The sequence below is a fragment of the Micromonospora sp. NPDC005171 genome, assembly GCF_040608575.1.
In the GTDB taxonomy this organism is placed as follows: Bacteria; Actinomycetota; Actinomycetes; order Mycobacteriales; family Micromonosporaceae; genus Micromonospora.
In genome coordinates this window covers 57,672-110,784 of sequence record NZ_JBEXIM010000018.1, presented here as the reverse complement: position 1 = coordinate 110,784, position 53,113 = coordinate 57,672, and the positions used below count along the sequence as shown (strand labels likewise).

At 71.6% G+C, this 53,113-nt stretch carries 45 protein-coding genes (1 of these 45 running past the window's edge); 24 read left to right on the top strand and 21 right to left on the bottom strand.

Features of this window, described 5'->3' with window-relative positions; translation table 11 throughout:
• Both ABZU74_RS21395 and ABZU74_RS21390 read right to left on the bottom strand, forming a co-directional pair.
• On the bottom strand, positions 1–530 hold a 530-nt coding region (locus ABZU74_RS21395; RefSeq protein WP_355426485.1), incomplete at its 3' end, for a C39 family peptidase.
• A gap of 640 nt (positions 531–1,170) precedes the next feature.
• Positions 1,171–1,359 (bottom strand): hypothetical protein, encoded by a 189-nt coding sequence (locus ABZU74_RS21390; protein ID WP_355426509.1) that lies wholly within the window; start codon positions 1,357–1,359, stop codon positions 1,171–1,173.
• 19 nt (positions 1,360–1,378) lie between these two features.
• Between ABZU74_RS21390 and ABZU74_RS21385 the strand changes: the two genes are divergently transcribed.
• From ABZU74_RS21385 to pulA, 5 genes are all read left to right on the top strand, one after another.
• Positions 1,379–2,311 carry a hypothetical protein gene (locus ABZU74_RS21385; RefSeq protein ID WP_355426482.1) on the top strand — a complete coding sequence of 311 codons (933 nt, stop codon included), beginning with the start codon at positions 1,379–1,381 and terminating at the stop codon, positions 2,309–2,311.
• A 37-nt stretch (positions 2,312–2,348) separates the two neighbouring features.
• Positions 2,349–2,738: a hypothetical protein gene (locus ABZU74_RS21380; RefSeq protein ID WP_355426480.1), complete on the top strand. Its 390-nt coding sequence runs from the start codon at positions 2,349–2,351 to the stop codon at positions 2,736–2,738.
• A 98-nt stretch (positions 2,739–2,836) separates the two neighbouring features.
• Positions 2,837–3,517, top strand: coding sequence for a hypothetical protein (locus ABZU74_RS21375; RefSeq protein ID WP_355426477.1), 681 nt, complete (start codon positions 2,837–2,839; stop codon positions 3,515–3,517).
• 110 nt (positions 3,518–3,627) lie between these two features.
• Complete coding sequence (locus ABZU74_RS21370; RefSeq protein WP_355426474.1) at positions 3,628–4,311, top strand: cellulose binding domain-containing protein; 684 nt, start codon at positions 3,628–3,630, stop codon at positions 4,309–4,311.
• 110 nt (positions 4,312–4,421) lie between these two features.
• A complete protein-coding gene (gene pulA, locus ABZU74_RS21365) occupies positions 4,422–9,917 on the top strand; it encodes a pullulanase-type alpha-1,6-glucosidase (RefSeq protein ID WP_355426471.1) in 5,496 nt (1,831 codons plus the stop codon).
• 109 nt (positions 9,918–10,026) lie between these two features.
• Here pulA and ABZU74_RS21360 read toward each other — a convergent pair whose 3' ends face one another.
• From ABZU74_RS21360 to ABZU74_RS21345, 4 genes are all read right to left on the bottom strand, one after another.
• The gene (locus tag ABZU74_RS21360) at positions 10,027–11,691 is read right to left on the bottom strand and encodes a hypothetical protein (protein WP_355426468.1); all 1,665 of its coding nucleotides are present in this window, start codon (positions 11,689–11,691) and stop codon (positions 10,027–10,029) included.
• 290 nt (positions 11,692–11,981) lie between these two features.
• On the bottom strand, positions 11,982–13,955 hold the full coding sequence (locus ABZU74_RS21355) for a right-handed parallel beta-helix repeat-containing protein (protein ID WP_355426465.1): 1,974 nt from the start codon (positions 13,953–13,955) through the stop codon (positions 11,982–11,984).
• A gap of 351 nt (positions 13,956–14,306) precedes the next feature.
• Complete coding sequence (locus ABZU74_RS21350) at positions 14,307–14,810, bottom strand: hypothetical protein (protein WP_355426462.1); 504 nt, start codon at positions 14,808–14,810, stop codon at positions 14,307–14,309.
• A gap of 191 nt (positions 14,811–15,001) precedes the next feature.
• Positions 15,002–16,483 (bottom strand): aminopeptidase P family protein, encoded by a 1,482-nt coding sequence (locus ABZU74_RS21345; protein WP_355426459.1) that lies wholly within the window; start codon positions 16,481–16,483, stop codon positions 15,002–15,004.
• A gap of 132 nt (positions 16,484–16,615) precedes the next feature.
• On the opposite strand from ABZU74_RS21345, the gene asnB reads away from it, so the two are divergent.
• Positions 16,616–18,577 carry an asparagine synthase (glutamine-hydrolyzing) gene (gene asnB, locus ABZU74_RS21340; protein ID WP_091405235.1) on the top strand — a complete coding sequence of 654 codons (1,962 nt, stop codon included), beginning with the start codon at positions 16,616–16,618 and terminating at the stop codon, positions 18,575–18,577.
• Between the two features lie 87 nt (positions 18,578–18,664).
• Here the strand turns inward: asnB and ABZU74_RS21335 are convergent, their stop codons facing one another.
• Positions 18,665–19,780 carry a lytic polysaccharide monooxygenase gene (locus ABZU74_RS21335; protein WP_355426454.1) on the bottom strand — a complete coding sequence of 372 codons (1,116 nt, stop codon included), beginning with the start codon at positions 19,778–19,780 and terminating at the stop codon, positions 18,665–18,667.
• Between the two features lie 354 nt (positions 19,781–20,134).
• On the opposite strand from ABZU74_RS21335, the gene ABZU74_RS21330 reads away from it, so the two are divergent.
• The 3 genes from ABZU74_RS21330 to ABZU74_RS21320 all read left to right on the top strand — a co-directional run bounded on the left by ABZU74_RS21330 (position 20,135) and on the right by ABZU74_RS21320 (position 24,436).
• Complete coding sequence (locus ABZU74_RS21330; protein ID WP_355426451.1) at positions 20,135–21,349, top strand: XdhC/CoxI family protein; 1,215 nt, start codon at positions 20,135–20,137, stop codon at positions 21,347–21,349.
• A gap of 114 nt (positions 21,350–21,463) precedes the next feature.
• Complete coding sequence (locus ABZU74_RS21325; protein WP_355426449.1) at positions 21,464–22,399, top strand: PfkB family carbohydrate kinase; 936 nt, start codon at positions 21,464–21,466, stop codon at positions 22,397–22,399.
• Between the two features lie 210 nt (positions 22,400–22,609).
• On the top strand, positions 22,610–24,436 hold the full coding sequence (locus tag ABZU74_RS21320) for an RICIN domain-containing protein (RefSeq protein ID WP_355426447.1): 1,827 nt from the start codon (positions 22,610–22,612) through the stop codon (positions 24,434–24,436).
• A 4-nt stretch (positions 24,437–24,440) separates the two neighbouring features.
• Here ABZU74_RS21320 and ABZU74_RS21315 read toward each other — a convergent pair whose 3' ends face one another.
• Together ABZU74_RS21315 and ABZU74_RS21310 are read right to left on the bottom strand one after the other, a co-directional pair.
• Positions 24,441–25,271, bottom strand: a complete 831-nt coding sequence (locus ABZU74_RS21315; RefSeq protein WP_355426445.1) for an MBL fold metallo-hydrolase — start codon at positions 25,269–25,271, stop codon at positions 24,441–24,443.
• Positions 25,268–25,672: a hotdog domain-containing protein gene (locus ABZU74_RS21310; RefSeq protein ID WP_355426442.1), complete on the bottom strand. Its 405-nt coding sequence runs from the start codon at positions 25,670–25,672 to the stop codon at positions 25,268–25,270. Before ABZU74_RS21310 ends, ABZU74_RS21315 begins: the two co-directional genes overlap by 4 nt.
• A 127-nt stretch (positions 25,673–25,799) precedes the next feature.
• Here ABZU74_RS21310 and ABZU74_RS21305 point away from each other — a divergent pair, with 127 nt between their 5' ends.
• Entirely contained in the window at positions 25,800–26,885 is a 1,086-nt protein-coding gene (locus ABZU74_RS21305; RefSeq protein WP_355426439.1) for a phosphatase PAP2 family protein, read from the top strand.
• Positions 26,886–26,965: 80 nt separating this feature from the next.
• Here ABZU74_RS21305 and ABZU74_RS21300 read toward each other — a convergent pair whose 3' ends face one another.
• The 3 genes from ABZU74_RS21300 to ABZU74_RS21290 all read right to left on the bottom strand — a co-directional run bounded on the left by ABZU74_RS21300 (position 26,966) and on the right by ABZU74_RS21290 (position 29,488).
• Complete coding sequence (locus tag ABZU74_RS21300; protein ID WP_355426436.1) at positions 26,966–28,438, bottom strand: PH domain-containing protein; 1,473 nt, start codon at positions 28,436–28,438, stop codon at positions 26,966–26,968.
• Positions 28,439–28,481: 43 nt separating this feature from the next.
• Positions 28,482–29,015, bottom strand: a complete 534-nt coding sequence (locus ABZU74_RS21295; protein ID WP_355426506.1) for a PH domain-containing protein — start codon at positions 29,013–29,015, stop codon at positions 28,482–28,484.
• 242 nt (positions 29,016–29,257) lie between these two features.
• Positions 29,258–29,488 (bottom strand): hypothetical protein, encoded by a 231-nt coding sequence (locus tag ABZU74_RS21290; RefSeq protein ID WP_355426433.1) that lies wholly within the window; start codon positions 29,486–29,488, stop codon positions 29,258–29,260.
• Positions 29,489–29,729: 241 nt separating this feature from the next.
• Here ABZU74_RS21290 and ABZU74_RS21285 point away from each other — a divergent pair, with 241 nt between their 5' ends.
• From ABZU74_RS21285 to ABZU74_RS21275, 3 genes are read left to right on the top strand one after another with little or no spacing between them, the layout of a single operon-like run.
• Positions 29,730–30,827 (top strand): MoxR family ATPase, encoded by a 1,098-nt coding sequence (locus ABZU74_RS21285; RefSeq protein ID WP_355426430.1) that lies wholly within the window; start codon positions 29,730–29,732, stop codon positions 30,825–30,827.
• Entirely contained in the window at positions 30,806–31,807 is a 1,002-nt protein-coding gene (locus ABZU74_RS21280; protein WP_355426427.1) for a DUF58 domain-containing protein, read from the top strand. The genes ABZU74_RS21285 and ABZU74_RS21280 overlap by 22 nt, the downstream gene beginning before the upstream one ends.
• Positions 31,804–32,754, top strand: coding sequence for a VWA domain-containing protein (locus ABZU74_RS21275; RefSeq protein WP_238659225.1), 951 nt, complete (start codon positions 31,804–31,806; stop codon positions 32,752–32,754). The genes ABZU74_RS21280 and ABZU74_RS21275 overlap by 4 nt, the downstream gene beginning before the upstream one ends.
• A gap of 90 nt (positions 32,755–32,844) precedes the next feature.
• Here ABZU74_RS21275 and ABZU74_RS21270 read toward each other — a convergent pair whose 3' ends face one another.
• The 5 genes from ABZU74_RS21270 to ABZU74_RS21250 all read right to left on the bottom strand — a co-directional run bounded on the left by ABZU74_RS21270 (position 32,845) and on the right by ABZU74_RS21250 (position 37,277).
• Entirely contained in the window at positions 32,845–33,060 is a 216-nt protein-coding gene (locus ABZU74_RS21270) for a hypothetical protein (RefSeq protein WP_196925116.1), read from the bottom strand.
• A 62-nt stretch (positions 33,061–33,122) separates the two neighbouring features.
• Positions 33,123–34,388 (bottom strand): acyltransferase, encoded by a 1,266-nt coding sequence (locus ABZU74_RS21265; protein ID WP_355426424.1) that lies wholly within the window; start codon positions 34,386–34,388, stop codon positions 33,123–33,125.
• Positions 34,385–35,290 carry an alpha/beta hydrolase gene (locus tag ABZU74_RS21260; protein WP_355426422.1) on the bottom strand — a complete coding sequence of 302 codons (906 nt, stop codon included), beginning with the start codon at positions 35,288–35,290 and terminating at the stop codon, positions 34,385–34,387. The genes ABZU74_RS21265 and ABZU74_RS21260 overlap by 4 nt, the downstream gene beginning before the upstream one ends.
• Before the next feature lie 98 nt (positions 35,291–35,388).
• On the bottom strand, positions 35,389–36,051 hold the full coding sequence (locus ABZU74_RS21255) for a response regulator transcription factor (RefSeq protein WP_355426419.1): 663 nt from the start codon (positions 36,049–36,051) through the stop codon (positions 35,389–35,391).
• Positions 36,048–37,277: a histidine kinase gene (locus ABZU74_RS21250; protein ID WP_355426416.1), complete on the bottom strand. Its 1,230-nt coding sequence runs from the start codon at positions 37,275–37,277 to the stop codon at positions 36,048–36,050. The genes ABZU74_RS21255 and ABZU74_RS21250 overlap by 4 nt, the downstream gene beginning before the upstream one ends.
• 155 nt (positions 37,278–37,432) lie before the next feature.
• Here ABZU74_RS21250 and fabG point away from each other — a divergent pair, with 155 nt between their 5' ends.
• From fabG to ABZU74_RS21230, 4 genes are all read left to right on the top strand, one after another.
• Positions 37,433–38,137 (top strand): 3-oxoacyl-ACP reductase FabG, encoded by a 705-nt coding sequence (gene fabG / locus ABZU74_RS21245; protein WP_355426413.1) that lies wholly within the window; start codon positions 37,433–37,435, stop codon positions 38,135–38,137.
• 27 nt (positions 38,138–38,164) lie between these two features.
• The gene (fabI, locus tag ABZU74_RS21240) at positions 38,165–38,932 is read left to right on the top strand and encodes an enoyl-ACP reductase FabI (RefSeq protein ID WP_091403861.1); all 768 of its coding nucleotides are present in this window, start codon (positions 38,165–38,167) and stop codon (positions 38,930–38,932) included.
• 99 nt (positions 38,933–39,031) lie between these two features.
• Positions 39,032–40,060 carry a ferrochelatase gene (locus tag ABZU74_RS21235; protein WP_355426410.1) on the top strand — a complete coding sequence of 343 codons (1,029 nt, stop codon included), beginning with the start codon at positions 39,032–39,034 and terminating at the stop codon, positions 40,058–40,060.
• Positions 40,061–40,075: 15 nt separating this feature from the next.
• Positions 40,076–40,855: an HAD-IIA family hydrolase gene (locus tag ABZU74_RS21230; RefSeq protein ID WP_091403868.1), complete on the top strand. Its 780-nt coding sequence runs from the start codon at positions 40,076–40,078 to the stop codon at positions 40,853–40,855.
• 63 nt (positions 40,856–40,918) lie between these two features.
• On the opposite strand, the gene ABZU74_RS21225 is transcribed toward ABZU74_RS21230, so the two are convergent.
• The gene (locus ABZU74_RS21225; protein WP_355426407.1) at positions 40,919–41,713 is read right to left on the bottom strand and encodes a hypothetical protein; all 795 of its coding nucleotides are present in this window, start codon (positions 41,711–41,713) and stop codon (positions 40,919–40,921) included.
• Between the two features lie 141 nt (positions 41,714–41,854).
• Positions 41,855–42,430 (bottom strand): TetR/AcrR family transcriptional regulator, encoded by a 576-nt coding sequence (locus tag ABZU74_RS21220; RefSeq protein ID WP_355426404.1) that lies wholly within the window; start codon positions 42,428–42,430, stop codon positions 41,855–41,857.
• 71 nt (positions 42,431–42,501) lie between these two features.
• On the opposite strand from ABZU74_RS21220, the gene ABZU74_RS21215 reads away from it, so the two are divergent.
• Both ABZU74_RS21215 and ABZU74_RS21210 read left to right on the top strand, forming a co-directional pair.
• On the top strand, positions 42,502–43,455 hold the full coding sequence (locus tag ABZU74_RS21215; RefSeq protein WP_355426401.1) for a chlorophyllase: 954 nt from the start codon (positions 42,502–42,504) through the stop codon (positions 43,453–43,455).
• A 77-nt stretch (positions 43,456–43,532) separates the two neighbouring features.
• Positions 43,533–44,345, top strand: a complete 813-nt coding sequence (locus ABZU74_RS21210; protein ID WP_355426397.1) for a DUF3097 domain-containing protein — start codon at positions 43,533–43,535, stop codon at positions 44,343–44,345.
• A gap of 33 nt (positions 44,346–44,378) precedes the next feature.
• On the opposite strand, the gene ABZU74_RS21205 is transcribed toward ABZU74_RS21210, so the two are convergent.
• Positions 44,379–45,680, bottom strand: a complete 1,302-nt coding sequence (locus tag ABZU74_RS21205) for a serine hydrolase domain-containing protein (protein ID WP_355426394.1) — start codon at positions 45,678–45,680, stop codon at positions 44,379–44,381.
• Between the two features lie 120 nt (positions 45,681–45,800).
• Between ABZU74_RS21205 and ABZU74_RS21200 the strand changes: the two genes are divergently transcribed.
• From ABZU74_RS21200 to ABZU74_RS21185, 4 genes are all read left to right on the top strand, one after another.
• On the top strand, positions 45,801–46,274 hold the full coding sequence (locus ABZU74_RS21200; protein ID WP_355426391.1) for an NfeD family protein: 474 nt from the start codon (positions 45,801–45,803) through the stop codon (positions 46,272–46,274).
• Between the two features lie 5 nt (positions 46,275–46,279).
• Positions 46,280–47,386 (top strand): SPFH domain-containing protein, encoded by a 1,107-nt coding sequence (locus ABZU74_RS21195; protein WP_355426388.1) that lies wholly within the window; start codon positions 46,280–46,282, stop codon positions 47,384–47,386.
• 195 nt (positions 47,387–47,581) lie between these two features.
• On the top strand, positions 47,582–48,349 hold the full coding sequence (locus tag ABZU74_RS21190; protein WP_355426385.1) for a hypothetical protein: 768 nt from the start codon (positions 47,582–47,584) through the stop codon (positions 48,347–48,349).
• A gap of 196 nt (positions 48,350–48,545) precedes the next feature.
• Positions 48,546–50,750 (top strand): transglycosylase domain-containing protein, encoded by a 2,205-nt coding sequence (locus ABZU74_RS21185; RefSeq protein WP_355426383.1) that lies wholly within the window; start codon positions 48,546–48,548, stop codon positions 50,748–50,750.
• Positions 50,751–50,756: 6 nt separating this feature from the next.
• Here ABZU74_RS21185 and ABZU74_RS21180 read toward each other — a convergent pair whose 3' ends face one another.
• Positions 50,757–52,604 carry a thiamine pyrophosphate-requiring protein gene (locus ABZU74_RS21180; RefSeq protein ID WP_355426380.1) on the bottom strand — a complete coding sequence of 616 codons (1,848 nt, stop codon included), beginning with the start codon at positions 52,602–52,604 and terminating at the stop codon, positions 50,757–50,759.
• A gap of 26 nt (positions 52,605–52,630) precedes the next feature.
• Between ABZU74_RS21180 and ABZU74_RS21175 the strand changes: the two genes are divergently transcribed.
• A protein-coding gene (locus ABZU74_RS21175) for an RNA methyltransferase (RefSeq protein ID WP_355426377.1) crosses the window boundary here: on the top strand, positions 52,631–53,113 show its 5' portion. Its footprint extends 432 nt past the window's final position; only the first 483 of its 915 coding nucleotides appear in the window; the start codon lies at positions 52,631–52,633; its stop codon lies off the right edge, out of view.

Here is a 53,113-nt window from a genome sequence, read left to right as displayed (position 1 = left end):
ATGTAGTGCCCGCCCTCGTAGGAGTGGCTCACACCGTCGGTGTCGGTGCTGGTGCCGGCGATGTTGGCGACTACGGCGCGGCCGTCGTCGACGGTGTGGACGATGTCGGCGCGCAGGGTGTCGGTCTGCTTGGTGTCGGCGTCGGGGCTGCTGATCTCCACCGACCGGTACGCGTCGTTCTTGCCGGTTTCCTTGTTCAGCACCGGGGTGATGTCGTTGATGGAGTTGGTGCCGGCCTCGGTGGTGCCCATCTCCTTGGCCATGTCATCGACGTTGATGTTCTTGCCCTGCACGGACAGGGCGTTGCGGGTGGCGGCGGGGCCGCAGTAGTAGAAGTTCGGCTGGGCTTCGTAGCGCACACCCAACTCCCGCTCCCCGTGCCCGCCCTTACGGTCGGTCTGGGTCTGGGTGACCGGCTTGCCGGTGGTGGGGGCGGCGAAGGCGGTGGTGACGGGGCCGGCGATGGCGCCGCCGGTGAACGCGAGGCCAGCGGCGGTCAGAGCGGTCTTACGGATCAGATCGGTACGCATGATGGCGTGCTCCTCTGCATCAGGGGGTGCCCGCACCACCTCGGGGGGTGGGTGGTGGTGCGGGGGAAGTTCTTGCCCGGAGACCCGCGCAAGGGGTAGGCGTCGGGACAGGGTGTAACCGTTGCCGGAGGCGGGTCATTCCGTCCACCCGGCGTGGTCGGCCGTGGCGGCACTCGGCCGCTGGGGTGCTCGGCTGTGCGGGGGATGTAACCGGGACGGCCTGCCCGATGTTCCCGGCGGCGGTTCCCGGCGGGAGGGCTTACGGGGTTCCGGCGGGGCCGAAGCTCGGCGGCCCGGGGTAGTCGCGGTGGTCTGCCATGTATAACGACCCCGGCCGGCCCACGATTCCGCCGCCGGGGTGGCCCCGACCACCCGACACCCCAGGCCAAACCCGACAAACCACCCACCACACTCAGCCTGGCGACACGGCGGCCACGGGGGTGTGATCGACTCGGGTTCATTGAAAGCGCGGTGTCCTGGTGCCGGGGATACCCCGACATCAAGGAACCCGAGTGGATCACGCCAGTCTGCGCCGTTCGTGCGCCCGCACTGACCCATCCAGCCCGACCCGCACCGGCTTATCGCATCGATCATCGGCCTGCCCGGGTGCCCCAGAGCGCGATCTACAAGGGACGGCGAGTCAGGCCGGGTCGCTGGGCTTCGCGGTGTCGCTGGCCTGGGCGTGCCGCTCCAGGAGGCGCTGCCGGATCTCATCAGGGGTGTACGCGCGGCGCCGTCGTTCGGCCCGCGCGATGACCACACCGGACGCCGCGACGCCGGCGAGCCCGGCCAGGCCGAGAACCTTCCACCACCGCATTCGTTGCCGCATCGGCCTAGGCTAGACCCTCATGAGCATCAGCCTGGATGAGGCCGTCGAGTTGACCCGCACCGGTGACGTGTGGGTGTTCCGGGGTCGCAGCGTGCCGGACCGGGCGATCCAGTTCACCACCAACAGCCCGGTGAACCACGTCGGGATGGCGGTGGTGCTGGACGACATGCCGCCGCTGATGTGGCACGCGGAGTTGGGCAAATCGTTGCCGGACCTGTGGTCGGGCACCCACCAGCGTGGGGTTCAGCTGCACGACCTGCGGAACGCGGTAGGGGTCTGGGCCAACCGGTACGGCCAACGGGCCTGGCTGCGGCAGCTCGACCCGCCTGCCGACGCGGAGATGGAGCGGGCGGTGCTGCGGACGATCGCCCGGCTGGACGGTACGCCGTTTCCGTCGACAGCGCAGTTGGCATGGCGCTGGATGCGTGGGCGGGTGCCGGCGCTGCCGCGCCCCGGCCGGTTGTCTGCACTGCCGCATCTTGGTCGGCTGTCGGCGCTGTCGCGCCCCGGCCAGCCGATACCTCGACCGACCCAGACCGACCATGCCAACCAGACCGACCATGCCAACCCGGCCGACCATGCCAACCCGGGTGACCGTGCCAACTCGGGTGACCGTGCCAACTCGGGCGGCCGTGCCAACTCGGGCGGCCGTGCCAACTCGGGCGGCCGTGCCAACTCGGGCGATGGTGCCAACCCGGGCGGCCGTGCTATCCCGGCCGACCGTGCCAACTCCTCTGGCCTGGCTCGGTCGGCGGGGGAGCGGGACCGGGCGTTGGAGACGGCGTACTGCGCCGAGGTGGTGGCGGTGACCTATGAGGCCATGGGGTTGCTGCCGGCGGGCCGGCGTCCGAACTGGTATGACCCGGGGCGGTTCTGGAGTGGGGACGACCTTGGTCTGGCCGCCGACGCCCGGTTGGGTTCGGAGATCGAGGTGCGGGTGCCGCCGCGCTGAGGTTTGACCTGTGCGGTGACCGGCAATTGCTGTGACCGTGAACGCCTCCACAGATCTTGACACGTTGGCCGACTTCTTCGACCGGTACGGCGTGGCGCTGACCTCCGGCGATCTGCCGGCCATCGCCGGCTGTTACGCCCTGCCAGGGTTGGTGGTGGCGGACACCTACAGCTTTTCGTTCACGTCCGCGGCGGCGGTGGCGCTCTCGTTCGTGGGCGCCGCACCGGACTACCAGGACCAGGAGTTGGTCGCGGCCCATGCCCGGATCGAGGACGTGCAGCCGGTGTCCGCGTTGTTGACGATGGTGGCGGTGGAGTGGGAGTTCCTGGACAGTCGGGGGCAGGCGGTGCCCGGGGAGCGGTACCGCTACCTGCTGCGTATCTCGGATGATGGCCCACTGATCTGCACGGTCGTCCGGACGGGCTGACCGACCGGGGCCGGTCGGCCCGATCCGTACCCGCCCGGTTTCCGGTCCGTGCGGCGCTGGCTACGCTGTCGCGTCGGTGGGGGACGAGGGGAGACCTGATGGCGGTGCGGCCGGACGGTGCGGCAGATTCGCGGGCTGCGCGGGTGTTGGCGTCGGTGCCGTGGATCGTGGTGCTGCTCGGTGTGTGCGCGCTGGTGGTGCTCCTGGTGATCGCGCTGTTGTCGTTTCGCACCAGGGAGCGGGACGCACCGCCGCAGGCCGCGCCTCCGGTGTTCCTGCCGACCGCGCCGGCCGCCGCGTCGGCCACCGGTGGGCCGACCCCGGCTGGTGTGGAGCGGCGCTCGGTGTCGCCGCGACCGTCGCGCAGTAGCCGGACGCCGTCGCCGCGGGCCACCGTGACCGGCTCGCCGACTCCGGGGCGGACGAGCATTCTGATAGCGCCGACGGAACCGGCGGACGACACGGTCAACGCCCGGTACCAGGTCGGTACGGACGGCTGGGACGGGGACGCGGCGGTGCTGTCGATCGCCAACGAGTCGGGGCAGTCGGTGGACTGGCAGGTGGAGTTGGCGTTCGACGACGACACGTGGGCTCTGCGAGTGGGTGACGACTCGGACGTCTCGGTGCAGGGGCGCGGGAACGGGGAGTTCGTGTTGCGCGGCACCCGTTCGCTGGATGCGGGTGACTCTCGGACGCTACGGCTGCGCGTCGGCTGGGGTGAGTCGGCGGAGCGGCCGCTCAAGTGCACGATCAACGGGGTCGACTGCCGGATCGGGTGAGCTGGGGACGGGTCGGTGGCACGGCGGCACCGCGCCGCCGAGGCTTTCCGGGCCGGGCCGTCGATCGCTACGCTGCCCGGACGGTCCGCTGAGGGAGGTACATGTCCGGCATGCGCCGTGTTCCGCGCCCGCCGCACGGTCCGGTCGCGATCGCCACGTCGCCCTGGATCGTGGTGGGCGCCGGTGTCGTCGTGATGGTGGTCCTGCTCTTCGTGGCCCTGGGCGCGTACCGGGGACGCAGCCCCGCGCCGGACGGCGCGCGGCCGCCGGCGCTGCCCCTGCCGTCCGCTGTGGTGTCGCCGAGCGTGCCCACGTCGGTGCCGTCTCCGGTGCCGGCGCTGCCGGGGATATCCGGCCGTGCGAGTGGGCTGCCGCCGAGCGCCGCGGCCAGGTCCGGTTCACCGTCGGCCGACCCGACGGTCGGTTCGAGCGGGAGGCCGACGGCGACGCGGTCTCCGAGCCGGGCGTCGGCGGGGCAGCCGGCGATGACCGGGCGGTACCGGGTGGTGCAGAGCTTCGACGGCGGTTTCATCGGCGAAGTGGCGATGGTCAACGCGTCCGATCGGAGCCGTGGTTGGACGGTGCGCTTGGAGTTCTCCGGTGGACGGCTGGTGACCGCCTGGGTGGAGGGCGTCCCACAGGGGACGATCCGGCAGAGCGACGACGGCTTCACGTACGTCAGCGGGGTTGATGTGTCGCCCGGCGGTTCGGTGTCGTTGCGGTTCCACATGGAGCGGGCGTCCAGCACCCCACGGGAGTGCACTGTTGACGGGGTGCGCTGCGACGGTCTCTGAGCGGCGCTTCCGCAAGGATGCTGCTTTGTTGCGACCATGTTTGCAAGGTATTGCAGAATGTTTCGGCAAGGGTTAGCGTGCGGCCAATCAGCGACCAGAGGAAGGCGTCGATGAAACCCCCGCCGATACCGCGCACCGCCCTGCTGGCCCTTGCCTCCCTGCTCACCGTCACGCTCGTCGGCGCTCCGGTCGCCGTGCACCCCGCCGCCGCGGGCCCCCGGCCGTCCGACGGCGCCCCCCTCGCGGTCGGCGGCGCGACCCAGTGGCGTGACGAACCCACCGCCGAGGCGCTGCTGAAGGCCGGCGGCAACTCCGCCCGAGCCGAGCAGTTCTACTTCGTCCTGCCGGACCGGTTCGCCAACGGAGACCCCCGCAACGACCGGGGCGGCCTCACCGGCGACCGACTGCGGACCGGTCTCGACCCCACCGACAAAGGCTTCTACCACGGCGGCGACCTCAAGGGCGTCATCGACAAGTTGGACTACATCCAGGGGATGGGCACCACTGCCATCTGGCTCGCCCCGATCTTCAAGAACCGGCCGGTGCAGGGTGCCGGCAACGACATCTCGGCCGGCTACCACGGCTACTGGATCACCGACTTCACCCAGGTGGACCCGCACTTCGGCACTATGGAGGAGATGAAGCGGCTGGTCAGGCTCGCCCACCAGCGCGGCATCAAGATCTACCTCGATGTGATCGTCAACCACACCGCCGACGTGATCAAGTACGCCGAGGACAAGTACGGGTACGTGGACAAGGCGACTTCGCCGTACACCGACGCGCAGGGCCGGGCGTTCGAGGACCGCAACTACGCCGACGGCAGCCGCGCGTTCCCGCCGGTCGACAAGGAGTCCTTCCCGTACACGCCGACGTTCGCCGAACCGACGGACGCGAGCGTCAAGGTCCCGGCCTGGCTGAACGACGCCACCATGTACCACAACCGGGGTGACTCCACCTTCGCTGGCGAGAACAGCGAGTACGGCGACTTCTTCGGCCTCGATGACCTGTGGACCGAGCGTCCCGAGGTGGTCCGGGGCCTGACCAAGGCGTACGGGGACTGGATCGGCGCGACCGGCGTCGACGGCTTCCGACTGGACACCGTGAAGCACGTCAACATGGACTTCTGGCCGCAGTTCAGCCAGGGCATCGAACGGGCCGCCGAGAAGGCCGGCAAGAAGGACTTCTTCATGTTCGGCGAGGTGTACAGCGCCGACCCGGAGATCAGTTCCAACTACGTCCGCCAAGGTGGCCTGCCGGCCACCCTCGACTTCGCCTTCCAGGAGGCCGCCAGAGGCTTCACCGCCGGCGCCGGCTCCGCGAAGGCGCTCGCCGACGTGTACGCCCGCGACGACCTCTACGCGGCCCGGGACACCGACGCGGGCCGGTTGACCACCTTCCTCGGCAACCACGACATGGGCCGAATCGGTTCGTTCATCGCCGGTGGCGGTAGCGACCCGGCCAGTCACCTGCGTCGCGACCAGCTCGCGCACCAGTTGATGTTCCTGACCCGTGGCCAGCCGGTGGTCTACTCCGGCGACGAACAGGGCTTCACCGGCCCGGGCGGAGACAAGGACGCCCGCCAGGACATGTTCGCCTCGTCGGTCCCCGACTACCTCGACGACGACCTGCTCGGCACCGACCGCACCCACGCCAGCGACCAGTTCGACACGGCCCACCCGCTGTACCGGACCATCGCCGACCTGGGCCGGCTGCGCCAGGCACACCCGGCGCTGCGTGACGGTGTGCAGGTCACCCGGTACGCCGCCGACGGCCCGGGCGTCTTCGCCGCCTCCCGGATCGCCCCGGCCGACCGGACCGAGTACGTGGTGGCCGTGAACAACGCCGACACCGCGCAGACTGTCATCGTGGACACCTGGTCGCCCGGCGCCACCTTCACCGGCATCTACGGCGGCTCCGGCGACGTGAAGGCCGGCGGTGACGGTGAACTGACCCTCACCGTGCCACCGCTGTCGGCGACCGTGTACCGGGCTGGCACCCCCATCGCGCAGGCCGCCGGCAAACCGACCATCACCATCACCAGCCCGGCTCCGGATGTGCCGGTCGCCACCCGGGCGGCGGTCACCGCCCAGGTCGCCGGTGATCCGCTGGCCACCGTCACCGTCGCGGCCCGGGTGGCCGGCGGGCGGTGGACGCTGCTGGGCAGCGCCGACCACGCCCCGTACACCGTGCAGCACGACCTGACCGGCCTGGCCGGCGGCACCCGGGTCGAGTACAAGGCGGTGGTCCGCGACGGTCGGGGTCGCATCGCCACCGCCCGGTCCACCGCCAGCGTGGGCACCCCGGCTCAGGGCAAGTCCCGCGAGTGGGCGGTGGTGCACTACCAACGCCCCGCCGGGGGGTACGACGACTGGGGGCTGTACGCCTGGGGTGACATCGACCCGGCGTACGTCACGGAGTGGCCGAAGGGGCAGCCGTTCGCCGGTGAGGACTCCTATGGCCGGTTCGCCTGGGTGAAACTCAAGCCGGGGGCGAAGTCGGTGAGCTTCCTCGTTGTCGACGCCAACGGCACCAAGGACGTCGCCCAGGACCGCAGCATCGACGTCACGTCCACCGGGGAGATCTGGCTCAAGCAGGGTGACCCGGCGATCTACCCGAGCAGGCAGGCGGCCACCGGTGAGCCGGACCCGCCGGTCGACGAGGGCACGGCGGTGCTCCATTACCGCAGGGCCGACGGCAACTACGACGGTTGGGGTCTGCACCTGTGGGACGGCGCGGCCAACCCGACCGAGTGGTCCGCCCCGCTGCGGCCGACGTCCGTCGACGCGTTCGGGGCGGTGTTCCGGGTGCCGCTGGCCGCCGGCGCCACCGGCCTGAACTACATCATCCACCAGGGCGACACCAAGGACCTCCCCGACGACCAGCGGCTCGACTTCGCCAGCGCCGGCCGGGAGGTGTGGCTGCTCGCCGCCACGCCGGGCCGCCTGCTGCCGTCGACGGCCACCACCGCCAGCGGAGACACCGACATCAGCAAGCAGAAGGCGCACTGGATCGACAGGTCCACAGTGGCGTGGCAGACCCCGCCGACCGACGGCAAGACGTACGCGCTGGTCGCCGCGCCCACCGGCGGGGTCAGCGTGGTCGACGGCGAGTTGACCGGCACGTACACCACGCTGCCGCTGCGGGCGCAACGCAACGGGCTCACCGAGGCCCAACGCGACAGGTTCCCGCACCTGTGGTCGTACCGTAGCTTCGCCCTGGACCGGGCGGACCTGGCCAAGGTCCGGGCGGCGCTGCGCGGGCAGCTGCTGGTCACCGAACGCGACGCCGAGGGTGCGCTGCTCGCCGCGACCGGCGTGCAGATCCCCGGTGTGCTCGACGACGTGTACGCCCGGGCGGCCGACGCCACCCTCGGGCCCACCTTCGCCGGCCGGACGCCGAGCCTCGCGCTGTGGGCGCCGACCGCCCGGAACGTGGCGCTGCACCTGTTCGACTCGCCCACCGCCACGCCGAAGACGGTGCCCATGCGCCGAGACGACCGCACCGGCGTCTGGTCGGTACGCGGCGACCGCACCTGGACCGGCAAGTTCTACCGGTACGAGGTGCGGGCGTGGCAGCCGGCGGCGCAGCGGATGGTCACCGCGTCGGTCACCGACCCGTACTCGGTGGCCCTCGCTGCGGACTCCACGCACAGCCAACTCGTCGACCTGAACGACCCGGCGTTGGCCCCTCCCGGGTGGCGCACGCTGCGCAAACCGGCGCCGGTGCCGGCCGCGAAGGCGCAGATCACCGAACTGTCAGTGCGGGACTTCTCCATCGCCGACGAGACCGTGCCGGCCGAGCGGCGGGGGACGTTCCTCGCGTTCACCGACCCGAAGACCGCCGGCATGACCCACCTGCGGGCGCTCGGCGACGCCGGAGTCACCCACCTGCACCTGCTGCCGGCGTTCGACTTCGCGACGATCCCCGAGAAGCGGGCCGACCAGCGCCAGCCGGCCTGCGACCTGGCGGCACTCCCGCCAGACTCGGCCGAGCAGCAGAAATGCGTGGCCGCTGTCGCCGAAACAGACGGCTACAACTGGGGGTACGACCCGCTGCACTACACAGTGCCCGAGGGCGGCTACGCCGTCGACCCGGTCGGCGCGGCGCGGACCACCGAGTTCCGGCGGATGGTCACCGGGGCGAACGACGCCGGGCTGCGGGTGGTGATGGACGTGGTCTACAACCACACGTCCGCGGCCGGCACCGACGCGAAGTCGGTGCTCGACCAGATCGTGCCCGGCTACTACCACCGGCTGCTGGAGGACGGCACCGTGGCCGACTCCACCTGCTGCGCCAACACCGCCCCCGAGCACGCCATGATGGGCAAGCTGGTCGTCGACTCGCTTGTCACCTGGGCCCGGCAGTACAAGGTGGACGGCTTCCGGTTCGACCTGATGGGCCACCACCCGAAGGCGAACATCCTGGCCGTCCGTGCCGCCCTGGACCGGCTGACCGTCGCCCGCGACGGCGTGGACGGCAAGGCGATCATGCTCTACGGCGAGGGCTGGAACTTCGGCGAGGTCGCCAACGACGTTCGTTTCGTGCAGGCCACCCAGGCCAACATGGCCGGCACGGGCATCGGCACGTTCAACGACCGGCTGCGCGACGCGGTGCGCGGCGGCGGACCGTTCGACGCCAACCCCCGGGTGCAGGGTTTCGCCTCCGGGCTCTACACCGACCCGAACGGCGACCCGGTCAACGGGTCGGCCGCCGAGCAGAAGGCCCGGCTGCTGCACGCCCACGACCTCATCAAGGTGGGGCTCACCGGCAACCTGCGCGACTACCGGTTCACCGACACCGCCGGGCGGCAGGTCACCGGGGCGCAGGTGGACTACAACGGCTCCCCGGCCGGCTACACCGCCGCGCCGGGGGAGGCCGTCACCTACGCCGACGCGCACGACAACGAGATCCTGTACGACGCGTTGGCGTACAAACTGCCGCAGGCCACTACGGCGGCGGACCGCTCACGGATGCAGGTGCTGGCGCTGGGCACCGTGGTGCTGGGACAGGGCACCGGGTTCGTCACCGCCGGCACCGAACGGCTGCGGTCGAAGTCGCTGGACCGCAACTCGTACAACTCCGGGGACTGGTTCAACCAGATCCGCTGGGGCTGTGAACGGGGCAACGGGTTCGGCGCCGGTCTGCCGCCCGCGCCCGACAACGAGGACAAGTGGTCGTACGCGAAGCCGCTGCTGGCCGACCCGGCGTTGGTGCCGGACTGCGCGGCGATCAACACCACCGACGCCCGGTACGCCGAGCTGCTGCGCATCCGGGCATCGTCGCCGGTGTTCGGGCTGGCCACCGCCGAGCAGGTGCAGCGGCGGGTGGCGTTCCCGCTGTCCGGTGCCCAGGAGACGCCGGGGGTGCTGACCATGACCCTGGACGCCCGAGGGCTGGGCGGGCCGTGGAAGTCGCTGACAGTCGTCTTCAACAGCACCCCGTCGGCGGCCACCGAGACGGTGACCGGACTGCGCGGAGCGGACGTGGCACTGCACCCGGTGCTTGTCGACTCGGCCGACCCGGTGCTGCGTACCGCCTCGTTCGACCGGGCGGCCGGCGCGTTCACCGTACCGGCGCGCAGCGTGGCGGTCTTCGTCCAGAAGTGACGTGAACCGGCCCCCTTCCGCGTCTCGCGGAAGGGGGCCGGTCTGTTGTGCTGGCGCTACGCCGTCGTCACCCGAGGGTGCTGAGTCATCGTCACCCGAGGGTGATCGATCAGGCGAAGCAGTTCTCGATGGTGCCGCCCGGGATGGCCAGGCAGTTGGTCGGACGGTTCGCGGTGATGGCGGACTTGTCGTCCACGTTCACGTCTCCGAAGAAGCTGAAGACACCGCCCGGCGCGAAGGTGGAGAAGTTGTGGGCGACGATCGTCTTCGACAGGTTGACCTCGCCGAAGATGTTGAAGATGCCGCCGCCGACCCCGATCGGGCCCACGGCCCGGTTGCCGACAACCTCGCTGTCCCGCAGCGTGGTGACGCTGAGGGCGTTGAAGAGCCCGCCGCCGAAGAAGCCGGCGGTGTTGTCCTTGATGCTGCTCTTCTCGAAGGTGGCCACGCTGTCGAAGGCGATGGCCACACCGCCACCGACACCGGCGGTGCTGTTCTTCTCCACCGTGACGTTGTGCAGGTTCAGCTGGCTGTCCGCCGCAGCGATACCGCCACCGGCGAGGACCGCGGTGTTCGAGACGAACTTGGTCTCGTACGCCGTGGTGTTGCCCTCGATGTCGAGGTAGCCACCGCCGAAGCCGAGCGTCTCGTTGTCGGTGATCTCGGCCTTCTTGAGCTCGACCGTTCCGCCGTTGACGTCCTCGGTGAAGATCTCCGCGGCGCCGTTGGAGATACCGCCACCACCGATGACGGCGGTGTTGTCCTTGATCTTCGACTCCTCGACCTTGAGCAGGCCGGCGTTGAACACGCCGCCACCGAAGAAGAAGGCGGTGTTACGGGTGACGGTGCTGTGCCAGATCTTCGTGGTGCCGAAGTTGGCCACACCACCACCGTTGCCGCCCGACTGGTTCAGGACGACCTCGGACTCCAGGATCTCGGCGGTGCCACCCGGCTGAACCAGGATTCCGGCGCCGTCGTTCTCCTCCGGCTCCTCGACGAGCGGCGTGACGGCGCCCGGCGTGGCCTTCTTGGTGACCTTCGGCGCGGCCTTCAGGCCCGCCTTCGGGTTGGCCTGCCGCGCGGTGAGCGCCTGGGCCAACGGGGTGCCCGCCTTCACCTGCGCGGCGAGCGCCTCGGAGTCCGAGTAGGCCGCCCAGACCGCGGCCGGCTCGACACCGTTCTCCAGTTCGAGGGTCTGACCACCCTTGATGGTCAGGCCCTTGATGGTGAGGTGACCACCGGCGCCGACATTGAGGATGCGGAAGTAGTCCGCAGTGGCTTCCCGAGAGATCGTGGTGTGCTCGCCCTTGAGCGTGATCCGCTCGGTGATCACCGGAAGGCCGTTGCCCTCGTAGTCGTTGCGGCTCAGGTTGTAGGTGCAGCCCTTGGCCAGCTCCAGCACACCGCCGTGCTTGTTGTTGGCGAACACGATCGCCTGGATCAGCTTGTCGGTGTCGCAGGGCACCTCCTTCCCGCGCTCGTGGTCCTTGTCCCGGTCCTTGTCCTTGTCCTTGTCCCGGTCCTTGTCCCGGTCCTTGTTCCGGTCCTCGTCCTTGTCCCAGTCGCGCGCCTCATCACCGCGGTGGTCGCCGTCCTTGCTGACCTGCGCGGTGTTCCAGTTCAGGCCGACCGCTCCGGCGCTGCCCGCGACGCCCACCGCCGCGAGACTGATCACGCCCGTCAAACCGGCCACGCCACTGGCGAGCCAGAGCTTGCGGCGGCTCTTCGCCGTCGCCCGCCCGGAGGCTTCGTTGTTCGTTAGGTAGTTGGACATCGGAGCTCTCTGCCCTCTCCTCGTACCAGACAGGGTCGCCGCCGTCAGACGGGCGTCCCCTGCTACAAATCGGTTGTAGCTCCCAAAACCACCGTATGAGAAGGTTCCTCGCCTCGCGGGCTTATCCGAGAGAAGCCCACATTCGGTTCATGTTGCCCCCAGCGAGGGCTGGACCGACACACCACCACCCAAGCCGGCCGGCAGGCCCGTGACCTGCCCAAATGGGTACGCCCCTCCGAGCCGCCACGGCTCGGAGGGGCGCGCCCTCTATGTGGATCAGCCCCACCCGATCAGGCGAAGCAGTCCGAAACGTTGAAACAGTTGGTCGGGCGGTTGGCAGTGACCGCCGACTCGTCGTCCAGCGTCACCGTGCCGCCGAGGCTGTTGAAGATGCCCCCCGGCGGGAGGGTGGAGAAGTTGTGCGCCACCTTCGTCCGGTGGAGCGTGACCTCGCCGCCCTCGGTGTTCAGGATGCCGCCGCCGCGGGCGAACGGACCGACGGCCCGGTTGCCCGACACCTCGCTGTCGCGCAGCGTTGTGACGCTCTCCTCGTTGAAGAGGCCGGCACCGGAAGAGCCTGCGGTGTTGTCGTTGATCCTGCTGCTCTCGATCGTCGCAACGCTGTCGAAGGTCACTGCCACGCCGCCACCCGAGCGAGCGGCGCTGTTCTTGACCACCGTGGCGTCCTCGAGGGTGAGCCGGCTGTCGGCCACCGCGACGCCACCACCGTCGAGCAGTGCGGTGTTGTCACTGACAGTCGTCTGGTGCAACGTCGTGGTGCCCTCGACGTCCAGGACGCCGCCGCCGAAGCCGAGCGTCTCGTTGTCGGTGACCTCGCTCTTGTAGACCCAGACCGAACCGCCGTCGACCTCCTCGGTGAAGATCTGCGCCGCGCCGTTGGAGATGCCGCCGCCACCGATGATCCCGGTGTTGTCCTTGATCTTCGACTCGTCGACCTGGAGTACGCCGGCGTTGAAGATGCCGCCGCCGAAGAAGAAGGCGGTGTTGTGCGCAACCGTCGTCTTGCTGAGCCTGGTGCTGCCGAAGTTGGCCAACCCGCCGCCGTTGCCGCCGGACTGGTTGTAGAGCAACTCGCTGTCCAGGATCTCCGCGCGACCACCGGGCTGCACCAGCACCCCGGCGCCGTCGGTGAACCCAGGCTGCTCGACCAGCGGCGCCACCGCCGGCCCTGCTCCCGCTGCGGCCACCGGCTTGGCGGCGGCGGCGACCTTGGTGGCTGTCGCGGCGGCGGTCTTGGTGGCTGTCGGAGTGGCCTTGGTTGCGGCCGCCGGACCCTTGGCGGGCGCAGCCTTCGCGGTGGCCTTGACGGGTGCTGCCTTGGCGGTTGCCTTGGGTGGCGCTGCCTTGGCGGGCGCTGCCTTGGCCGGTGCTGTCTTGGCCGGTGCTGCCTTGGTGGTGGCCTTCGCGGACGGCTTGGCGGCGGTTGCCGCCGGCTTCGCTGCCGCTGCCGCTGCTGGCTTGGCGGCGGGTGCGGCCGTGATCGCCGGCTTGGCGGCACGCGCCGCCGGGACCGACGGCTTGGCCACTGTCGAGCGGGCCAGAGCCGAGTACGGCGCCCAGACCGTCGCCGGGTCTGCGGTCATCGGCGGCTGAAGGGTCTGGCCACCCCTGATGCTCAGGCCCTTCAGAGTGAGGTGCCCGCCAGCGCCGACATTGAGAATGCGGAAGTAGTCGGCGGTTGCCTCGCGGCCGATGATGGTGTGCTCACCCTTGAGGGTGATGTGCTCGGTGATCACCGGGAGGCCGTTGCCGTCCTGGTTGCGAGTCAGGGTGTAGGTGCAGCCCCGAGCCAGCTCCAGCACACCGCCGTCGTCGTTGTTGGCGAACGTGATCGCCTGGATCAGCTTGTCGGAATCGCACGGGACCTGCTTGGTGCGGTCCTTCTCGTCGTGCTTGCCGTCCTCGCCATCCTTGCGGTCCTCGCCATCCTTGCGGTCCTTGCCGGACTGGTCGTCGAAGCCGCCCCAGTCGCCGCCGCTCCACTCGTCCTGACCGCCGTCGTCCTTGGCGCCACCCTTGTCCGCGCCGCCGTCGTCGCTGACGTTCTGCCGGTTGGTCGACGGCTGCGCGTCGGACACCTGGTCGGACTTCGGCTTGTCGTTCCGAGCGGCGACGCCGCCGAGGGCCGCCAAGCCGACCACGCCGGTCAGCCCGGCCACACCGGCGACCCAGAGCGCCCGCCTTCGCCGTGTCGGCGGAGCTGCCGAGGCCCCGCCGTCGGTACTCGTTACGTCGTTGGACATCAGAGCCTTCCGCCCTTTCCTGCTACCAGACGGGATCGCACCGCCCGAGGCGCCACGACCAGCTACAAACGGGTTGCAGCCACTGATCCTCACCGTATGAGAACCATCTTCGCGATGCGGACTTATCCGAAATAACCACGCATTAGACGCAGTTCAGTCGACGGCGGGCAACCGGTCCGAGCCGGTAGAAAAGAACCTGAGCAGCACAAACGCCGACGGACGGCACGCTGGGCGAGCCGGCGGGGAACGCCGCCGTACCCACTCGAACCCGTCGTTACCGTCCGGCCGCCGGGACGTCGTCGCCGCCGTGCGGGTGTGCGGATACCGAACGTTGTGTGCCCTTGGCCGTGATCAACTCGGTTTTGCTGAAGTCGCGGTGTCCGAGCGGCTGGGATGGCGCGACTTCAAGGAAGCCGAGTGGATCACGGCCGGAGGCGCCCGGTTGCCAGCCCTCAACGCGGTCCGGACGGGCTCCGCCGGGCCGGGCCCGGGTATGTGGCGAGGTCGGTTGACGGTGTCGCGCCCGACGGCGGCGTCGAGCTTGTCGGCCGTGTCGTCCACGACGACGGTGTAGCGCTTGACGGTGGTGTCGCGCTTGACGGTGGTGTCGCGCCTGACGGCGGCGTTGTCCCCGTCGGCGGTGTAGCGCTTGACGGCGGGGTCGTCCCCGTCGGCGGTGTCGCGCTTGACGGCGGGGTCGTCACCGACGGCGGTGTCGCGGCCGGACGGGGGTGTCGCGCCCGGCAGTGTCGTCCCCGACGAGGACGTCGGGGGCGGGGGCACGTCGCCTGTCGGGGATGCGGCCGTCGCGATGTGCGGAAACCGCACACCGCGCGCCCCCGCGGCGTGATCCACTCGGTTTTGCTGAAGTCGCGGTATCCGAGCGACGGGGACAGCGCGACTTCAGGGAAACCGAGTGGATCACGGCGTAGACCCCAGGCCGCCTGGCCCTCGGGGCGAGGGCCAGGCGGGTCAGCGGGCACGCGGGTCAGCGGGTCAGCGGGGCCGCGGGTCAGCGGGGCACGCGGGTCAGCGGGGCACGCGGGTTAGCTGGGGAGGCGGGGGCCGGCTTCGCGCTGCTCGGCCAGCCAGGTCTCCACCTCGTCGGAGGTACGGGGTAGCCCGGCCGACAGGTTCACCGCGCCGGTCGCGGTGACCAGCACGTCGTCCTCGATCCGAATGCCCACACCGCGCAGCTCGGCGGGGACCAGCTCGTCCTCCGGCTGGAAGTACAGACCGGGTTCGACGGTGAGCACGTAGCCCTCGCCCAGCGCGCCGTCGCGGTACGTCTCCTTGCGGGCGTTGGCGCAGTCGTGCACGTCGATGCCGAGCATGTGGCCGAAGCCGTGCAGCGTCCACCGGCGGTAGACGGTCGACTTCTCGTCCATCGCCTCGTCCACGCTCACCGGCAGCAGACCCAGCTCGGCCAGCCCTTCGGCGAGCACCCGCATGCAGGTCAGGTGGACGTCCTTGAACTTCACCCCGGGGCGGATGGCCTCGATGCCGGCCTGCTGCGAGGCGTACACGATGTCGTAGACCTGGCGCTGCAGGGCGGTGAACCGGCCGTTCACCGGCAGGACCCGGGTCACGTCGGCGGTGTAGAGGTTGCGGCCCTCGACGCCCATGTCCATCAGCAGCAGGTCACCCGGTCGGGTGGCGCCGTGGTTGTGCACCCAGTGCAGGATCGTGGCGTGCTCACCGGCACCGACGATCGAGCTGTAGCCGACGTCGTTGCCGTCGTGGCGGGCGCGCAGCGCGAAGACGCCTTCGAGTAGCCGCTCGGAGACGGCGCGGTCGGCCGGCAGGATCCGGGCCACGTCCTCGAAGCCGCGGACGGTGGCGTCGATCGCGTCCTGGAGTTGGCCGATTTCCCACTCGTCCTTGACCAGCTTCATCTCCGAGATGGTGATGGCCAGTTCCCGGTCCCGGGCCGGCTGGCCATCGGCGCGGGGCCCGTCGTAGGGGCGGACGGCCGCGTCCACCTGGGCGTCGAAACCGCGCAACACCCGGGTACGCCCCGGAGCCAGGTCGGCGAGCGCCGCCTCCAGGCCGGTCAGGTCGGCGGTGGGCAGGCCCAGCTCGGTCGACTTCTCGCCGAGGGTGTGCCGCCGGCCCACCCACAGCTCGCCGTTGCGGCTGCGGAAGAACTCGTCGGTCTCCCGGGAGGACCGGGGCCGCATGTACAGCGTCGCGTCGTGCCCCGAGCCGTTCGGGCGCAGCACCAGCACGCTGTCGGCGTCGTGGTCGCCGGTCAGGTAGGCGAAGTCGCTGCCCGGCCGGAACGGGTAGTCGGTGTCGTTGGCCCGGACCTTCTCGGTGCCGGTGGGGATCACCAGCGTCTCGCCGGGGAAGGCCGCCGAGAGGGCAGCCCGCCGCTTGGCGTAGTTGGGCGTCTCCGGGCGGGGCGTCACGGGGAGCGCCGTGTCGCTCCAGCCCTGCCGCATGAAGGACAGGAACGCCTCCGGGAAGTCCGGATCGTGCGATTCCGTACCGTCCGTCGGCGTACCGTCGGTCTGTCCCTCGGTCATTGCGCCGCTCCCTCCGCTTCGTTGCTGGTCCCGACGGTACCGCGCGTCCGGTTGGCGGTAACGCCCCCTCGGAGTCGGGTGGATCGACGGACGGCTGCAAGGGCCGACAGCGCGCGTGGAAAGATGGCCACCATGTGCGGACTTCTGGCCTTCTTCAGCGCGAACGGCAACGCCGCCGCGCATCGCGACCACATCGCCGGAGCGTTGGAATGCCTGCACCACCGCGGCCCCGACGAGACCGGGGTCGAGGTGGTCGGCGACGCCTCCGGCCGGTACGCGGACGGCGTGTTCGCCCACAAGCGGCTGGCCATCATCGACGTCGCGTCGAGCCACGAGCCACTGCCCTACGCGAACGGCCGTTACCTGCTGACCTTCAACGGCGAGATCTACAACTACATCGAGCTGCGCGAGGAGTTGATCAGAAACTTCGGCGCCCAGTTCGCCACCGCCGGTGACGGCGAGGTGATCGTCGCGGGCTACCACTTCTGGGGTGAGCAGGTGCTCACCCGGCTGCGGGGCATGTTCGCCTTCGTCATCTGGGACCGGCAGGAACGCCGCGCCTTCGGTGCCCGCGACTACTTCGGCATCAAGCCGATGCACTACCTGGAGACCGCCGACGGCCTCTACCTGGCCTCGGAGAAGAAGGCGCTGCTGCCGTTCGCGCACAGCAACTACCAGGGCGACGCGGGCGTCGACACGGCCAACCTGAGCCACTATCTGACCCTGCAGTACGTTCCTGAGCCTGGCACCCTGCACAAGGGCATCAGCCGGATCGGCTCCGGGGAGTACCTGAACTGGACCCCGGGCGGTCGGATCGACGTGCGCCGGTGGTACCGGCCGGTGTTCCGGCCGGCGCCGGTCGACGACGAGCAGAAGCTCTACCACGAGATCCGTGAGACGTTGCGGGAGAGCGTGCGCATGCACATGCGCTCCGACGTGCCGGTCGGCTCGTTCCTGTCCAGCGGCATCGACTCCACAGCGGTGGTGGCGCTGGCGCGGGAGTTCAACCCGAACATCCTCACCTTCACCGTCGGCTACGACGTGCCGGGTTACTCGGAGATCGACGTCGCCCAGGATTCGGCCCGGCACCTCGACGTCACGACGATCCCCACCAAGATCGGTCCGCAGGACATGATCGACGCGCTGCCGAAGATCGTCTGGCACCTGGACGACCCGGTGGCCGACCCCGCGCTGGTGCCGCTCTACTTCGTGGCCAAGAAGGCCGCCGAGCACGTCACAGTGGTGCTCTCCGGTGAGGGCGCGGACGAGTTCTTCGGCGGCTACACGATCTACCGGGAGCCGCTGTCGCTGGGCACCGTCAACGGCCTGCCCGGCGGGGTGCAGAAGGGGCTGCGCGCGGTCTCCAAGGCGATTCCGCAGGGGGTCAAGGGCAAGAGCTTCCTGGAGCGCGGCACCACTCCGATCGAGGAGCGTTACTACGGCAACGCCCGGATGTTCACCGAGGAGGAGAAGCAGCACCTGATGCGCCGCTACGACCCCTCGGTGCGCTACACGGATGTCACCGCCCCGATCTACGCCGAGTGCACCGAGCTCGACGACGTCACCAAGATGCAGTACGTCGACCTCTACACCTGGCTGCGCGGCGACATCCTTGTCAAGGCCGACCGGATCTCGATGTCGCACTCGCTGGAGGTGCGGGTGCCGTTCCTCGACCGTGAGGTCTTCGACGTCGCGGCGAAGATCCCGGTCGACCTGAAGTTGCCGCCGCGCTCCGACGCCACGAAGTACGCGATGCGTCAGGCGTTGCAGGGCGTCGTGCCGCCCGCCATCGTCAACCGCAAGAAGCTGGGCTTCCCGACCCCCACCCGGGTCTGGCTGCGCGGCGAGATGTACGAGTGGGCCCGGCACGTGCTCAGCACCTCGGGAGCGGGCGACCTGCTCGACCTGTCGTACGCGCTGCGGCTGCTCGACGAGCACAAGCGGGAGGAGGCCGACCACTCCCGCAAGGTGTGGACGGTGCTGATCTTCTGCATCTGGCACGCGATCTTCGTGGCCAAGACCCTCGACCCGGGTATCCAGCGCAACCAGTCCGCCCTGCTCACGAAGCCGGTGGTCGGCTCCATGGTCCGCTGACCCTGCCCCACCCTGTTGATCAAGGGGTTTGCGTCATCCGGAAGCGGTTCCGGTGGCGCAAACCCCTTGATCATTTCAGTGTGGTGGTCAGCGGCGGGCGCAGGTGACAGTGGGGAGTCCGTTGGTTCCTGACGTGCTGGCCAGGAAGCCGAACGTCGTGGTGCCTTCCGGTGCGACAGTGCCGTTGTAGGCGACATTTGTCGCCGTCACCGTTGACCCGGACGTCGTCTGGGTGGCTCCCCAGATCTGACTTATCGCCTGCCCGTTGGGCCAGGTCCAGCTCGCGGTCCAACCGGAGAACGGCGTACTGCCGTGATTCATGATCGTGACCTCGCCCTGGAAACCGCCCTGCCAGGTGCTGCTCACCTTGTAGACCGCCATGCAGTCACCGCCGGCCGGCGGCGGGGTGGTCGGTGGCGGGGTGGTCGGCGGCGGGTCGGTGGGCGGCGGGTCGGTGGGCGGCGGGGTGGTGGGCGGCGGGTCGGTCGGCGTACCACCCGGACCCACACCGGTGACCTGGCCGCTGCCGCCGTCGAAGGTCACGTCGGAGCAGCCGAAGAAGTTCTCCTGCGAGTCCGAGCGGACCCAGCGGGAGTAGATGATGTGCCGGCCACTCTTGCCCGACGGCAGGTTGCCGCTGAAGTAGTAGTGACCGTCGTTGGTGCCGACCGCCCCACGCTGCGGCGGGTTGGTCACCGTGAGGAACGGCTCCTCCAGGTCACTCCAGGCCAGGGCCCGGGTCGGGCTCCAGCTGTTCTTCGTCACGTAGAAGTAGAACGTGCCCGGGTGGTGCGCCCAGTTGCTGTACTTGAAGTCCAACCGCGCGCCGGCGGTCAGGTGGGTCAGCGGCCAGTCGGTGCGGGGCAGGTCGTAGCCGCGGAAGCCGGTGTTGCCGCCGCTGCACAGTTGCCCGTCCGGGATGAAGCCGGTGGTCCGACCGCCAGCGTCGGAGCGCAGCACGCTGAACCAGTTGTACAGCGAGTTCGCCCCGCTCTGCGCCACGGCGGCGGAGCACGCGGGGTTGTTCGGCTTGATCTCACCGGTCGAGCTGCGGCCGTCCTGCCAGCACAGGTAGGTGCGGCTGCCCGGCGTCATCGCCGCGCCGTGCGCGGCGGCCGGCTGCGGATTGGACGCCAGGGCGACAGCGCCCAGGGCGAGGGTCACGGCCGCGGTGAGTAACGCGGCCGTACGGGAACGATTCACGGGTTCTCCTGACTCGCGAGGCGCGCTGCCTGAGCCGCCTCGCCGCCATCGGGTGGGATGTGGGCCTGATCGCCCCGCTGTCGTGAGCGGTGCGACGATCACGGCGACGTGCCCCGGCGGAAGACAACCAGTGGACGTGCGCCGTCGACGGTCCTGTCCCTGGACCGGTGCCCTCGCGTCTAACCAACCCGGCAACCGGCGGCGCCGCAGCCCTCGCACCGCCCGGTACGCGTCATCCCACCACGCCTAACGCGCCGAGCGCAATAGGCATTGCTCGATGCATGAGAAGAGCCGCCGGTCGCCGTTGGACGCCATATCCTGCGTACGGGGAGCGGGAACGGAAGGCGGCAGCCGGTGCCGGACGTGTTCGACGAGGTGCACCGCCGGTGCCGCGACGGCGAGCCGGTCGCGCTTGCCACCGTCGTGGCCACCTGGCACTCCGCCCCGCAACCGCCCGGCGCCGCCATGATGGTCGCGGCCGACGGCACTGTCATCGGCAGCGTCTCCGGCGGCTGCGTCGAGGCGGATGTCTACGAGCGGGCCCGTCGCGTGCTCGACATCGGCCAGCCCGACCTGTGTCGCTACGGGATCAGTGACGACGACGCGTACACAGCGGGCCTGACCTGCGGCGGCATCCTCGACGTGTTCGTGGAGCGGGTCGACGCGAGCGCTCTGCCGGGGCTGGACGCGGTCGCAGCCGCCCGCCGCGACGGCCACCCGGCGGCGATCGTCACCTGCGTGGCCGTCGACGCGGGCCCCCCACCGGCCCGCACCGGGATCGACCCGACCGACACCGACGGCCCACCGGCCCACGCGGGTCACCCGCCGGGTGTCGGGCCGAGCGACCCGGCCCGCCGGCCTGGCCGCCGGCTGGTGCTGACCGGCCAGCGGACCGTCGGCTCGCTCGGCGACGACCGGCTCGACGACGCCGCCCGCGCCGACGCCCTCGGGCTGCTCGCCGCCGGGCGCAGCGGAATGCTCCGGTACGGGTACCACGGGCTGCGCCGAGGCGGCGGCACCAGCCTCTTCGTGACCACGTACGCCACCCGCCCCCGGATGATCGTCTTCGGGGCGATCGACTTCGCCGCCGCGGTGGCGCGGATCGGGGCGTTCCTCGGCTATCGGGTCACCGTCTGCGACGCCCGGCCGGTCTTCGCCACCGCGCGGCGCTTCCCCGAGGCGGACGAGGTGGTGGTGCAGTGGCCGCACCGCTACCTGCGTACGGAGTTGGCGGCCGACCGGCTCGACGAGCGGACCGTGGTGTGCGTGCTCACCCACGACCCCAAGTTCGACGTGCCGTTGCTGGAGTTGGCACTGCGCCACCCGCTGGCGTACGTCGGTGCGATGGGCTCGCGCCGCACCCACGACGAGCGACACAAGCTGCTCAGCGAGGCAGGGCTCAGCCCGGCGCAACTCGCCCGGCTCGCCTCCCCGATCGGGTTGGATCTCGGTGGTCGTACCCCGGAGGAGACCGCGGTGAGTGTGGCCGCGCAGATAGTCGCGGCCCGGTGGGGCGGCACCGGCCGCCCCCTCGCCGCGCTCGACGGGCCGATCCACCAGCCGGGGTAGCGCGCACGTCGGTGCACGGCCTTCTGCGCTCATCGGGCCGTGCGCTGTGCCAGCCTGGTGCCACGGCGATCGTCTCGGCGATCGGCGGCCGGTGGCGACGACGAGAGGATCGGCATGGGATACGCGGTGGTGCTCGGCGAAGCGCTCGTCGACCTGCTCGACAGCGAGCTCGACGGGGAGCGGGTCTATCGGCAGACCATCGGCGGCGGGCCGCTCAACGTCGCCGTCGGGGTGGCCCGACTCGGCGGTGCGGCACAGTACGTCGGCTCGCTCGGTGACGACGCGCTGGGCGGCCGGATCCGCGCCTTCCTCACCGCTGCCGACGTCGGGGTGGCCGGTGCGATCACGGTGTCGGCGCCGACCACGCTCGCAGTGGTCACGTACGCCGGGCCGGAGCCCGACTTCCGTTTCTACGGCGAGCCGCCCTCCTACGCACTGCTCGGCCCCGACGACCTGGACCTGGCGCTGCTGGAGGGCGCCGACGTGCTCTACTGCGGCTCGATCGTGCTGCTCCGACCCGACCCGCTGGCCGCCGCCCGCCGTGCCTGGTCGCTCGCCCCCGGCCTGCGGGTCTTCGACCCGAACGTACGGCCGCGGCTGCTGAACGGGCCAGCCGCGCTGGAAGGGCTGCGCGAGGTGGTGGCCGAGTTCGCCGCCGGCGCGCACCTGGTCAAGCTGAGCGCCGCCGACGCGGTGCTGCTCTATCCCGGCGAGCCGGTCGAGGGGGTGGCGGCGTACCTGCGTGAGCTGGGGGCGGCCACAGTGGTGGTGACGCTCGGCGCGGCCGGTGCGGTGCTGGCCGCCGCCGACGCCGACCCGGTCCGGGTGCCGGCCCCCAAGGTCAACGCGATCGACGCCACCGGCGCGGGTGACTCGGTGATGGCCGCGCTGATCGCCGACCTGCTCGTCGACGGCGAACCGGACAGCCCGTCCGGCTGGACCGACCGGGTCGCCTTCGCCCTGCGGGTGGCCGGTCTGGTCTGCGAATCCCCGGGAGGCGCCACCGCCATGCCCACCCGCGCCGCCGTACAAGCCCGCTTCAACACCTGACCCCCCTCGCGCTGCCTCGCCCCGCGCCGATCTTGCACCGTCGGTCGACGATTGGTCCGCTTCGCTCTTCTGGCACGCACAACGTGCAAGATCGCGGCAGGGGTGGGTAGCGGCCGGGGCAGGGGAGGGAGGTGGGTTGACCCCTGGGATTTGTGAGCGTTAACATCGACAATGCACGATGGAAACGTGGCGTCGTCGTGGGAGGCTCTGATGCGGGTGGTTCTGGTACCTCTGGCGTTCCGCCGCGTCGCGGCCCTGCTGGTGATGCTTCTCGTGGCGGCCGGAATGGTCGTCGCCGATCCGCCGGAGCGGGCGGTCGCGTGGGACAACGGGGTGGCCGACACCCCGCCGATGGGCTGGAACAGCTACGACTCGTTCAACTGGAGCGTCACCGAGGCTGACGTCCGGGCCAACGCCGATTACATGGCCACGAACCTGCGGCAGTTCGGCTGGGAATACGTGGTGATCGACTGGGCCTGGTACTACCCCGGTCGGCACAACAACAGCCCCAACCAGGACGCGAACCTGCAACCTCGACTCCGGATGGACGCCAACGGGCGGCTGCTGCCGGACACCACCCGGTTCCCGTCCGCCGCCGGTGACAACGGGTTCAAGCCGCTGGCCGACTACGTCCACGGGCAGGGGCTGAAGTTCGGCGTCCACCTGATGCGTGGCATTCCCCGCCAGGCGGTCGCCGACAACGTTCCGATCCTCGGCACCACCTGCCGCGCCAACCAGATCAACAACACCACCACCGCGGCCTGGCTCAACCTGATGTGGGGCCTGAACATGTCCAACCCCTGCGCGCAGGCCTACCTGGACTCGCTGTTCCAGTTGCTGGCTTCCTGGGGCGTCGACTACGTGAAGGTGGACGACATCGCCGCCCCGACGTACCGGCAGTCGGAGGTCGAGGGGTACCGGACGGCCATCCAGCGCAGCGGCCGCCCGATGGTGCTGAGCCTGTCACCCGGCCCGACCTCGCTGGCCAGCGGCGCACACGTCCAGGCCAACGCGCACATGTGGCGGATCGTCAACGATCTGTGGGACAACTGGTCGTCGGTGGACGCGCTCTTCGACCAACTGCGCAACTGGACCCCGTACCGCACCACCGGCGCCTGGCCCGACGCCGACATGATCCCGATCGGACGGCTCTCCAAGTACGGGCCGGTCGGGTCGCCGCGATACTCCAACCTGAGCGCCGACGAGCAGCGCACCCTGATGTCGCTCTGGGCGATCAACCGGGCGCCGCTGATGTGGGGCGGAAACCTGGTCGAGAACCGCGCCGCGGAGCTGGCGTTGATGACCAACGCCGCGGTCCTGGGAGTCAACCAGAACAGCACGAACAACCGTCAGCTCTACGGTGGCAGCCGGCAGGTGTGGACCGCGGACGTGCCGGGCAGCAACGATCGGTACGTCGCCCTGTTCAACCGGGACGGCAGCGCGGCGCAGGTGTCGGTGAACCTCGCCGACCTCGGGATCGGGTCAGCCGCCGTGACCGACCTGTGGTCCGGTGCGGCCCTCGGCACGGTCACCGGCACCCTCACCCGGTCGCTACCGGCCCACGGTTCCGGGCTGTACCGGCTGGCCCCGGACACCACAGTGCCGGTGCCGACCACCTACACCCTCACCGCGCGGCACAGCGGCAAACTGCTGGACGTCTACAACAACGCGACCACCGACGGCGCCGAGCTGGTGCAGTGGGCCGCGAACGGTCAGCCCAACCAGCGGTGGCGCTTCCAGGACGCGGGCGGGGGCTACCAGACGGTGGTCAGCGTGCACAGCGGCAAGTGCCTCGACGTGTACGGCGGCGCGACCGCGACCGCCGACGGGGTCCGCGTGATCCAGTGGAGCTGCAACGGCGGCACGAACCAGCAGTGGCGGGTGCAGGACGTCGGCTCGGGCTACGTGCAGCTCGTCGCCCGGCACAGCGGCAAGTGCCTGGAGGTGCTCAACGCCGCCACCACCGACGGTGCCCGCCTCGCGCAGTGGACGTGTGGCACCGGCACCCACCAGCAGTGGCGGCGCACGTCGGTATAGGCGGTCAGGCCGTGCCAGTCAGTTCGAGGTAGCCGCGGTGGGCGGCGACCAGGGCGGGGCGGGCGCCGAACGGAGCCTCGGCGGCCACCCGCTCCGGCGGGGCGCTGCCGGTGTGCGCGGCCCGGATCAGCCAGGCCAGCTTCGCCAGCTCCGCGTGCTGGGCCCGGACGAAGTCGACGTCCACCGGGTCGCCGTGCCCGGGGATGACCACCGTGCGCGCGGTGGTCAGCCGCAACAGGTCCGCGACCGCGTCCGGCCACTGCAGGGGGTACGAGTCCTCGAAGGCGGGCGGGCCACTCTGCTCCACCAGGTCACCGGCGACCAGCACGTCGGCATCCGGCACGTGCACCACCAGGTCGGCCTCGGTGTGCCCCCGCCCCGGGTGGCGCAGCAGCACCCGTCGGCCACCCAGGTCGAGGACCGTCTCGACGTGCACGGTGTGCGTCGGGGCGAGCAGCGGGGTGTCGGCCAGTTCGGCGGCGAGCGCCGGGTGTTCCGTGCGCAACTCCTCGTACGCCTCGCGGCGCAGCCGCTCAGGTTCCTCGCGGAGGGCGGTCGCGGCCAGTTCGTGCGCGTACACCGGGCGGGGTGGGTCGCCGGCCAGGACGGCGTTGCCGAAGCAGTGGTCGTAGTGGTGGTGGGTGTTGACAAGCGTCAACGGGCGGTCGGTGACCGCCCGGACGGCCGCGGCCAGCTCGGTGGCCTGGGCGGCCGACGAGAGCGTGTCCACCAGCAGCGCCTCGTCGTCGCCGACGACAAGTGTGACGTTGACCCGCAGCAGCGGCTCGGCCAGCACGTGCACCCGGTCGGCGACCTCGACGAAACCGGAGTTCACGAGGCCCGCCCGGCGCGCTCGACGAAGCGCCCCCGGTCGACCAGGATCCGGTCCACCCGACCCCGGGCCACCGTCTGGTCACCGTCGCTGACGGTGACCTCGAACGACAGCCGGCGACCGTCGACGGTCACCAGCAGCGCCTGCGCGCGGACCGTCCGGCCGACCACTGTCGGCGCCAGGTGCTCCAGCTCGACCCGGGTGCCCACTGTCGTCGAACCGGGCGGCATTCCGGTCGCCGTCGCCGCGACGGTGGCCGCCTCGGCCAGCGCCAGCACCCGGGGAGTGCCCAGCACCGGTACGTCCCCGGAACCGACCGCCTGGGCGGTGTCCGCGTCGGTGACGGTCAACTCGACCTGGGCGGTCAGACCCGGCGCGAAGGCCGGCTCGGGCTGCTCCTGCATGGTCGTCAGCCTAGGTGTTCGCCGGACCCGTTGACCACGCGCCCGGCGATCCGGGCGCACCCACCCGCGACGACCACCGGGTGGTCCCCGTCGGTCGATGCCGTCCCCGTCGTTAACCTTGACCCCGATGGCCGTCGTGACTGACCCCCAGCCCCCCGCCCGGACCGACCCGCCCGCGTCCCCGGACGGGGGTCGTCGGCGCGTCATCGCGATGACCGTCTGGGCGGTCGCCTTCGTCGCCGCGTGGCTGGCCATCGGCCTGCCCACCGACCCGGCGTACGCCTTCGTCTGGATCTGGCTCGCGACCATCGCCTGGAACAGCGAGCGGCCCTGGCGCAGTCACCTGCGCTTCGCCCGGGACTGGGTGCCTGTGGTGCTGCTGTTCGTGGTCTACAACCTCTCGCGCGGCTTCGCCGACAACGGGGCCACCCCGCACGCGATGGAGTTGATCGTCGCCGACCGGTTCATGTTCGGCTGGGCCACCGGCGGTGAGGTGCCCACCGTCTGGTTGCAGCAGCACCTCTACCACCCGCAGGTGCACTGGTGGGATGTCGCGGCGAGCTGGGTGTACTTCTCCCACTTCGTGGTGGCGCTGACCGCCGCCGCGGTGCTCTGGCTGCGCGACCGGCGCCGCTGGGCCGCGTACATGCGGCGCTGGGGTTTCCTCTGCGCGGCGGGTCTGGTCACCTACTTCATCTACCCGGCCGCCCCGCCCTGGTGGGCGGCGCAGAACGGCCTGCTCACCGAGGTCGCCCGGATCTCGACCCGGGGGTGGAAGGCGTTCGGTATGCACGGCGCCGGCAACGTCCTCAACGCCGGCCAGATCGCCTCCAACCCGGTCGCCGCGATGCCGTCGCTGCACACCGCGTGGGCGTTGTTCGTGGTGCTGTTCTTCCTGACCGCCACCCGTCGTCGCTGGTGGCCCCTGCTGCTCGCGTACCCGCTGGCGATGACCTTCACCCTGGTCTACTCGGGTGAGCACTACGTGATCGACGTGCTGGTCGGCTGGGCGTACGTGGGCCTGACGTTCCTGGTGGTCGGTCTGGCGGAGCGTGGCTGGGCGGCCTGGCGCACCCGCCACCCGAGCGCCAAGTCGGGACCGGCCACGGAACCCCCACCGAAGCCCACCGACCCCCCGCCCGGTCAACCCGAGGCCCCCACACCCCGCGAACCAGACACCACCACCCACCCCGCGATCCCCGCCGACCACTAACCCCCACCCCGGCCCCCCGGCCCGTGCGGTACGCCCCGGCCCGTGCGGTACGCCCCGGGCGCAGGGGAGAGGGCAGGGGGTCAGGGTTGGGTGCGGGCTTGGTGGGCTCTCGTGGTCAGGTCGGCAGCCAGGGCCCAGGCCTCTGCCAGGTCGCGGTCCTGGGCGGTGGCGCCGGACCCGCCCGCGGTGTCCGCGTGTACGGAGGCCAACCCCAGCCGGCGCTGGATGGGCCCCTGGACCACTCGCACGCTCTGGATCCGGGCGTACGGCACTATCACCAGCTGCCGGGTGAGCCGCCCGGACCGGGTGGCGAAGACCCGCTCGAACAGCCCCGCGCCGAACGCGGCACGGCCCAGTGGGTGCAGCCAACGGGTCCGGCGCGGCGGTGGGCTCAGCGTGAGCGCGTCGAGGCGTACCCCGGGAAGCACCTCGGTGACGATCATCGTCGCCGTCGCCAGGTCGCCGACCGGCAGCAGCCGGTCGGGCCGGTTGCGGTCGTCGGCCTCCGCGACGGAGTAACCGGCCACCTCCAGCCGCAGCCGCAGCCAGCCCTTCATCCGCCACAGCAGCGGCCAGGTGGCCCGCACGGTCTGCACCCGCTCCAACGGCACGGTCTGCGCCCGCGTCTCCAGCAGGCCGTTGTGCACCCGCAGCGTGCCGCCGTCGCGGGCCAGCCGGAAGTTCCAGTCGTCGAGGACCCGGCGGACCGGTTGCAGCAGCACACCGGCCATCGCGGTCAGTGTGCTCGCCACCGCCACGAACGACCATGACCCGGCGGTGAGGAACTGCACCACGACGAAGGCCACGCCGAACGGGAGCAGGAACGCCTGCGGGGTGAGCAGTTGGCTGATCAGCAGGTTCTGGTTGCGTACCGCGTGCAGTGGCCGGCCCCGCACGGCCGCCGGCGGCGTCGCACCCGGGGCCACCCGGACGGCCGCGTCGCCGGGCTCGGGCAGCTGCGCCACCCGCCCGGCCAGCGCCAGCAGACGCTCGCGTAGCACTGCCGCGTCGGCCACCCCGAGGTACGCCAGTGGCGCCTCGGTCTTGCCTCCGCCGACCACCTCAAGACGCAGCTCGGCCAGGCCGGTGAGCTGGGCGAGCAGCGGCCGGACCACCTCCACGGCCTGCAACCGTTCCAACGGGATGGCCCGGGTACGCCGCCAGAGCAGCCCCTCGTAAACCCGAAGCTCCCGGCCGACGACGTGGTAGCCGGTGTTGTACCAGCTGATCACCGACAGCACTGTGGCGCCGAGCGCCAGCACCGCCACCATCGCGGCGAACCAGCCGAAGCCCACCCGGGACAGCGTCGACCAGGACAGCCCGGCGATCACCACGACCAGGGACTTGGCGCCGTGCAGCACCGGGCTGAGCGGGTGCAGTCGCTGCCGGGGTTCGCCCTCGCCGCCGCCGGCTGGTGCCGGCCACGGCGCGGGTGCCCCCGGCGGCCCGGGGGGAGCCGCGCCAGTAGGCGCCGTGCCGGCGGGCAGCACCGGCCCCGGTGGCGTCGGGCTGGTGGGTGGCACGGTGCTCGGTTCGGCAGGCCCGTCGTTCATGGGAGCGGCCCTCGGCGCGGCCGGCGGTCACCCGCGTGGGTGCTCACAGCCCCTCCGCCCGGTCCTCGCCGAGCGCGGTGAGCCGATCGCGCAGCCGGGACGCCTCCGCCGGCCGCAGCCCGGGCACCCGGGCGTCGCTCGCCGCCGCCGCGGTGTGCAACTGCACGGTGGCCAGGTCGAACGCGCGCTCCAACGGCCCGGCGCTCACGTCCACGAACTGCATCCGCGAGTACGGCACGATGGAGAGCCGGCGGACCAGCAGCCCGTGCCGGACCAGCAGGTCGTTCTCCCGCTCGGCGTACCCCCAGGCCCGGACCGCGCGGACGATCGCGATGGCCCGCCACGCGCCCAGCACCAGCACGACGGCGACGGCGAGCCCGAACAGCCAGTGGCCGCTGAACGCCCAGCCGACCGCCGTTACCACCAGCCCGACGGCGACCACGATCGCCAGCCGGATCAGCTCGACCCAGATCAGGTCGGTGGAGATCGGCTGCCAGTTGACAGTGTCCGGCCAGGGTTCGAGGGGACCTCGGCCACTCGGCGCGGCCGTCAGCAGCGCGCCGGGCTCGGGCGGCAGGAGGCCCGGGGGCGGCAGGTCGGGCGCGCGCTGGTCGGCGGCGGGTGTCGGCCGGTGACCGGGCGGCAGCGCGCCCGGTGGCAGCGGGGCGGGCGTCGAGACGTCCGGCGCGGCGGGCTCCGGGCCGAGCGTGCCGGGTGCGGGGAACGCGCCGGGCGGCGGCTCGACGCCGGGCGGTGCGGTGGCCGGGGTGGGCGGCCAGGACGGGGAGGTGGGGCCGGAGGAAGCCGGAGGGTCGCCGCTCACAGGTCGAGCGTAGGCGATCCGGGCACCGGAGTGACGGCACGCAGGAAGCCCCGAGCGTCGAGGAAGTCACCGAGGCTGCCCCGATGGTCGGCGCAGGCCAACCAGGTCTTGCGCCGATCGGCGTCGTGCAGGCGGGGATTGTTCCACTCCAGCGCCCAGACGGCGGCGGACCGGCAGCCCCGGGCCGAGCAGACCGGGGCCTCGTCGGTGGGGGAGGGGATGCTCATCCCGGCCAGTCTAGGGCGGCGGGACGGAGAGGTTGAGCGCCGGGCGACCACGGGGGGAGCCGCCCGGCGACGGGGTGAATCGTACACGCGACGGGCCGGTCCGTGCACACCCAAGATGCGCGATTCGGCTGCTGGGGACGGCGCGGCCAAAATCGGCTTCTCCCCACCTCCACACTCAGCAAGGCGTGCGAGTCTTGATACCGCACGAGCCGCGACGACCGACAAATGCTGTGGAGGACCGGTGGCCCAGCCGACCATGCCCGACGCCCCGACGCCGAACGGAGCGGCACCCACGCCGGTGACCACACCGGCGCAGGACGCCACCCTGCTGGAGAAGGGCCTGTTCGAGATCAAACGTGTGATCGTCGGGCAGGACCGGATGGTGGAGCGGATGTTCGTCGCGCTGCTCGCCCGCGGCCACTGCCTGCTCGAAGGCGTGCCCGGGGTGGCCAAGACCCTGGCGGTGGAGACCCTCGCCAAGGTCGTCGGTGGGTCCTTCGCCCGGGTGCAGTTCACCCCGGACCTGGTGCCCGCCGACATCATGGGCACCCGGATCTACCGGCAGTCCAGCGAGAAGTTCGACGTCGAGCTGGGCCCGGTCTTCGTCAACTTCCTGCTCGCCGACGAGATCAACCGGGCGCCGGCGAAGGTGCAGTCCGCGCTGCTGGAGGTGATGAGCGAGCGGCAGGTGTCCATCGGTGGGGAGAGCCACCGGGTGCCCGACCCGTTCCTGGTGATGGCCACCCAGAACCCGATCGAGCAGGAGGGTGTCTACCCGCTGCCCGAGGCGCAGCGGGACCGCTTCCTCATGAAGATCGTGGTGGGCTACCCGACCGACGCGGAGGAACGGGAGATCGTCTACCGGATGGGCGTGGCCGCGCCCGAGCCGACCGCCGTGTTCGACACCCCGGAGCTGATCGCCCTGCAACGCAAGGCGGACCAGGTCTTCGTCCACAACGCCCTGGTCGACTACGCGGTCCGGTTGGTGCTGGCCACTCGCGCCCCGGCCGAGCACGGCATGCCCGACGTCGCACAACTGATCCAGTACGGTGCCAGCCCGCGCGCTTCGCTGGGCCTGGTCCGGGCCACCCGCGCGTTGGCGCTGCTGCGCGGGCGTGACTACGCGCTGCCGCAGGACGTGCAGGACATCGCGCCGGACATCCTGCGGCACCGGTTGGTGCTCAGCTACGACGCGCTCGCCGACGACGTGCCCGCCGACCACATCGTGCAGCGGGTGATGTCGACGATTCCGCTCCCGGCGGTCGCTCCCCGGCAGCAGGCCACCCCGCCGTCGATCGCGCCGCCGCCGGGCGCTGGTTGGCCCGGGCAGCGGCCGTGACCTCACCCACCCCTCGTCCGGCGCCCCTCGCCGACCGTAGCGAGGCCGTGCTGTCCCGGCTTCAGTTGCTCGTCACCCGCAAGCTCGACGGTCTGCTCCAGGGCGACTACGCCGGCCTGCTGCCCGGACCGGGCAGTGAGGCGGGAGAGTCCCGGGAGTACCGCCCCGGCGACGACGTGCGCCGGATGGACTGGCCGGTCACGGCACGGACCACCACACCGCACGTGCGGCGTACGGTCGCCGACCGGGAGTTGGAGACGTGGCTCGCGCTGGACCTCTCCGCCAGCCTGGACTTCGGCACGGGGCAGTGGCTCAAACGGGAGGTCGTGGTGGCCGCCGCGGCGGCCATCACCCACCTGACCGTGCGTGGGGGTAACCGGATCGGCGCCGTGATCGGCACCGGGGGCGGGGTGTCCACGCCGGCCCGACGCTGGCGCGGCGGAACGCAGCCGGCCGGGCCCGGGGTGCTCACCCGGTTGCCGGCCCGCTCCGGCCGCAAGGAGGCGCAGGGCCTGCTGCGTGCCGTCGCCGGCACCGCCATCCAGCCCGGCCGTGGTGACCTGGGCGCGCTGATCGACATGCTCAACCGGCCGCCCCGCCGCCGCGGGGTGGCGGTGGTGGTCTCGGACTTCCTCGCGCCGGCCGAGCAGTGGGCGCGGCCGCTGCGTAAGCTGCGCGTCCGGCACGACGTGCTGGCGATCGAGGTGGTCGACCCGCGCGAGCTGGAGCTGCCCGACGTGGGCGTGTTGCCGGTGGTCGACCCGGAGAGCGGCGATCTGCACGAGGTGCAGACCGCCGACCCGCGGCTGCGGCAGCGCTACGCCGAGGCTGCCACCGCCCAACGGGCCACGATCGCCGCCGCCCTGCGCGGCGCCGGCGTGGCCCACCTGCGTCTGCGTACCGACCGAGACTGGCTGCTGGACATGGTGCGATTCGTGGCCGCGCAGCGGCACGCGCGTACCCGGGGGACGACACGATGATCCGTTTTCTGCAACCGTGGTGGCTGCTGGCTGTGCTGCCGGTGTTCGCCCTCGCCGCGTTCTACGTCTGGCGGCAGTTGCACCGCCGGGCGTACGCGATGCGGTTCACCAATGTGGACCTGCTGCGGACGGTGGCGCCGAAGGGCCTGGGCTGGCGTCGGCACGTCCCGGCGACCGCGTTCCTGCTCTGCCTGCTGGTGCTGGCCACCGCGCTGGCCCGTCCGGCTGTGGACACCAAGGAGCCGCTGGAGCGGGCCACTGTGATGCTCGCCATCGACGTGTCGTTGTCGATGCAGGCCGACGACGTGGCGCCGAATCGGCTGGAGGCGGCCCAGGAGGCGGCCAAGCAGTTCGTCAGTGAGCTGCCGGAGAGCTACAACCTGGGCCTCGTGTCGTTTGCCAAGGCGGCGAACGTGCTGGTGCCGCCGGGCAAGGACCGGGACGCGGTGACCAGCGCCATCGACGGACTGGTGCTGGCCGAGGCGACTGCGACAGGTGAGGCGGTGTTCACCTGCCTGGAGGCGATCCGGTCGGTGCCGGCCGACGGCGCGGCGGGCATTCCGCCGGCCCGGATCGTGTTGCTCTCCGACGGGTTCCGGACTTCAGGTCGGGCGGTGGAGGAGGCGGCGGCGGCCGCGCAGGCAGCGAACGTGCCGGTCTCCACGATCGCCTTCGGCACCGACACCGGCCAGGTCGACATCGGCGGGCAGTTGCAGCGGGTGCCGGTGGACCGGTTGGCCCTCGCCGAGCTGGCCGAGACCACCGAGGGGTACTTCTACGAGGCGGCCTCGGTGAGTGAGTTGAAGCAGGTTTATCAGGACATGGGCAGCTCGATCGGGTTCCGCACCGAGCCGCGTGAGGTGACCCAGTGGTACGCCGGGGTGGCGTTGCTGCTGGCGCTCTGCGCGGGCGCGTTCAGTCTGCTCTGGTCGTCCCGGATGCTGTAGCCGGTGCGCCGGCGGCGGTCGACGACCGCCGCCGGCACCAGCACGAGGCAGCGCCCGCCACCGGTCAGCGACACCGCCGGTCCGGAGCGGTCAGTGACCGCCGCCGGCGAGCACGAAGACGATGGCCACCCAGACGGCGGCGAGGGTGAAGCCCAGCGGGGCGACGTAACGGCTCATGACGGCTCCGGGTGGCGGCTGGACGGTCCGCGTGCGGGGGCGGACCGCAGGGGGTGGGGACGCGCACACGAAGTCGTGACCGGGCGGCTCCCGGCGACCGCCCGGGATCGGGCGGCGCGGCACACTCACCTCGGCGACTGCCGAGGTGGTGGGGAGCGGAGCGGGGTCAGCTCACCAGACTGAGTCGTGGCTCAGCGGGACTGACCATCGGCCCGGCCACGACTGGGAGGATCGCTATCTCGCACAGCGATCACCTCCTGCAAGTCGGGCGGGCCGGAACGTCGATGATCGTACACCTGCGGTGCCGGCGGAACGCACTCGGCCGACCGGCCGGCGACCCCTCCACCGCCCGGCTGGCGACACCGCTCCCCACCAGCGCGTACGCCTCGGCGGACCGACCTCGGGCGGCCCACCCGGACGACCGTGACCAGCACCACGACGAGCAACGGCAGCCAGCAGCAGCGCGCCAGCACCCACCCCGGGTCGTCCGGAGCGGTGTGCAGACCGGGCACTGCCAGCCCGCCGCGGGCGGTCAGCGCGGTCACCGCCACCAGTACCGGCTGGTGCCACAGGTAGATCCGGACCGCGAACCGGTTCACCTCGGTCACCGCCCGGCCCGGCAGCGGCCGGGTCAGCAGCCGTTGCAGCGCCGGCCGGGCGAGCAGCCCCAACCCGACCTGGGTGACCGCCAGCGCCACGATCAGCAGCGACGGCGGGTTCAGGTTGGACACCCCGGCCCCGGGCACACCGACCGCGCTCACCGGGTAGCCCAGCGCTAGCAGCGCCGCCAGCGCGACCGCACCACCGGCCGCCAACGTGCCGCCCGCCCGCCGGCCGTCCAGCCGCCCGTCGGCGTGTGCCACGCCCAGCAGGTACGGCACCGACCAGGCCGCCAGCACGGTGACCGGGGGCAGGTCGGTGCCGGCCGGCAGCAGCCGGACGGCCAGGTCGGCCGCGGCGACCACGACCACCGCCGGCGTGCCGCACCGCGCGACCCCCCACCGGCGGACCGCGATCCGCAACGGGCCGGTCACCGCGACCAGGATCACCAGCGGTAGCAGGAACCACAGCGGGCTGACCGCGAGCCGCAGCGCGACGGCGAGTGTGTCGTCCGAGGTGCCGAGGACGGTGGCGGCGAGCAGCACGGCGGCACCCACACCGAGCAGCGCCACGGCGGGCAGCAGCAGCCGTCGCAGCCGTCCGACCAGCCAACCGCCCGCACCGCCCGGGTGGCGGGCCAGCGACCGGGTCGAGCCGAACCCGGCGGTGAAGAAGAACAGCCCGAGCGTCTGCAACACCCAGGTCACCGGGGCCAGGTCGGGCAGGGCGGTCAGCGGACTGGCCTGGTGCAGCCCGCCGTCGCCGGCCAGCACCAACCCGGTGACCAGCCAGTGCCCCAGCACCACCCCGCCGATGGCGTACGCCCGCAGCGCGTCGACCGCACGGTCCCGCTTCACCGGGCGTCCCCGATCCGGCCGGCGTCGACGCCGCCCAGCACCACCGCAGCCACCGCGACCAACGCGGCGCTGCCTGACGAAAGGTAACCGTCGTGACCCGCCACCCCACCCACCGGCAGGGGCCGGGCGCCGAACGCCGGGTCGCCGGGTCGCCGGCCGAAGCCCACGCCGGGCAGCCGCACCGGCGGTATCCGACGGATCCAGTCGGTGGGCGCCTCGGCCGCCCAGAACCGCCGCCCGCCGGGCAGGTCGTCGGCGCGCTGCACTCCGGCGCCGACGCCGCCGAGGCTGACCACGTCGGTGACCTGGGACGGGGCGTCCACCGCCGCCAGCGACACCACGAGCGCGCCGTAGCTGTGCCCGAGCAGCGTGATCGTCGCCGTCGGACGCCGCCCGGCCAGCTCCCGCAGCAGCGTGGCCAGCCCGGCCGCGCCACGCCGGGCGCTGACGCCACCGGCGGCGGTCAACACCCCGTCGGGCGGGTCGTAGCCGAGCCAGGCCAGCACCGCGACCCGCGCCGCCGGGGCGGTCGCCCGCAGCTCCCGGTAGAGCTGACCGGCCTGCACCGCGGGCGCCCGCCGGGCCACCCCGCCCAACCCCCTGTCGAAGTCGGCGAGGGTGCTGCCGACCCCCGGCACCAGCACCGCGATCCGGTCCGCGTCGGCGAGGTCGCCGAGCACCTCGACCGCTCGGCCGTCACCGCGCGCGTCGAACAGCAGGAACCGGCGTCCGTCGGCCGCCCAGTCCGCGTACGGGGGGCCGGCCGCGCGCATCGCCGCCGCCATCACGGGGTACGCCTCGACGAACCCCGCCGCCGTGGCCGGCTCGGGTCGGGTCGGCAGGACCAGGTTCACGCCGAGCAGCGCGGCCATCGCCACCCGGCTGGCACTTCGTCGTCGCATCAGTTCTCCCTCCGGAATGTCGTTCGGAGGGAGATTGCGCCCACTGGCGGGGCCCGGTCGTCGTCCCGGAGAGCCGTTCCCGGGCTGGCTCCCCGGGGCTACTCGCCGGCGGCCACCAGACCTGTCTCGTACGCCAGCACCACGGCCTGGGCCCGGTCGCGCAGACCCAGCTTGGCCAGGATCCGCCCGACGTGGGTCTTCACTGTCTGCTCGGCCACCACCAGGTCACCAGCGATCTCGGAGTTGTTGCGGCCCCGGGCGATCAACCGCAGCACCTCGGTCTCGCGGGGCGTGAGCCCGGCCAGGTCGGTGGGGCGCGGACGGCGGCGGTCCGGACGGGCCGCGAACTCGGCGATCAACCGACGGGTGACCGCCGGGGCGAGCAGCGCGTCCCCGGCCGCCACCACCCGCACCGCCTGCACCAGATCGGCCGCCGGGGCGTCCTTGAGCAGGAACCCGCTGGCCCCGGCGCGCAGCGCCTCGTACACGTAGTCGTCCAGGTCGAAGGTGGTGAGGATGAGCACCCGGGGTCGCTGCGCCGACCGGTCACCGAGCAGCTTGCGGGTGGCCTCCAGCCCGTCCATGACCGGCATCCGCACGTCCATCAGCACCACGTCCGGGTCGAGGTGGCGGGCGGCGGCCACTGCTTGCGCCCCGTCGGCGGCGTCACCCACCACCAGCAGGTCCGGTTGGGCGGCGAGCAGCGCGCCGAAGCCCTGCCGGACCATCGCCTGGTCGTCGGCGATCAGCACCCGGATCATCGGTCCCCGCCCTCCGCGTCGTACGGCAACTCGGCCGCCACCGCGTAACCCCCGTCGGGCAGCGGCCCGGCGGTGAACGTACCGCCCAGCGAGGTGGCCCGTTCCCGCATGCCGGTCAGCCCGTGCCCGGAGCCGCCGTCGGCGGTCGGTCGGACGTCGGCCGGGGAGTTTTCGACGCGTACCCCCAGGCTGGACCGACCGGCGCGGACGGTGACCCGCACCGCGGCGCCGGCCGCGTGGCGGGCCGCGTTGGCCAGGCCCTCCTGCACGATGCGGTACGCGGCCAGCCCGACCGGCGCGGGCACCCGGTCGTCGTCCACCGGCGCGGCGTCGACGGTGACCGGCAGCCCGGCCCGGCGGGCCGCGTCCACCATCGCGCCCAGGTCGGTGAGGTCCGGCTGCGGTGCGGTCTCCGCCCCGCTCGTCTCGCTGCGCAGCACCCCCAGCAGTCGCCGCATGTCGGTAAGCGCGTCGCGGGCCGACGCGGCGATGGCGACGAACTCGGCGGCTGCCGGTGCCGGCACGTCGGTCAGCCGGTACGGAGCCGTCTCCGCCTGCACCGCGATCAGCGACATGTGGTGGGCCACCACGTCGTGCAGCTCCCGGGCGATCCGGGTGCGTTCCTCCAGCACCGCGCGGCGTTCCTGCTCCCGTTCGCTCAGCTCGGCCTGCGCCGCCAGCGCGTGCCGGGACAGCCGGTTGCGGCGGATCAGGTCGCCCACGATCGCCAGCGCGCCGAGCAGCAGCAGGACGGGGACCCGGTTGTCGGGATGGACGAGGGTGAGCACCGGCACCGTGCTGATCGCCACCACCCAGGCCAGCACCGGCCGGTCGACCCGTGCGACGACCACCGCCACCACCGCGATCGACCCGAGCGCCAGCGGCGGGGTCCACGGCCAGGCCTGGTCGGCCGGCGCGTTGAACGTGCAGATCAGCAGGGCCAGCACCGTCAGCCGCCAGGCCAGCAGCGGACGCCGGGGCAGCGCCAGCAGCGGCGCCACCGTCATCGCCGCGAACAGGAGCGCGATCGGAGGCGGCAGGCCCCAGTTGCTCTCCACCGTCAACGTGATCAGGAAGAGGCCGAGCGCGGCGAGCAGACCGACCGGCGCGGCGTAGCGGGCCGGCCCGGGCCAACGGGCCAGCAGCGGCCGTTCGGGCCGGGCGTCCGGGCCGAGCACTGTCTGCCGCAGGGCCCGCAGGGCCACCGCGATCGGATGCCGGTTCACCACCCGGAGGCTACGGGCCGACCCCGTCACGAGGCGTGCCACCAGGGGTTGATCCCGGTGTCGTACCCCAGTGTGACGCGACTCCCGTTAGCGCTTACCTGCCGGTAACGCCTAGGCTCCGACGCGTCCGTGCTGACCATTCGCAAGGGGGAACAGTGGCCCGTACCGTGCTGGTGACCGGGGGCAACCGGGGAATCGGCCTGGCCATCGCGCAGGCCTTCGCCAAGCAGGGCGACCGGGTGGCGGTCACCCACCGCAGCGGCGACGCGCCCGACGGGCTCTTCGGCGTCCGCGCCGACGTCACCGACGCCGCCTCGATCGACGCCGCGTTCACCGCCGTCGAGGCCGAGCTGGGGCCGGTCGAGGTGATCGTCGCCAACGCCGGCATGACCGCCGACACGCTGCTGTTGCGGATGACCGAGGAGCAGTTCACCGACGTGGTGGACACCAACCTCACCGGCGCGTTCCGGGTCGCGAAGCGGGCCTCCGGCAAGATGCTCCGGGCCAAGTGGGGCCGCATGATCTTCATCTCCTCGGTGGTCGGCCTCGCCGGCGGCGCCGGGCAGGTCAACTACGCCGCCAGCAAGGCCGGCCTCGTCGGCGTCGCCCGTTCGATCACCCGGGAGCTGGGCAGCCGCAACATCACCGCGAACGTGGTGGCGCCCGGCTTCATCGACACGGACATGACAGCCGGCCTCTCCGACGACCGCAAGGCGGAGATCCTCAAGTCCATCCCGGCCGGCCGGATGGCCAGCCCGGACGAGGTCGCCGCCGTGGTCACCTGGCTGGCCTCGGACAGCGCCGGGTACGTCTCCGGCGCCGTCATCCCGGTCGACGGCGGCCTCGGCATGGGCCACTAACCCTTTTGACTACGGAGGAAATCAGCGATGTCCGGACTGCTCGCCGGTAAGCGACTGCTCGTCACCGGTGTCATCACCGACGCCTCGATCGCCTTCTCGGTGGCGAAGCTCGCTCAGGAAAATGGCGCGCAGGTCGTGCTCACCGGCTACGGCCGGCTCTCCCTGGTCGAGCGGATCGCCAAGCGGCTGCCCGAGCCGGCGCCGGTCATCGAGGTCGACGTCACCAACACCGAGCACCTGGCCGGCCTCGCCGACCGGGTACGCGAGCACGTCGACGGCCTCGACGGCGTCGTGCACTCGATCGGCTTCGCACCGCAGAGCTGCCTGGGCGGCGGGTTCCTCGACGCGCCCTGGGAGGACGTGGCGACCGCCCTGCACGTCTCCACCTTCTCGTACAAGTCGCTGGCCATGGCGGCGCTGCCGCTGATGTCGCCCGGCGGCGCGGTGGTCGGCCTGACCTTCGACGCCACGAAGGCATGGCCGGTCTACGACTGGATGGGCGTGGCCAAGGCCGGCCTGGAGTCCGCGTCCCGTTACCTGGCGCTGCACCTGGGCAAGCAGGGCATCCGCAGCAACCTGGTGGCCGCCGGGCCGCTGCGCACCATCGCCGCGAAGTCGATCCCCGGCTTCGACCAGTTCGAGGACGCCTGGGCCGAGCGGGCCCCGCTGGGCTGGAGCCTCACCGACCAGGAGCCCGCCGCGCGGGCCTGCCTGGCGCTGCTCTCCGACTGGTTCCCGGCCACCACCGGCGAGATCGTCCACGTCGACGGCGGCTACCACGCCATCGGTTCCTGACCCGCACCGCGACGCTCCCTGGTCGCCGTTCGCGTGATCTACGCGTCCGGACCAGGGGGCGTCGCCGGGACGTCCCGGTCGAGGGGCAAGAATGACCCCATGTCGTACGACGCGGTGGTGCTGGTGTCCTTCGGCGGGCCCGAACGGCCCGAGGACGTGATGCCGTTCCTGCAGAACGTGACCCGGGGCCGGGGGGTGCCGCCCGAGCGGCTGGCCGAGGTCGCCGAGCACTACCAGCACTTCGGTGGGGTGTCCCCGATCAACCAGCAGTGCCGGGACCTGTTGGCCGCGGTCCGCGCCGACTTCGCCGCGCACGGTCTCGACCTGCCCATCTACTGGGGCAACCGCAACTGGGACCCGATGCTCGCCGACACCGTGACCCAGATGCGCGACGACGGGGTCACCCGGGCGTTGGCGTTCGTCACCAGCGCGTACGGCGGCTACTCGTCCTGCCGGCAGTACCAGGAGGACATCGCCGCCGCGCGTGCCGCGGTCGGCCCGGATGCCCCGGTGATCGAGAAGCTGCGCCAGTTCTGGGACCATCCCGGTTTCGTCGAGCCGCACGTCGACGCGGTCCGGGCAGCCCTGGGCCAGCTCGACCCGGCGAAGCGGGACACCACCCGGCTGGTCTTCACCGCCCACTCCATCCCCAGCTCGATGGCGGCCAACGCCGGCCCGCACGGCGGCCGGTACGAGGCGCAGCTGCACGAGACCGCCCGGCTCGTCGCCGCGGCCGCCGCGCCCGACCTGGCGTACGACCTGGTCTGGCAGAGCCGTTCCGGCCCGCCGCAGGTGCCGTGGCTGGAGCCGGACATCAACGATCACCTGGCCGCTCTCGCGCAGGGCGGCACCACCGGTGTGGTGGTCAGCCCGATCGGGTTCGTCTCCGATCACCTGGAGGTCGTGTGGGACCTGGACACCGAAGCGTTGGAGACGGCGAAGCAGCTCGGCCTGGACTTCGTCCGGGCCGGAACGCCGGGCACCGACCCGCGTTTCGTGACCATGGTGCGTGAGCTGGTCACCGAGCGGACCGACCCGGACGGCGCGCAGGTGCGCCGCCGCCTGGGCGAGCTGCCCATGTGGGACACCTGCCCCACCGTCTGTTGCGTGCCGACCCGTCGCCCCTGACCTCTGAGGATCATCATGCATGACCGCAAGCCTGTGCAGAGTTGGCTGACCGACATGGACGGCGTGCTGGTGCACGAGGGCCAGCCGGTGCCCGGCGCGCCGGAGTTCATCAACCGGATGCGCGCCTCCGGCAAGCCGTTCCTGGTGTTGACCAACAACTCGATCTACACACCACGGGACCTGACGGCCCGGCTCAGCCGGATGGGGCTGGACGTGCCGGAGGAGTCGATCTGGTCCTCCGCCCTGGCCACCGGCCAGTTCCTCGCCGACCAGCGGCCGGGTGGCACCGCGTACGTCATCGGTGAGGCCGGGCTGACCACGGCGCTGCACGCCGTCGGCTACGTGCTGACCGACTTCGCCCCCGACTACGTGGTGCTCGGCGAGACCCGCACCTACAGCTTCGAGGCGATCACCAAGGCCGTCCGCCTGATCAACGACGGCGCCCGGTTCATCTGCACCAACCCCGACGTGACCGGCCCGTCCGTGGAAGGCGCGCTACCCGCCGCCGGCTCGGTCGCCGCCATGATCTCCAAGGCGACCGGCGTCGAGCCGTACTTCGTCGGTAAGCCCAACCCGATGATGATGCGCTCTGCGCTCAACACCATAAACGCGCACTCGGAGAGCACCGCGATGATCGGTGACCGGATGGACACCGACATCCTGTGCGGTCTGGAGGCTGGGCTGGAGACCATCCTGGTGCTCACCGGGATCAGCAGTCGCACCGAGGCGGAGCGTTACCCGTACCGCCCGTCCCGGATCATCAACTCGGTCGCCGACCTGCTCGACGAGATCTGACCAGCGCCCCGTCACCGCCGTGCCGCCGGTGGTGACCGTGGCGGCGCTCCCGGCGGGCTGCGGTCAGGGGCGCAGTGGCGCGTTGCAGGCGGCCACCAGCGCCTGCCGGCAGGCAGCGGTCAGGGGACGAAGTGCCGCGTCCCGTTGCTGCGCCTCGTAGTTGTTGATCGCCCCGCCGGGCGCGGAGTGCCCGGCCAGCGCGAGCACCCGGTCGAGCACCGCGGCCCGGGCGAAGAGCCGACGGGCCCGCGGGTCGAAGCCCGGTGGCAGATCGGTGGCGCCGTCGGGGCGACGCAGAGCGGCCAGCGCGCCCGCCAGCTCGGGCCGCCACTGGGCCACGTCGAGGCGGGTCAACGCGGCGGTCGTCTCGGCCAGCGCGGCGGCCAGCTCGGCCTCCGCCTCGGCGGCGCCGGGCAACGAGAGTGACGCGGCGGGGGCGTTGGCCGGCAGCGGGTACACCCGCCACAGCACCGTCTCGAAACAGTCCCCGGAGCCGGAGGTGTGCGAGCGCACCTCCGGGATCAACCCGAGCCCGCCGGCGACCACCGCCTCACCCGTGATCAGCGCCGCGCCGGCGAAGTCGCCGGGGCCGGGCAACCCCCGGGGGTCGCCCGGCGCGGGTAGCACCAGGCGGATCTCGTCCGGGGTGAGCTTGGCCAGGGTGGGCAGCGCGGCGCCCAGCGGGACGTCGGTCCAGGTGCCCGGGGCGTCCGCAACGAGATGTTCCTCGTCGCCGGCGATGGCGTCGGCGACCTCGTCGTACGGCACCAACCCGGCGCGCCACGCGCGCACCCAGGCAACGAACCGGCTCGACCGGCGCGGCGCGAGTGTGGCCGCGCCCGTTGCGGGGGTGGACATGCCGAAAGGGTACGTGGTCACGACCGGCCCTGTCTCGACTGCCGCTCCGGCCGCCCTGCGTGCCCCGAACTGCCCCCTTCGCCCGATCCTCGCCCGCAGCACCGTCAACTCGCTTGCCCGGCCCGCGTGCCTCCCTGAGCGCTAGCGCAGCCGCAAGCCCGCGATGACGAGCCCGACCATGAGGCGCGCGTCGTAGTCAGGGCTGTCGGCGCCGATGCAGAGGTTGCCGATGCCGTGCATCAGGACGAGGGCGTCCATGTCGGGAATGATCTCGCCCGCCGTGCTGGCGGCGTCGAGCAGTTCGGCGCAGACGGGGACGAGCCGGTCGAGGAAGTAGGCGTGCAGCGTCTGGAAGGCGCCGTCGTCGGACCGCATCGCCTCGGCCAGGCCGTGCTTGGTGACCAGGAAGTCGACGAAGAGGTGGATCCAGCTCGCCAGGGCCGCGTGCGGTGTGGCGCTCTCCGTCAATAGCACCGGGCCGGCCTCGGCGCATGCCTCGACCTGGTGTCGGTACACAGCGACGATCAGGTCGGCGCGCGTCGGGAAGTGGCGGTAGATCGTCCCGACGCCGACGCCCGCCCTGGCGGCGATGTCGCGCACCGGCGCATTGACTCCGGAGGCGACGAATGCCGCAGCGGCAGCCTCCAGTAGTGCCCTCTCGTTGCGCCGTGAATCCGCCCGCTGCTTCCGCGGGGCGCCCGACTCCGTGCCGGTCACCATCGCCTCCGTCACATCCCTTGAAAAGCGGAACCGTGTTCCGTATGTCTTAACGGAACCAAGTTCCGCATATGCAGCATGCCAGAACGGCAGGCCGATACCAAGTCACCGAGGAGCGCGTCATGCACGCAATGCCAGAGCCCACGCCCGTTGTCTCAGTTCACCCCGTCACGGTGCCGGCCCCGGATTGCGGCGACGATCTGCACGTACGGGTCTCCGCACCAACGACCGGCCACGAACTGCCCGTCATCGTCTTCTCGCACGGCTTCGGCGGTGCGGCCACCCTCTACGGTCCGCTGGTCGACTTCTGGGCCTCGCACGGGTTCGTCGTCATCCAGCCCACCCACCTCGACTCACGGCGACTGAACCTTCCGCCCGGCGACCCCCGCACCCCACGGATCTGGCGAATCCGGGTGGACGACCTGAAGCGCAGCCTCGACCAGCTCGACCTGCTGGAGTCGTCAGTCCCCGGCCTCGCCGGACGTCTCGACCGCACCCGCATCGCCGTGGCGGGCCACTCCTGGGGTGCCCAGACGGCGAGCACCCTGCTGGGGGCCCGGGTCCTCGACGCCGACGGCAACCCCGGAGAGGAGATGCTCGACCCACGGATCACGGCAGGCGTCCTGCTGGCCGTGACCGGCCGGGGCGGAGGCGATCTCTCTCCGTTCGCGGCCGAGCACTTTCCCTTCATGAGCCCGAGCTTCGCGGGTATGAACACCCCTACCCTCGTCGTCGCGGGCGATCGGGACGACTCCCCGTTGTCAGTCCGTGGACCGGACTGGTTCACCGACGCGTACCACCTGAACCCGGGGAACAAGAGCCTGCTCACGCTGTTCGGAGCGGAGCACTCGCTCGGCGGCATCTCCGACTACGAAGCCAGGGAGACGACTGACGAGAGCCCTGAGCGGGTCGCTCTGATCCAGCGGCTCACCTGGGCCTACCTCCGGGACGCCCTCGGCCTCAAGGACTCCGTCTGGCCGGCACCTGTCGAGAGCACCCTGGGCCGCCTCGAATCCACTGCGTGATCGACGCGGTGGTGGGGCCGTGGGTGCGGCGGTGTGTCGGAGGGCGGGGTGATGGTCTGGGAGTTAGCGTGATCGACATGGCGGGGCGATACGGCGAGGACGTGTTGGCGGGGGACTGGCGCCGGCGGAAGGTCACCCCCGAGGTGGACGCCGAGCCGGATCTCGTGGTCGAGGATGCCGACTCCGGGTTCTGCGGAGCGGTGGTGGGCTTCGAGGCGGGCGCTGTGGTGTTGGAGGACCGGCACGGTAAACGGCGCAACTTCCCGCTGCTGCCGGCGGCGTTCCTGCTCGACGGTCGCCCGGTGACGTTGCGCCGCCCCACCCGCGCAGCGGTGCCGGCGGCCCGTCGGCGGACCGCGTCCGGTTCGGTCGCTGTGGACAACGTGCGGGCCCAGGTGGCGAAGGCCAGCCGAATCTGGGTGGAGGGCATCCACGACGCCGCGCTTGTCGAGCGGATCTGGGGCGACGACCTACGGATCGAGGGCGTGGTGGTCGAGCCGTTGGACGGCATCGACGCCCTCGACGCCGAGGTACGCGACTTCGGCCCCGGCCCGACCCGACGACTTGGCGTGCTCGTCGACCACCTGGTGCCGGGCAGCAAGGAGAGTCGGATCGTGGCCCGGGTGAACTCGCCGCACGTGCTGGTGACCGGGCACCCCTACGTGGACGTGTGGCAGGCGGTCAAACCGGCGGCGTTGGGCATCGCCGCCTGGCCGGTGGTGCCGCCGGGGCGGCCGTGGAAGGAGGGGGTCTGCGCGGCCCTCGGGGTGGCCGAGCCGGCCGACATGTGGCGGCACATCCTGTCCAGGGTGAACAGCTTCGCCGACGTGGAGACACCCCTGATCAACGCCATGGAACGCCTCATCGACTTCGTCACCGAGCCCGCCTGACCGCCTGGTCCGCCAGATCCGCCCAGCGGCGGGTCAGGGAGCCTCGTCCGGGCTACGGGTGAAGACGAACGTGGCGATGTCGACAGCCGTCGCCCGTCCGCTGTCGTCGCGCAGCACCGACAGGATCTCGCCGTTCTCCGGGCCGGAGCGTCCCCGCCAGCGGTCCGTCCCCTCGGCGGTGAACCGGCTCACCCGCTCACCGCGTACATGGGCCACCAGGTCACCCGCGTCCCAGCTCAGGTCCAGCGGAGTGCCCATCCACCACCAGCGACCGGTCAGCTCGGCCAACTCGGCGCCGGGCGCGGCGGTGGCCGGCTGCCACGGCTGCGGGAACGCCGGCTCGGCGTCCAGCACGCTGGTCAGCAACCGGCGGCCGAGTCCGGTGATCGGGAAGCCGTACGAGTTGGCGAAGCCGATCACGGCGGTACGGGTGGGCCGGTGCACCACGAGGGCGGCAACGTACCCGGGCATCGAGCCGCCGTGCCCGACGTACACGCGTTCGCCGTCCCGGTAGAGCTCCAACCCCAGGCCGTGCCCGCCGGTCCAGGATTCGGGGTCGCTGATCACCACGGGGGAGCACATCTCGGTCAGGGTCTCGGCGGCCAGCACCGACGGGTCCGGGTCGGCCAGGAACGCTGCCCAACGGCCCAGGTCTTCGATCGTCGACCAGAGCTGCCCGGCGGGGGCCATGGCGCCGGTGTCGGTACGGGGTTCCTCGCGCACCGTGTGGTGCCAGGGGTGGACGACGTAGCCGCGGGCGTACGGCTCGGTGGCCGCGTAGGTGGTGCGGCGCAGGCCCAGCGGGGTGAGGATCCGTTCGTCGAGCAGGTCGGCCCAGGGTGTCCCGGTGAGCCGTTCGAGCAACCCGCCGAGCAGCCCGTACGCCAGGTTGGAGTAGTGGTACGTGCGGTGCGGCGGGTAAGCGATCTTGTCGGGGTCGACATCGGCGAGCAGGGTGGTCAGATCGACGCCCGCCGCCCGCTCCCACCAGTCGCCCTCGGGTTCGCGTTGCATGCCGCTGGCATGACCGAGCAGTTGGCGCACTGTGAGAGCGCCCACACCAGTGCCCGGCAGGTGCTGCTCCAGCGGGTCGTCGAGGGCCAGTCGGCCGGCGTCGCGCAACTGCATGATCAGGGTGGCGGTCATCGTCTTGCTGATCGAGCCCAGCCGGTACTGCAGGTCGACATCCGGGCGGGGGCTTTCGCCGGCGACGGCCACATGCGCCAGTGTGCCGTCGCGGACCACGCCCAGCACCAGCGACGGGGTGCGCCCGTCGGCCTGTGCCTGGGCGACCCGGATGTCGATCTGTCGGGCGGTCTCGGGTAGCAGGGTCAACGGGATCTCCTCGGGTCGGGCCGCCGATACGTGGTGGTTTGACAAGCCGGAAAGGGTTTCGCCGAGCCTACTGATCTTCGCGGGGAGGTCGCGCGTGCATTTGCGTGTCACGATCGGGGGGTGGACGCCGTGGTGTGGATCGTTTTGGGTGTGCTGCTGGCCGTCGCCGAGATTTTCACGACGACGCTATTTCTGATCATGTTCGGGGCCGGTGCGTTCGCCGCCGCCGGTGCGGCCGCCCTGGGCGCGCCGGTCGCCGTGCAGGCGCTGGTCTTCGCTGTGGTGTCAGCGTTGAGTCTGGTGGTGGTCCGGCCGGTCATCCGGCGGCACAGCCGCTCCGCGCTGGAGAGCGGTGAGCAGCCGTTCGGCGTGGAGGCGATCGAGGGCTCCACGGCGCTGGTGCTGGAACGGGTGGACGCCGAGCACGGTCTCGTCAAGATCGACGGGGAGTTGTGGAGCGCCCGGTCGTACGACACGACACAGATTTATGACCCCGGTCAACGGGTTCGGGTGATAAAGGTCCGGGGCGCGACCGCCCTGGTGTGGCAGGACGATGTTTCTTCCGCCGGCGAACTGCCGGAATCGAGAGGGTGAACGGGATGACCTTAATCGGGGTGGTGGTGATCGCGGTGGCGTTGATCGCCGTGATAACGCTGGCCAAGGCGGTGCGGATCGTGCCGCAGCAACGCCAGGACGTGGTGGAACGGCTCGGCAAGTACAAGCGCACCCTCAGCCCCGGCCTCAACCTGCTGGTGCCGTTCATCGACGCGGTCCGTACCAAGGTCGACATGCGGGAGCAGGTGGTCAGCTTCCCGCCGCAGCCGGTGATCACCTCGGACAACCTGGTGGTCTCGATCGACACGGTTCTCTACTTCAAGGTGGTCGACTCGGTCCGGGCGACCTACGAGATCTCCAGCTTCCTCCAGGCCATCGAGCAGTTGACCGTCACCACGTTGCGTAACGTGATCGGTTCGCTCGATCTGGAGCGGGCGCTGACCAGCCGGGACGAGATCAACCGGCACCTCTCGGGCGTGCTGGACGAGACCACCGGCCGTTGGGGCATCAAGGTGACCCGGGTGGAGATCAAGGCCATCGAGCCGCCGGCCAGCATCCGCGACTCGATGGAGAAGCAGATGCGCGCCGAGCGGGACCGCCGTGCGGCGATCCTGACCGCCGAGGGTCACAAGCAGTCGGTGATCCTCACCGCCGAGGGTGACAAGCAGTCGGCGGTGCTGCGGGCCGACGGTGACCGGCAGGCCCGCATCCTGCAGGCCGAGGGTCAGGCGAAGGCGATCCGGACGGTCTTCGACGCGATCCACCAGGCCAACCCGAGCCAGAAGGTGCTCGCCTACCAGTACCTGCAGGCTCTGCCGCAGATCGCCCAGGGCAGCGCCAACAAGGTCTGGATCGTCCCGGCCGAGCTGACCAAGGCACTGGAGGGGATGGGTGGCGCGCTCGGTGGGCTGAGCCAGATGGTGGGGGACCTGCCCGCACCGGAGGCCGCGGACCAGGCGAGCCAGGTCGAGCGCGAGGCCGCGGAGGCCGCGCAGGCCGCTGCGGACGCCGCCCAGCAGATCCACGACGAGGTACGCGTCGCCGAGGCGCAGGCCACCGGCGGCAAGGGGCCGCAGGGGCTGCCCGCACCGGAGCCGGTGTCGCCGACCAGCCTCGTCGAGGACCCGGCCGACAAGCGCGAACGCGGCTGATCCGGTACGCCGGCCACCCGGCCGGGTAGGGGTTGGGTCGAAGCCTCGACCGGGGCGTTGACCCGCGGCTTTAATACGAGAAAGACTCATGGGGCGCTCCGACGCCTGCCACGATCGGTCCTAGGACGGGTGGTGACCAGGCAATCGGGGCGCCCCGGCGCGTCCCGCACCGCTCGTCGGCGAGCGAGGTGACGCATGAAGGATCCGGCGAATCGGATGTGGTCCTCGGCCCCGGTGCCCGGCGCGCACGACCCGGTCGCCCCGCTGGGCTCCCGGCGCAGCGGTGGTGGGTTCGGCGTACTGCCCTTCGTCGGCGAGCCGACCCCGGGCGCCCCCGCCACGAACGCCAGTTGGGCCTGGTCGGTGCGCAAGTTCGCGCGGGCGGCCGTCTGGCTGCTGCCCGCGTACGCCATCCTCTACGGCGCGGTGGCGATGGCCAGCGACGGAGGGGTCGGCAACGACCCCTATCCGGCCGACGGCCAGGCGGTCTATCTGATCGGTTGGGTGGCCGCGGTCTGGCTCGGACTGCTCGCGTTGCTGGCCCTCACCGGGCTGTTGGCCGCGACCCGCAGCCGCCGGGTGGCCGCCGCCGGGCTGCTGGTCAGCATCGCCGGCACCGTGCTCATGCTGCCGTTCGCCGGGTTCGAAGAGCAGACGCCGGTCTTCGGCACCACCGCGCGGTCGCTGGTCCTGCTCGGCGCGACGTTCTACAGCGCGGGCTGGTTCCTCACCGGGTGGGCGGTGGCCCGCTCGGGCACCTTCAGCCTTGGTGACGGCGTCATGCTGATCATCGCCGCGCCGTTGCTCGGCCTCGGCGGTGCCCTGATCGGCTCGTTGCAGACGTTCGGCGCGATCTTCGTACTGATCGCCGGCATCGGCATCGGCTACCGCTCCGGCCGCCTGATGCCCCGCGAAACCGCGAGAGACGCCGCCTCAGCCAGCCTCAGCACCCCGAACCCGTAGAGGCGTCCGCGCCGGCCCCTCCTCCCGCTGCGGTTGATCATGAAGTTGTTGCGCTCGGCCTCGGCGTGTCGTGGCAACAACTTCATGATCAACGGGGTCTGGCGGGGTGGGGGTTGGCTGGTGGAGTCCGTGAAGTTGCTGACAATTGGCCGGCGAGGGTGGTCGGTTGGCGTTTTTTGTGGCAATCCTGGGTTGCATGGCCGCCCCCCGCTCGCCGCTGTCGCGGCTGTTCACCGTGCTGTTCGCCGGCGTGCTGGCCGGGCTCGTCCTGGCCGTCGCCGCGCTGCCCGGCAACCTGCTGCTCGGGCTCACCGCCCGCTCCGCGCTCGGGTCGTACGCCGCGTTGCCGGCCTCGCTGAAGACCCCGGCCACGCCCCAGCGGTCGTACCTCTACGCCAACGACGGCAAGACGCTGATCACCACGTTCTACGACGTGAACCGCACCGACGTCCCGCTGTCGGAGATCGCCCCGGTCATGCGACAGGCGATCGTGGCGGCCGAGGACCGCCGCTTCTACGACCACGGTGGCGCGGACCTGCGCGGCCTGGCCCGGGCGCTGGTGGTCAACGTCAAGGGCGGCGGCACCGAGCAGGGCGGCTCGACGCTGACCATGCAGTACGTCCGTAACGTGCTCAAGACCGACCCGACCCGCACCGCCGAGGAGCGCGCCGCCGCCACCGACCCCACCGTCGGGCGCAAGATCCAGGAGATCCGGTACGCGAGCGCGCTGGACAAGAGCCTCGGCAAGGACGAGATCCTCGACAGGTACCTGAACATCGCCTACTTCGGCTCCGGCGCGTACGGGATCGCGGCGGCCAGCCAGCGGTACTTCGGCAAACCTCCGGCGCAGTTGACCCTCGGCGAGTCGGCCCTGCTGGCCGGTCTGGTGCAGTCCCCGGACGCGTACAGCCCGATCAGCGGCGACAAGGACGAGGCGCTGGCCCGCCGGTCGTACGTGCTGGACTCGATGGTCGCCACCAACGCGATCACCGCCGCGCAGGCCGCGCAGGCCAAGGCCGAGCCGCTGGCCCTGCACCCCACCGCCCAGCCCAACGGTTGCACCGCCGTCTCCCAGGGCCACGACGACTGGGGCTACTTCTGCGACTACCTGCGCCAGTGGTGGCTGACCCAGCCGGCCTTCGGTGCCACCGTCGCGGAGCGCGAGCAGGCGCTGCGTTCGGGCGGCTACACAGTGGTGACCTCGCTGGATTCGAAGATCCAGGCCACCGCGCAGCAGCAGGCCACCAAGGTCTACGGGTACGACAACAAGCGCGCCCTGCCGATCGCGGCGGTCCAGCCGGGCACCGGGCGGGTGTTGGCGATGGCGGTCAACAGGCACTACAGCCTCGCCGACAACCCGGCCGGGCAGGCGAACTACCCGAACACCGTCAACCCGTTGATCTCCGGCGGCGCCAGCGTCGACGGGTACCAGGCGGGTTCGACGTTCAAGCTGTTCACCATGCTCGCCGCGCTGGAGTCGGGCCGTACCCTCTCCACCGGGTTCGACGCGCCCGCCAAGCTGCCCACCCGGTACGCCGCCGAAGGACCCGGCAGCTGCGACGGCCGCTGGTGCCCGGCGAACGCCAACCCGGACTGGATGGACGGGTACCGGATGATGTGGGACGGCTTCGGCCGCTCGGTGAACACCTATTTCGTCTGGCTGGCCGAGCAGGTCGGCCAGGACAAGGTGGTCCAGATGGCGCAGCGGCTCGGCATCACGTTCCGCGCCGACTCGGACGCCGCCTTCGCGAAGAACAACGCCGCGAACTGGGGTTCGTTCACCCTCGGCGTGGCGGCCACCACCCCGCTGGACCTGGCCAACGCGTACGCCACGGTGGCCGCCGAGGGCACCTACTGCACGCCGGTGCCGGTGGTCTCGGTGACCGACGCGAAGGGCGCGAAGGTGCCGGTCGGCCAGCCCTCCTGCAAGCGGGTCCTGGACGCCGACGTCGCGCGTGCCGCTACCGACGCGGCGCGCTGCCCGGTGGGTCAGCAGTCGGCGTTCGGGCAGTGCAACGGCGGCACCGCCACCGGTGTGAACGACATCCTCGACGGCCGGCCGGTGGCGGGCAAGACGGGTAGCTCGGAGCAGAACTCCACCGAGACGTTCGTCGGCTTCACTCCGCAGGTCGCGGTGGCCGGCATCGCGGCCAACCCGGACGACCCGGCCGACTCGGTGGGATCGGCGGTGCAGACCAAGGTGATCGACGCGGTTGCCCGGGTCATCGCCACCGCGGTGAAGGGCCAGCCGGAGAAGGCGTTCGTCGCGCCCAGCATGGAACTGGCCGGCGAGCCGCGCCGCCCGGTGGAGCGCCCAGCGGTCCCGGACCGCCGGCAGGCCCCCACCACCGAGGACGACCCCCGCTCACCCCTGCAACGCTGGCTCGACCGCCGAGGCTGACGGGCCTCAGCGGTCGCGGCGGCGCGGGCGGTAGCTGGCCACTGTGGCGGGGAGGCCGCGGCGGATGATTCCGGCCCAGTCGGTGTCGCCGCGCAGCACCGCCGCGGCGGTCTTGCGGGCCTGCTCGGCGGTGAAGTGCGGTGGCAGCATCAGCTCGGCCGGGTCGACCAGGGCGTTGATCACCACTGGCCGGTCGGCGGTGAGCGCCCGGTCCCAGACGTCCCGCACCTGCTCCGGTGAGTCGATCAACTCGCCGTGCAGCCCGAGCACCTCCGCCCACTGGTGGTAGGCGATGTCCGGCAACTGCTGGCTGTCCGGGAACATCGGCGTCCCCTCGGTGGAGCGCTGTTCCCAGCTGACGAACGCCAGATCCCGGTTGTTGAGCACCAGCACCACGAAGCGCGGGTCCGCCCAGCTGCGCCAGTACTTCGCCACGGTGATCAGCTCGTTGACGCCGTTCATCTGCATGGCACCGTCGCCGATCAGCGCGACCAGCGGCCGGTCCGGGTGGGCGAACTTGGCGCTCAGCGCGTACGGCATGGCGCCACCCATGGACAGCAGCGTGCCGGAGAGGCTGGCCAGCATCCCGGGGCGTACCTGGATGTGTCGGGCGTACCAGGCGGTGGTGGTGCCGCAGTCGACAGCGAGCAGCACGTCGTCGGGTAGCCGTTCGTTCAGGGTGTGGAAGAGCAACTGCGGGTTGACCGGGTCGGCGGTCTGCTCGGCCAGGTCGTGTTGCACCCGACGCCACGCCGAGGTGGCCTCGGTGATCTCCGCCCGCCAGGCGGTCGGCCCGGGGCCGGGGCCTAGCTCGTTCAGCAACGCCCGCAGCGTGGGGCGGGCGTCGCCGGTCAGGTTCACCTCGGTCGGGTAGCGCAGCCCGAGCTGGGTGCCGTCCAGGTCGATCTGCACCGCGCGGGCCTGCCCGGGCGGTGGGTAGAACTCCGAGTACGGCATGTTGCTGCCCACGATCAGCAGCCGGTCGCAACCGCTCATCAGCTGCCAGCTCGGTCGGGTGCCGAGCAGCCCGATCGCGCCGGTCACCCACGGCTCGCGGTGGTCGACGGCGGTGAAGCCGAGCAGCGCGGTGGCCACGCCGGCCCCGAGCCGATCAGCGATCTCGCGGACCTCGTCGCGCGCGCCGAGCGCACCCTGGCCGACAAGCATGGCCACCCGCTGGCCGCCGCGCAGCACCTCGGCCGCCCGGCGCACGTCCGCCTCCGGTGGCACCGTCGGGGTGCTGCTCGGCGCGTTGCTGGTCTGGTAGTAGCCGTGCGCGTGCGGCGGGTTCGGGACGGCCGGTTCGTCCTGAAGGTCCAGGGGCAGGACCAGGGCGGTGACGGTACGCCGGGCCAGCGCCGTCCGGCACGCCCGGTCGACCAGGTGGCGTACCTGCGCCGGGTGGTCGAGCTGGGCCAGGAACGCCGCGGCCACGTCCTTGTAGAGGGCGAGCAGGTCGACCTCCTGGTAGTAGCCGCCGCCCTCGGCGGTGGTCGCGGTGTGCCCCACCAGGGCGATCACCGGTTGGTGGTCGAGCTTCGCGTCGTACAGGCCGTTGAGCAGGTGGATGGCCCCCGGCCCGCTGGTGACCAGCGCGCAGCCCAGCGGCCCGCCGCCGTACTTGACGTGGGCGGAGGCGGCGAAGCCGGCGGTCTCTTCGTGGCGGACCTGGATGAACTGGGCCCGCCCGTTGGTGCGTTGCAGCGCGGAGGTGAGGCCGTTGATGCCGTCGCCGGGATAGCCGAAGTAGCGGTGGACGCCCCAGCTGAACAGGCGGGACACGATGTGGTCCGCGACGGTCGGACGCCGGGGCAGGGTGCCCGCTTCGCCCGGCGTGGTGTCGTCTGCGCTCACCTGGCTGGTCCTTCCCGTCGAGTCCGATGCTGGCCGGCTCATTCCCCTTCTTCTTCGGACAAAACACCCCGCAGGGCGGGCGTCGAAGCGTGCTGCTCCGCGTCCGGCAGAATCGTCGGGTGCCCGTCCACGAGATCACCGACCCTGACGACGACCGGATCGCCGACTACCGGGCGCTCACCGACGTCGAGCTGCGCACCCGCTGGGAACCGCCGCACGGCCTGTTCATCGCCGAGGGGGAGCTGGTGCTGCGCAGGGCGCTGCGCGCGGGCTACCCGGCCCGGTCGTACCTGGTCGACGCCAAGCGGGTCGACCAGCTCGCCGACCTGGACTCCGGCGACGCGCCGGTCTACGCCGCGACACCTGACGTGCTGCAACGGGCCACCGGCTTCCACGTACACCGGGGGGTGCTGGCGTCGTTCCACCGCCGGCCGCTGCCGACGGCGGCCGAGGTGCTCGCCGCCGCGCGCCGGGTCGTCGTCCTGGAGGACGTGAACAACCACACCAAC

Excerpts from the sequence above, each read along its gene's own strand:
- ABZU74_RS21390 (WP_355426509.1), bottom strand. The coding sequence starts at position 1,359 with ATGCGGCAACGAATGCGGTGGTGGAAGGTTCTCGGCCTGGCCGGGCTC.
- ABZU74_RS21385 (WP_355426482.1), top strand. The coding sequence starts at position 1,379 with ATGAGCATCAGCCTGGATGAGGCCGTCGAGTTGACCCGCACCGGTGAC.
- ABZU74_RS21375 (WP_355426477.1), top strand. The coding sequence starts at position 2,837 with ATGGCGGTGCGGCCGGACGGTGCGGCAGATTCGCGGGCTGCGCGGGTG.
- ABZU74_RS21370 (WP_355426474.1), top strand. The coding sequence starts at position 3,628 with ATGCGCCGTGTTCCGCGCCCGCCGCACGGTCCGGTCGCGATCGCCACG.
- pulA (WP_355426471.1), top strand. The coding sequence starts at position 4,422 with ATGAAACCCCCGCCGATACCGCGCACCGCCCTGCTGGCCCTTGCCTCC.
- ABZU74_RS21360 (WP_355426468.1), bottom strand. The coding sequence starts at position 11,691 with ATGTCCAACTACCTAACGAACAACGAAGCCTCCGGGCGGGCGACGGCG.
- ABZU74_RS21355 (WP_355426465.1), bottom strand. The coding sequence starts at position 13,955 with ATGTCCAACGACGTAACGAGTACCGACGGCGGGGCCTCGGCAGCTCCG.
- ABZU74_RS21345 (WP_355426459.1), bottom strand. The coding sequence starts at position 16,483 with ATGACCGAGGGACAGACCGACGGTACGCCGACGGACGGTACGGAATCG.
- asnB (WP_091405235.1), top strand. The coding sequence starts at position 16,616 with ATGTGCGGACTTCTGGCCTTCTTCAGCGCGAACGGCAACGCCGCCGCG.
- ABZU74_RS21325 (WP_355426449.1), top strand. The coding sequence starts at position 21,464 with ATGGGATACGCGGTGGTGCTCGGCGAAGCGCTCGTCGACCTGCTCGAC.
- ABZU74_RS21320 (WP_355426447.1), top strand. The coding sequence starts at position 22,610 with ATGCGGGTGGTTCTGGTACCTCTGGCGTTCCGCCGCGTCGCGGCCCTG.
- ABZU74_RS21310 (WP_355426442.1), bottom strand. The coding sequence starts at position 25,672 with ATGCAGGAGCAGCCCGAGCCGGCCTTCGCGCCGGGTCTGACCGCCCAG.
- ABZU74_RS21305 (WP_355426439.1), top strand. The coding sequence starts at position 25,800 with ATGGCCGTCGTGACTGACCCCCAGCCCCCCGCCCGGACCGACCCGCCC.
- ABZU74_RS21300 (WP_355426436.1), bottom strand. The coding sequence starts at position 28,438 with ATGAACGACGGGCCTGCCGAACCGAGCACCGTGCCACCCACCAGCCCG.
- ABZU74_RS21290 (WP_355426433.1), bottom strand. The coding sequence starts at position 29,488 with ATGAGCATCCCCTCCCCCACCGACGAGGCCCCGGTCTGCTCGGCCCGG.
- ABZU74_RS21275 (WP_238659225.1), top strand. The coding sequence starts at position 31,804 with ATGATCCGTTTTCTGCAACCGTGGTGGCTGCTGGCTGTGCTGCCGGTG.
- ABZU74_RS21260 (WP_355426422.1), bottom strand. The coding sequence starts at position 35,290 with ATGCGACGACGAAGTGCCAGCCGGGTGGCGATGGCCGCGCTGCTCGGC.
- ABZU74_RS21255 (WP_355426419.1), bottom strand. The coding sequence starts at position 36,051 with ATGATCCGGGTGCTGATCGCCGACGACCAGGCGATGGTCCGGCAGGGC.
- fabI (WP_091403861.1), top strand. The coding sequence starts at position 38,165 with ATGTCCGGACTGCTCGCCGGTAAGCGACTGCTCGTCACCGGTGTCATC.
- ABZU74_RS21235 (WP_355426410.1), top strand. The coding sequence starts at position 39,032 with ATGTCGTACGACGCGGTGGTGCTGGTGTCCTTCGGCGGGCCCGAACGG.
- ABZU74_RS21230 (WP_091403868.1), top strand. The coding sequence starts at position 40,076 with ATGCATGACCGCAAGCCTGTGCAGAGTTGGCTGACCGACATGGACGGC.
- ABZU74_RS21225 (WP_355426407.1), bottom strand. The coding sequence starts at position 41,713 with ATGTCCACCCCCGCAACGGGCGCGGCCACACTCGCGCCGCGCCGGTCG.
- ABZU74_RS21215 (WP_355426401.1), top strand. The coding sequence starts at position 42,502 with ATGCAGCATGCCAGAACGGCAGGCCGATACCAAGTCACCGAGGAGCGC.
- ABZU74_RS21210 (WP_355426397.1), top strand. The coding sequence starts at position 43,533 with ATGGCGGGGCGATACGGCGAGGACGTGTTGGCGGGGGACTGGCGCCGG.
- ABZU74_RS21195 (WP_355426388.1), top strand. The coding sequence starts at position 46,280 with ATGACCTTAATCGGGGTGGTGGTGATCGCGGTGGCGTTGATCGCCGTG.
- ABZU74_RS21190 (WP_355426385.1), top strand. The coding sequence starts at position 47,582 with ATGAAGGATCCGGCGAATCGGATGTGGTCCTCGGCCCCGGTGCCCGGC.
- ABZU74_RS21185 (WP_355426383.1), top strand. The coding sequence starts at position 48,546 with ATGGCCGCCCCCCGCTCGCCGCTGTCGCGGCTGTTCACCGTGCTGTTC.